Annotated in this window: 61 protein-coding genes (1 of these 61 only partly in view); 21 read left to right on the forward strand and 40 right to left on the reverse strand. The window is 33.9% G+C overall.

The genetic code is table 11. From position 1 onward, the window contains the following. Positions 1-142 precede the first annotated feature (142 nt). From NQZ71_RS23115 to NQZ71_RS23135, 5 genes are all read right to left on the reverse strand, one after another. The gene (locus NQZ71_RS23115; RefSeq protein WP_317012521.1) at positions 143-1045 is read right to left on the reverse strand and encodes an NAD(P)/FAD-dependent oxidoreductase; all 903 of its coding nucleotides are present in this window, start codon (positions 1043-1045) and stop codon (positions 143-145) included. A gap of 663 nt (positions 1046-1708) precedes the next feature. After that, the gene (locus tag NQZ71_RS23120; protein WP_275008797.1) at positions 1709-2173 is read right to left on the reverse strand and encodes a GNAT family N-acetyltransferase; all 465 of its coding nucleotides are present in this window, start codon (positions 2171-2173) and stop codon (positions 1709-1711) included. Positions 2174-3566: 1393 nt separating this feature from the next. Next, positions 3567-4214, reverse strand: a complete 648-nt coding sequence (locus NQZ71_RS23125) for a 2OG-Fe(II) oxygenase (RefSeq protein WP_317011811.1) — start codon at positions 4212-4214, stop codon at positions 3567-3569. Positions 4215-4716: 502 nt separating this feature from the next. Beyond that, on the reverse strand, positions 4717-4992 hold the full coding sequence (locus NQZ71_RS23130) for an HU family DNA-binding protein (protein WP_275008795.1): 276 nt from the start codon (positions 4990-4992) through the stop codon (positions 4717-4719). A 322-nt stretch (positions 4993-5314) separates the two neighbouring features. Further along, positions 5315-6151 carry a MerR family transcriptional regulator gene (locus NQZ71_RS23135; protein WP_317011812.1) on the reverse strand — a complete coding sequence of 279 codons (837 nt, stop codon included), beginning with the start codon at positions 6149-6151 and terminating at the stop codon, positions 5315-5317. Between the two features lie 403 nt (positions 6152-6554). On the opposite strand from NQZ71_RS23135, the gene NQZ71_RS23140 reads away from it, so the two are divergent. Together NQZ71_RS23140 and NQZ71_RS23145 are read left to right on the forward strand one after the other, a co-directional pair. After that, positions 6555-7115, forward strand: a complete 561-nt coding sequence (locus NQZ71_RS23140; RefSeq protein WP_317011813.1) for a GNAT family N-acetyltransferase — start codon at positions 6555-6557, stop codon at positions 7113-7115. Next, on the forward strand, positions 7115-8833 hold the full coding sequence (locus NQZ71_RS23145; protein ID WP_317011814.1) for an ABC transporter ATP-binding protein: 1719 nt from the start codon (positions 7115-7117) through the stop codon (positions 8831-8833). The genes NQZ71_RS23140 and NQZ71_RS23145 overlap by 1 nt, the downstream gene beginning before the upstream one ends. An 882-nt stretch (positions 8834-9715) precedes the next feature. Here the strand turns inward: NQZ71_RS23145 and NQZ71_RS23150 are convergent. Beyond that, positions 9716-10030, reverse strand: coding sequence for an ArsR/SmtB family transcription factor (locus NQZ71_RS23150; protein ID WP_317011815.1), 315 nt, complete (start codon positions 10028-10030; stop codon positions 9716-9718). A gap of 159 nt (positions 10031-10189) precedes the next feature. Between NQZ71_RS23150 and NQZ71_RS23155 the strand changes: the two genes are divergently transcribed. Continuing rightward, positions 10190-11563, forward strand: a complete 1374-nt coding sequence (locus tag NQZ71_RS23155) for an MFS transporter (RefSeq protein WP_317011816.1) — start codon at positions 10190-10192, stop codon at positions 11561-11563. 175 nt (positions 11564-11738) lie between these two features. Here NQZ71_RS23155 and NQZ71_RS23160 read toward each other — a convergent pair whose 3' ends face one another. The 9 genes from NQZ71_RS23160 to NQZ71_RS23200 form a co-directional block, all read right to left on the reverse strand. After that, entirely contained in the window at positions 11739-12305 is a 567-nt protein-coding gene (locus NQZ71_RS23160; protein ID WP_317011817.1) for a GNAT family N-acetyltransferase, read from the reverse strand. A 384-nt stretch (positions 12306-12689) separates the two neighbouring features. Further along, positions 12690-13109 carry a hypothetical protein gene (locus NQZ71_RS23165; protein ID WP_317011818.1) on the reverse strand — a complete coding sequence of 140 codons (420 nt, stop codon included), beginning with the start codon at positions 13107-13109 and terminating at the stop codon, positions 12690-12692. Positions 13110-13274: 165 nt separating this feature from the next. Then, positions 13275-13562 carry a hypothetical protein gene (locus tag NQZ71_RS23170; protein ID WP_317011819.1) on the reverse strand — a complete coding sequence of 96 codons (288 nt, stop codon included), beginning with the start codon at positions 13560-13562 and terminating at the stop codon, positions 13275-13277. Between the two features lie 171 nt (positions 13563-13733). Then, a complete protein-coding gene (locus tag NQZ71_RS23175) occupies positions 13734-15743 on the reverse strand; it encodes an ABC transporter permease (protein ID WP_317011820.1) in 2010 nt (669 codons plus the stop codon). After that, complete coding sequence (locus tag NQZ71_RS23180; RefSeq protein WP_260055997.1) at positions 15733-16500, reverse strand: ABC transporter ATP-binding protein; 768 nt, start codon at positions 16498-16500, stop codon at positions 15733-15735. The genes NQZ71_RS23175 and NQZ71_RS23180 overlap by 11 nt, the downstream gene beginning before the upstream one ends. A 48-nt stretch (positions 16501-16548) precedes the next feature. Then, a complete protein-coding gene (locus NQZ71_RS23185; protein ID WP_275008768.1) occupies positions 16549-16965 on the reverse strand; it encodes a hypothetical protein in 417 nt (138 codons plus the stop codon). 294 nt (positions 16966-17259) lie between these two features. Beyond that, positions 17260-18273 (reverse strand): sensor histidine kinase, encoded by a 1014-nt coding sequence (locus tag NQZ71_RS23190; protein WP_317011821.1) that lies wholly within the window; start codon positions 18271-18273, stop codon positions 17260-17262. Further along, a complete protein-coding gene (locus NQZ71_RS23195) occupies positions 18270-18938 on the reverse strand; it encodes a response regulator transcription factor (protein ID WP_317011822.1) in 669 nt (222 codons plus the stop codon). The genes NQZ71_RS23190 and NQZ71_RS23195 overlap by 4 nt, the downstream gene beginning before the upstream one ends. 302 nt (positions 18939-19240) lie before the next feature. Continuing rightward, complete coding sequence (locus NQZ71_RS23200; protein ID WP_260056001.1) at positions 19241-19579, reverse strand: winged helix-turn-helix transcriptional regulator; 339 nt, start codon at positions 19577-19579, stop codon at positions 19241-19243. Between the two features lie 105 nt (positions 19580-19684). On the opposite strand from NQZ71_RS23200, the gene NQZ71_RS23205 reads away from it, so the two are divergent. Beyond that, positions 19685-20068 carry a RidA family protein gene (locus NQZ71_RS23205; RefSeq protein WP_260056002.1) on the forward strand — a complete coding sequence of 128 codons (384 nt, stop codon included), beginning with the start codon at positions 19685-19687 and terminating at the stop codon, positions 20066-20068. Between the two features lie 344 nt (positions 20069-20412). Here the strand turns inward: NQZ71_RS23205 and NQZ71_RS23210 are convergent, their stop codons facing one another. Next, entirely contained in the window at positions 20413-21564 is a 1152-nt protein-coding gene (locus tag NQZ71_RS23210; RefSeq protein WP_275008762.1) for an FAD-dependent oxidoreductase, read from the reverse strand. Between the two features lie 224 nt (positions 21565-21788). Between NQZ71_RS23210 and NQZ71_RS23215 the strand changes: the two genes are divergently transcribed. Next, on the forward strand, positions 21789-22379 hold the full coding sequence (locus tag NQZ71_RS23215; RefSeq protein WP_317011823.1) for a TetR/AcrR family transcriptional regulator: 591 nt from the start codon (positions 21789-21791) through the stop codon (positions 22377-22379). 85 nt (positions 22380-22464) lie between these two features. Here the strand turns inward: NQZ71_RS23215 and NQZ71_RS23220 are convergent, their stop codons facing one another. The 3 genes from NQZ71_RS23220 to pssA (NQZ71_RS23230) form a co-directional block, all read right to left on the reverse strand. Beyond that, positions 22465-23682: an MFS transporter gene (locus NQZ71_RS23220; RefSeq protein ID WP_317011825.1), complete on the reverse strand. Its 1218-nt coding sequence runs from the start codon at positions 23680-23682 to the stop codon at positions 22465-22467. A 545-nt stretch (positions 23683-24227) separates the two neighbouring features. Next, the gene (locus NQZ71_RS23225; protein WP_260056006.1) at positions 24228-24704 is read right to left on the reverse strand and encodes a DedA family protein; all 477 of its coding nucleotides are present in this window, start codon (positions 24702-24704) and stop codon (positions 24228-24230) included. Next, positions 24691-25221, reverse strand: a complete 531-nt coding sequence (gene pssA / locus NQZ71_RS23230; protein WP_260056007.1) for a CDP-diacylglycerol--serine O-phosphatidyltransferase — start codon at positions 25219-25221, stop codon at positions 24691-24693. Before pssA (NQZ71_RS23230) ends, NQZ71_RS23225 begins: the two co-directional genes overlap by 14 nt. A 157-nt stretch (positions 25222-25378) precedes the next feature. Here pssA (NQZ71_RS23230) and NQZ71_RS23235 point away from each other — a divergent pair, with 157 nt between their 5' ends. Next, positions 25379-26200, forward strand: coding sequence for a MerR family transcriptional regulator (locus tag NQZ71_RS23235; RefSeq protein WP_317011826.1), 822 nt, complete (start codon positions 25379-25381; stop codon positions 26198-26200). Positions 26201-26745: 545 nt separating this feature from the next. Here the strand turns inward: NQZ71_RS23235 and NQZ71_RS23240 are convergent. Further along, a complete protein-coding gene (locus tag NQZ71_RS23240; RefSeq protein WP_317011827.1) occupies positions 26746-27261 on the reverse strand; it encodes a hypothetical protein in 516 nt (171 codons plus the stop codon). 460 nt (positions 27262-27721) lie between these two features. Here NQZ71_RS23240 and NQZ71_RS23245 point away from each other — a divergent pair, with 460 nt between their 5' ends. Together NQZ71_RS23245 and NQZ71_RS23250 are read left to right on the forward strand one after the other, a co-directional pair. Beyond that, the gene (locus NQZ71_RS23245; protein WP_275008531.1) at positions 27722-28240 is read left to right on the forward strand and encodes a hypothetical protein; all 519 of its coding nucleotides are present in this window, start codon (positions 27722-27724) and stop codon (positions 28238-28240) included. A 170-nt stretch (positions 28241-28410) separates the two neighbouring features. After that, on the forward strand, positions 28411-28809 hold the full coding sequence (locus NQZ71_RS23250; protein ID WP_317011828.1) for a hypothetical protein: 399 nt from the start codon (positions 28411-28413) through the stop codon (positions 28807-28809). Positions 28810-28921: 112 nt separating this feature from the next. On the opposite strand, the gene NQZ71_RS23255 is transcribed toward NQZ71_RS23250, so the two are convergent. Continuing rightward, the gene (locus NQZ71_RS23255) at positions 28922-29335 is read right to left on the reverse strand and encodes a hypothetical protein (RefSeq protein ID WP_317011829.1); all 414 of its coding nucleotides are present in this window, start codon (positions 29333-29335) and stop codon (positions 28922-28924) included. A gap of 252 nt (positions 29336-29587) precedes the next feature. Further along, on the reverse strand, positions 29588-29872 hold the full coding sequence (locus NQZ71_RS23260; RefSeq protein WP_317011830.1) for a hypothetical protein: 285 nt from the start codon (positions 29870-29872) through the stop codon (positions 29588-29590). 112 nt (positions 29873-29984) lie between these two features. On the opposite strand from NQZ71_RS23260, the gene NQZ71_RS23265 reads away from it, so the two are divergent. From NQZ71_RS23265 to NQZ71_RS23280, 4 genes are all read left to right on the forward strand, one after another. Next, on the forward strand, positions 29985-31235 hold the full coding sequence (locus NQZ71_RS23265; protein WP_275008535.1) for a Ger(x)C family spore germination protein: 1251 nt from the start codon (positions 29985-29987) through the stop codon (positions 31233-31235). A gap of 508 nt (positions 31236-31743) precedes the next feature. Next, a complete protein-coding gene (locus NQZ71_RS26280) occupies positions 31744-31947 on the forward strand; it encodes an NUDIX hydrolase (RefSeq protein ID WP_394374162.1) in 204 nt (67 codons plus the stop codon). 584 nt (positions 31948-32531) lie between these two features. Then, positions 32532-32747 (forward strand): (4Fe-4S)-binding protein, encoded by a 216-nt coding sequence (locus NQZ71_RS23275; protein WP_260055100.1) that lies wholly within the window; start codon positions 32532-32534, stop codon positions 32745-32747. A gap of 31 nt (positions 32748-32778) precedes the next feature. Then, positions 32779-33069, forward strand: a complete 291-nt coding sequence (locus NQZ71_RS23280; protein WP_275008536.1) for a GNAT family N-acetyltransferase — start codon at positions 32779-32781, stop codon at positions 33067-33069. Between the two features lie 333 nt (positions 33070-33402). Here the strand turns inward: NQZ71_RS23280 and NQZ71_RS23285 are convergent, their stop codons facing one another. After that, positions 33403-34227, reverse strand: coding sequence for an SMI1/KNR4 family protein (locus tag NQZ71_RS23285; RefSeq protein ID WP_275008537.1), 825 nt, complete (start codon positions 34225-34227; stop codon positions 33403-33405). A 115-nt stretch (positions 34228-34342) separates the two neighbouring features. Next, the gene (locus NQZ71_RS23290) at positions 34343-35140 is read right to left on the reverse strand and encodes an SMI1/KNR4 family protein (protein WP_275008538.1); all 798 of its coding nucleotides are present in this window, start codon (positions 35138-35140) and stop codon (positions 34343-34345) included. A 260-nt stretch (positions 35141-35400) separates the two neighbouring features. Between NQZ71_RS23290 and NQZ71_RS23295 the strand changes: the two genes are divergently transcribed. The 3 genes from NQZ71_RS23295 (at position 35401) to NQZ71_RS23305 (ending at position 36794) form a co-directional block, all read left to right on the forward strand. Continuing rightward, positions 35401-35589, forward strand: coding sequence for a hypothetical protein (locus NQZ71_RS23295; protein ID WP_317011831.1), 189 nt, complete (start codon positions 35401-35403; stop codon positions 35587-35589). Positions 35590-35761: 172 nt separating this feature from the next. Beyond that, entirely contained in the window at positions 35762-36304 is a 543-nt protein-coding gene (locus NQZ71_RS23300) for a PadR family transcriptional regulator (protein WP_275008540.1), read from the forward strand. A gap of 13 nt (positions 36305-36317) precedes the next feature. After that, positions 36318-36794, forward strand: coding sequence for a DUF4188 domain-containing protein (locus NQZ71_RS23305; RefSeq protein ID WP_260055096.1), 477 nt, complete (start codon positions 36318-36320; stop codon positions 36792-36794). 268 nt (positions 36795-37062) lie between these two features. Here the strand turns inward: NQZ71_RS23305 and NQZ71_RS23310 are convergent, their stop codons facing one another. Next, entirely contained in the window at positions 37063-37857 is a 795-nt protein-coding gene (locus NQZ71_RS23310) for an alpha/beta fold hydrolase (RefSeq protein ID WP_317011832.1), read from the reverse strand. Positions 37858-38195: 338 nt separating this feature from the next. Here NQZ71_RS23310 and NQZ71_RS23315 point away from each other — a divergent pair, with 338 nt between their 5' ends. After that, entirely contained in the window at positions 38196-39200 is a 1005-nt protein-coding gene (locus tag NQZ71_RS23315; protein ID WP_275008542.1) for an aldo/keto reductase, read from the forward strand. A 131-nt stretch (positions 39201-39331) separates the two neighbouring features. Here NQZ71_RS23315 and NQZ71_RS23320 read toward each other — a convergent pair whose 3' ends face one another. The 13 genes from NQZ71_RS23320 to NQZ71_RS23380 form a co-directional block, all read right to left on the reverse strand. Then, on the reverse strand, positions 39332-40177 hold the full coding sequence (locus tag NQZ71_RS23320) for an aldo/keto reductase (RefSeq protein WP_317011834.1): 846 nt from the start codon (positions 40175-40177) through the stop codon (positions 39332-39334). Between the two features lie 110 nt (positions 40178-40287). Then, positions 40288-41253: an aldo/keto reductase gene (locus NQZ71_RS23325; protein ID WP_317011835.1), complete on the reverse strand. Its 966-nt coding sequence runs from the start codon at positions 41251-41253 to the stop codon at positions 40288-40290. 673 nt (positions 41254-41926) lie between these two features. Then, positions 41927-43228 carry an LLM class flavin-dependent oxidoreductase gene (locus tag NQZ71_RS23330; RefSeq protein ID WP_317011836.1) on the reverse strand — a complete coding sequence of 434 codons (1302 nt, stop codon included), beginning with the start codon at positions 43226-43228 and terminating at the stop codon, positions 41927-41929. Between the two features lie 164 nt (positions 43229-43392). Further along, positions 43393-44523, reverse strand: a complete 1131-nt coding sequence (locus tag NQZ71_RS23335) for an amidohydrolase (protein WP_317012523.1) — start codon at positions 44521-44523, stop codon at positions 43393-43395. Positions 44524-44534: 11 nt separating this feature from the next. Further along, on the reverse strand, positions 44535-45275 hold the full coding sequence (locus NQZ71_RS23340) for an amino acid ABC transporter ATP-binding protein (protein ID WP_144457828.1): 741 nt from the start codon (positions 45273-45275) through the stop codon (positions 44535-44537). A gap of 12 nt (positions 45276-45287) precedes the next feature. Beyond that, complete coding sequence (locus NQZ71_RS23345; RefSeq protein ID WP_144457830.1) at positions 45288-45965, reverse strand: amino acid ABC transporter permease; 678 nt, start codon at positions 45963-45965, stop codon at positions 45288-45290. A 14-nt stretch (positions 45966-45979) separates the two neighbouring features. Beyond that, entirely contained in the window at positions 45980-46762 is a 783-nt protein-coding gene (locus NQZ71_RS23350) for a transporter substrate-binding domain-containing protein (RefSeq protein ID WP_317011837.1), read from the reverse strand. 9 nt (positions 46763-46771) lie between these two features. Next, positions 46772-47284, reverse strand: a complete 513-nt coding sequence (locus NQZ71_RS23355) for a GNAT family N-acetyltransferase (RefSeq protein WP_144457834.1) — start codon at positions 47282-47284, stop codon at positions 46772-46774. Beyond that, positions 47277-48641 (reverse strand): adenylosuccinate lyase, encoded by a 1365-nt coding sequence (purB, locus tag NQZ71_RS23360; protein WP_144457836.1) that lies wholly within the window; start codon positions 48639-48641, stop codon positions 47277-47279. Before purB ends, NQZ71_RS23355 begins: the two co-directional genes overlap by 8 nt. Before the next feature lie 424 nt (positions 48642-49065). Next, a complete protein-coding gene (locus tag NQZ71_RS23365) occupies positions 49066-49554 on the reverse strand; it encodes a DedA family protein (RefSeq protein WP_275008547.1) in 489 nt (162 codons plus the stop codon). After that, positions 49545-50078, reverse strand: coding sequence for a CDP-diacylglycerol--serine O-phosphatidyltransferase (gene pssA, locus NQZ71_RS23370; protein ID WP_144457840.1), 534 nt, complete (start codon positions 50076-50078; stop codon positions 49545-49547). Before pssA (NQZ71_RS23370) ends, NQZ71_RS23365 begins: the two co-directional genes overlap by 10 nt. A 714-nt stretch (positions 50079-50792) precedes the next feature. Beyond that, a complete protein-coding gene (locus NQZ71_RS23375; protein ID WP_317011839.1) occupies positions 50793-51590 on the reverse strand; it encodes an endonuclease/exonuclease/phosphatase family protein in 798 nt (265 codons plus the stop codon). Positions 51591-51767: 177 nt separating this feature from the next. Then, positions 51768-52241 (reverse strand): DUF4825 domain-containing protein, encoded by a 474-nt coding sequence (locus NQZ71_RS23380; RefSeq protein ID WP_317011840.1) that lies wholly within the window; start codon positions 52239-52241, stop codon positions 51768-51770. A gap of 281 nt (positions 52242-52522) precedes the next feature. Here NQZ71_RS23380 and NQZ71_RS23385 point away from each other — a divergent pair, with 281 nt between their 5' ends. Genes NQZ71_RS23385 through NQZ71_RS23395 form a run of 3 tightly spaced genes read left to right on the forward strand, consistent with a single transcriptional unit; the run spans position 52523 to position 53561 of the window. Continuing rightward, positions 52523-52897, forward strand: coding sequence for a DUF2089 domain-containing protein (locus tag NQZ71_RS23385; protein WP_317011841.1), 375 nt, complete (start codon positions 52523-52525; stop codon positions 52895-52897). Then, positions 52898-53287 (forward strand): SHOCT-like domain-containing protein, encoded by a 390-nt coding sequence (locus NQZ71_RS23390; protein WP_275008550.1) that lies wholly within the window; start codon positions 52898-52900, stop codon positions 53285-53287. Between the two features lies 1 nt (position 53288). Then, positions 53289-53561, forward strand: coding sequence for a hypothetical protein (locus NQZ71_RS23395; protein WP_275008551.1), 273 nt, complete (start codon positions 53289-53291; stop codon positions 53559-53561). A gap of 827 nt (positions 53562-54388) precedes the next feature. Here NQZ71_RS23395 and NQZ71_RS23400 read toward each other — a convergent pair. After that, positions 54389-54847, reverse strand: coding sequence for a CBO0543 family protein (locus NQZ71_RS23400; protein ID WP_317011843.1), 459 nt, complete (start codon positions 54845-54847; stop codon positions 54389-54391). A 339-nt stretch (positions 54848-55186) separates the two neighbouring features. Next, entirely contained in the window at positions 55187-55609 is a 423-nt protein-coding gene (locus NQZ71_RS23405) for a MerR family transcriptional regulator (RefSeq protein WP_275008553.1), read from the reverse strand. A gap of 223 nt (positions 55610-55832) precedes the next feature. On the opposite strand from NQZ71_RS23405, the gene NQZ71_RS23410 reads away from it, so the two are divergent. Continuing rightward, on the forward strand, positions 55833-57008 hold the full coding sequence (locus NQZ71_RS23410; RefSeq protein ID WP_317011844.1) for an MFS transporter: 1176 nt from the start codon (positions 55833-55835) through the stop codon (positions 57006-57008). 78 nt (positions 57009-57086) lie between these two features. Further along, a protein-coding gene (locus NQZ71_RS23415) for an MFS transporter (protein WP_317011845.1) crosses the window boundary here: on the forward strand, positions 57087-57671 show its start. It continues 591 nt past the right edge of the window; the window shows 585 of its 1176 coding nt (coding positions 1-585); the start codon lies at positions 57087-57089; its stop codon lies off the right edge, out of view.

Consider the following 57671-nt stretch of genomic DNA (forward strand, 5'->3'; position numbering starts at 1 on the left):
CATGAATATAGTGATATAACCAGTTTTATATTTAGGTTAATATTTAATGGTCAAACATACATTATTTATGTTAAAAATGTGGAAGGCAAATTTGTCTTAAAATAGCGCCTCCGTAAGTTTAAGTGAATTACTCAACAAATTTTTAATTAAATTCCTCTTGAGTCAAGTCTGAATTCACTCCTATGGCAGCTCTACTCCCCTGAGCCGCCGCAATAATTACCTGTGAAGGGGCAATTACGGATGTATCACCTGCCGCATAAATACCTTCAATATTCGTCCTGCCTAACTCATCTGTAATTAATCCGCCAAGTTGGTTTACTTCACAACCTAAAGATTTTCCAAAAAATGAAGCCTGAATCCATTCGGGTGTCACAAATCCGCCAGACATCTTTTCTATTTGATCATCCTCAAAAATTACAGCTTCCAAAAGCCCATTTTCACCAACAAGTGTCCTAATTTTTTGTTCAATTATTTTTATTCCTTTTCTTTGAAGTACTTCTTTTTGCTCTAGAGTTAAAACCTTATGCCCATTGGTACAAATAATTAAGTTTTTGCTCCAATTATAAACAATTTTAACCATATGAAATACAGATGGGTGCTCAGATAACACAATAAGCGGACGGTCTTTCAACTCCCATCCATCACAATAAGGACAACTAAAAAGGCTTTTTCCGTAATAATCCATAAGTTTTTCCACAGAAGGATGGATCTCCTTTAGACCCGTTGCTAAAATAACTTTCTTTGCTTGAATACATTCCCCTTCCTCCGTAACTAGATTAAATATTGTTCCCCTTTTTTTAATATCAAAAATTTTTTCATTTCTTATCACTACAGAAGGATATTTTCCTATGTCATAGTGAGCAATTTTTCTAAATTCGCTTGGTTTAATTCCATCTCTGGTTATAAACCCATGCGACTCGTTGGTAACAGCATTTCTCGGAGAATTATTATCGAATAACACCACTTTCCTTCTTGCCCTTCCTAATACAAGTGCAGCGTTTAAACCAGCTGGACCTCCTCCAACAATCACGCAATCTAACATTATATACACTCCCTTTAATTAAATATCTTTATTATCAGATTAATTACCAAACTTCTCAAATACTCACATTGAAGACCCTTTATATCTATAATAAGAGCGTCAAAAAGACATTATTTTTATTTAGATGTCAGGTCTAAACCAGCTAGAGTTAGTCTATGCTCTTCATTCAATGATAAATTTAGCTTTGTCAAACTCATCCAAACCTATTGGTATTCAGATACTAGCAGAGCAAATGGTGGATATTCATTGACAATAGGTTGAGAATCCATTTATTTAATTTTCCAATTGAAGGAAATTAGTCATTGCTTGAATGTGGATTAGACCATGGACCTCATTGTCTGATTTAAAAAGTTATGATGAAATCAGAAAAAATTAGTAGATTTGAAATAATTAAACGTTAACGACCTCCTTCACAATTAAAGACTACGAAACTCTATAATATCCATTATAATTTTATACTTACACTTGTCAAGATACACCTTTATTCAACTAACCTGCTCCATGTTAGTGCCAGAGCAAAAAATAACATATCCGTACTGGATTAATGCCCCCTTTAATTGAATAAGTGTCCCCCAATATCAAAGGCAAAGACATTTATATTCTCCTCTGATAAAAAAAGCCAAGGCTCAAAATTAATTTGAGTACTTGGACTTTTATGTTTCATTATCAAATTGTTTTAGCCATCGTTATATTCGTAATTTCATAACCCATTTTTTCATATAATCCACGTGCAATTTTGTTATGACCAAAAACGTGTAGAACCATTTTATTCATACCTAACTGTTTAGCAATTATTTCAACTTCTTTCATTGCTTTTTTACCATACCCCAGACCTTGATATTGTTCAAAAATCACAAAATCATATATAAAACCTTCATTAGAGTTTGTCGGTTCCTTTTGTGAAATCCAGATCATTCCCACTAAGATATTGTTGTGAAAGATAGAGAATAAATGATTATTCTCGGTCTTCTCATCTTTTGGAAGTAGTCGTTCAAATGCTTTTTTAGATAAGTCAATCGCTTCATTTTCACTCCAATTTCCAGATGCAATCTTGTCTTTTGCATAGTCTTTAATTGCATAACTGATATATTGTTTGAACTCCTCTTGGTTCATAGGCTGTAATGTAATCATTTTATTTTCCTCCTATTCTATTCTTAATTTTAACACTTCTTCAAAATTTCTCATATTTGTAATATCCAAATTAAAGTACTTCTTCATACAGATCGTTCCAACTGATCCAATTCAATTTAATCCTCAACACTTCTGAAGTCATAACACCATCAGTGTCTCAATTCTTCCCCTTCAATAAGTCGGGCCTCCTGTAGGAGGTGAACCTCTAATAGTCTCACAAGAAACTTAGTGAAAAAGATTCGCCTTGCATGATTGTTGATTCTTCATTAGTCTGGCAGGCTGATTAGACCTTTCATTGGTACTGTGCCACCACTTTCACTGACATAAAGACAAGATACACAATAACTAATATCAGTATTGCTTTCCTTGCCCATTCAGGAGTAAGCCCTCCACGTATACAAAATCTATGTTCAACTAAACGGCCATTATTGTTGCATAAACAGAATGCCTTACCTTTTTACAGCAAAGCTCCCTCACCTAACAAATACTTTATCTCTCAAATAGCCAATTTCATGCGAAAATAAGCGTTAACTCCTGAAATGAGCGTTAATCCTCCTTATATTGAAATTATGATATAATAAAAAAAAACGTCTAATCCCATATATACCAAGGGCTTAGACATTTTTATTGTTAAGAAATATAAGCGTTTATGTTAATTTAACGCAGACTTATAATTTTAAACCCATTCCTAACAAATCTTTCCTGGCCTTAATAGCAAATTTATTGTTTTGTTTTTGCGGGGATACAGTAGTAATAACTGTTGCCTTTTTCGCACTGCTTCATAATCAATAAGCTGGAAAAAATGTTGCTTTATTTCACTTGTGTAAAACCCATTTGACGTTAATAAAATCTTTAACAATCTTTCCCACCTCATTCCTTATTGAATTTTTTTTCTTTACGGGGGAACCAAAATTCTAATTTACTTAAATAATTCAACCACCTTTAAAGCTACTTCTTTAGGTCTTATATCAATAGATAACAGTTTTTCAATATCAAACCATAGGTACAAAAAGTGAAGCATTTGAGGAATTAGGGCTAGAAGTGAAGCTCAATTAAATGCATAGCAACATATGAATTTAATGGTTTACAGTATTTTTACCTTTGTGAAATTATTAATGGCATATTTGGTACAGGTGCAGGTGAAGAATTTAATGATAATAAAAATGATAGAGGATCATATCAACTTTTGCGGTAAAACAGTTCATTGATCAGAGTAAAATCATTTTTGAAAAATTAGTTATGGACAAATTTTTCAAACACTAAATTTAATTGACCAAGACAATTTAGCAGAAGTTCGTACTTCATCTGTCCATGGAAAACCTGATAGTAATGATCTCCTTCTTCCTACTATTCACTAATTCTTATTTTAATGTAAACTATAATTATAGTTGTTTTATCTGATTTTTTGTTTTCGCATCCATTGAGTAGCTACCCATTTTTCTCCTTTGATAACAGGAGCTCCACCGTGTAAAGTTAACTCATTTAAATCTTCATTATTATAAAAATACTCAAAATATACAGCGCTTCCTTTTTTAGGGGATATAGACAGATTTAATTTTGGGAAATAGGTTTCTCCACCTTCTTCCACATCATTCAAATAAATAACGAGTGTGCTAATTCTATTGTTTTTAGCAGCTTTACTAGCAGAATTGAAAAAATCAAAATGTGCTTTATATTCTTGACCAGGTGTATATTTAAGAATTTGGATACCTTCAGCATGTTCAATAGGAATACACATTATAGCGGAAATTCTTTTTTCTAATTTTTCAAGAATATCGTTTTCGTTTCCTTGGAAAAACATACTACTACTTGTTCTAATATCATTCACTTCTCCTTCTCCAGAAGAACTAATCTTAGAGCGTTTTAAATTATCTTTAGAAAATTCAATTAATTCATTGCATTCTTGATCGCTTAAAACATTGTCTAAAACAACTATTAGGGGTTCATCAAATTTAGTAACAATATTTATTTTTCTGTCATCTACAATAATGTGATCTCCACTTTGATAAAAAATAGATTCTTCATTGATACTTGTTTTCATTTGTTTCACTCCTTATTAAATTTTTATTGAATTAATGGCCTTAACAAGCCCTTATTTCAGTCAGGGATTGTTGCCGCAATATATTTATTTCATAAAATCTTACCCTAGCTAAACAACGTCTCGTTTATAAAGTACCATAAAAAACAAATTATTCCTATCTTATTCAAAAACCACCATCTTCACGAAATTAATCAAATAAAAAAGATATATATATATTAGTTTGCGGAAACAATTATTCTGTTCGTTAACCCCTAAATAAGCGTTAAACCTTCTTAGAAGGAAATTGAATTTAACAAAAATGCGTATAACCCATTATAAGGAATTAGACGCATTTTTAACCGAAATTATTTAAGCGTTAATAAGAATTTAACGCAGACTTTGCAGACTTATAAAATAATAACTTCCGGTAAAGTTCTCTCTCCTCTTCTAAAATTAATTTTTAAAGTAATTAAAAGGCTATAATAAAAGGTAGAGGACTGATCCCCTACCAATACTAAAGTTCTTATTCTTTCACAGCATCTTTTAAGTTTTTTCCAGCTTTGAAAGTAGGTGCTTTACTTGCTGCAATTTCTATTTCTTCACCAGTTTGCGGGTTACGGCCCTTTCTAGCCGCACGTTCACTAACAGAGAAAGCACCAAATCCTAAGATTTCTACTTTTTCACCAATTTTCAATGTTGTTGTGATTGTTTCCATTAAGGAGTCAACTACTCTAGTTGAGTCTTTTTTCGATAGTTCAGAGATTTCAGCTACTGCATTAATAAGTTCTGTTTTGTTCATATATGTACCTCCTAAAAATCAGTCCTTATAGGACTGATTTTTAGTATTCCACAAACTTTTTTAATTCGCAATTATTAAGCTAATTGACTTGGATCGAGCCTAATTCCAAGGTAGGTCACATACAAAGTTATATTTACCATTCTTGAAGTCCCCTTATGGAACAAAATCCCCCGATTGTTGAAGATTATATATCAACTAAGACTAGTTGAATTGCCCCCTAATGCTATCATTTTGCACCTAATTATCAGGCTTGTTGTTGAGAGAGATTTTGAATAATTAAAAAACGCCTATCTAGCAAGATAGAGGTAAAGTATGACAAGCTTTAAAGAGTTTGATAACTCGCCTCACGTGGTTTTACTTTCACACTAATTTTTGTAATAAAATTTTTTTCCTCTTTTGCAGCAATCGAGTGCAGTAAATATTCCTCATAAATATCACCATCTAACGCCAACTGCTCCTGTTCCAAATAAACGAGTAGCGTATTATAAGTCTCAGTCTGTGAGATTTCATCATATCCTTGATGATAAATGGTTGCATAATGTCCAGCTGGTCTCATTTTTGCTGACGGGTAATCTAGTCTACAAAATAGGTAGCTTATAACTCCAAACTCCTTATTTAGAAAATCTTCTTTTGAATACATAATACCGTATGCGGCTGTACTTTTAACTCCTAGCCTTTTTAAAAATGGCGTAGTTTGCTCGTAAAGTTCCTCAATTGATAACGACCAATCTATTTTCTCGTCTCTATATACAACAGGTTCGGCTGGTAATTGCTTTATCAAAACTTTACCAAATGAAACCTCCTCCATCTCTTTTGTCAGAGTAACTGTTCGGTCAAGGAAAAATTGAATGTCCTGCAATTTTTGGATTTCTCTTGCTACTTTTTCGTGCTGTTCCAATGCTAGTTGTCGCAAATCCTGGATGTTAGGCGCATCAAAATACGTTTTGAGTTCTTTAATCGGTACCTCAACTGCACGAAGAGATTGTATGGCTAAAAATTGATCGAACTGATCAAATGTGTAGTAGCGATAGCCGTTATCAAAGGTGCCTGCTGGCTTAAATAAATCGATTTTATCGTAATACAGTAGCGTATCCTTATTTACTTCAAGTAATTTGGAAAATTCGCCCGTGGAAAATGTCTTTTCGAATGTATTTTTCATTTCTTTTCACTTCTTCCTTTACTCTGGAGTTACTCCATATCGTACACTATTCCTTGTGAATTTAATACGCAATTATACATGAGACAAGCAATCGTTAATGTGTTAAACGTACAAAGGTTGATGTGGAAGAGTGCCATGGGATATTGATCAATTAATTGAACACTACGGGTATGCAGCGGTTTTTATTGTACTTGCCCCGGTTATTTAGCCTGCCCATCCCCGAAATGGAACTACTTGTCGGCTATTTTAAGAAAATTTGGCTGTTACATTCTAGTATTTCTTTCCTAGCTGTTTTTAGTGGGTAACTTCTAGGCATGTTTATTAGTTATGAGATAGGAAAAAGAATCGGTCGTCCACTACTAATTTGGTATTTTAATCAGTCTAAGAGAAAGGGTTTTTAAAAATGACAAAACAAAATGAACAAATTACGTTAGCACCTGTACCACAGGAAGAGTTAGCAATATTTAAAACAGAATGTCAAGAGGCGTTTATGAAAGGGTTACAAGATAGTTTTCCAGAGGCGGAAGATCCGACAGAAATGGGTCCAGTCCCGTCTGATGAAGATTATGAGCAACTTAATGCCAAAGAATCGGTTGTACGTCAACTTGTACTAAATGGCGAAAGAATCGGTGGCGTCGTATTGCAAATTAATAACGACACCCAACGAAACGAAGTGGACTTTCTGTATACAAAAGCAAATGTACACGGCAAAGGTCTTGGCACTAAAGCGTGGGAAGCGATAGAAGCAGCGTTCCCAGAGACTGAGGTTTGGGAGCTGCATACACCGTATTTTGAAAAGCGTAATATTCATTTTTACGTCAACAAATGTGGCTTTAAAATTGTTGAATTTAATCATAAAGGCAACCCAGGACCGAATGTTGAAGGCGAAGAGCCGGAATCGGATGAAGAGTATGAGTTTTTCCGTTTTGAAAAGGTCATGGCGAAAGTGAGCAGTGAATCATAATGCAAGGGAAAATCTCACAGCTTTGGATTTTGATGTATCGCAGTCAAATGGCGAAGGGTCAATTAGTCCTTTTATTTTTTATAAGTATCGTAGAGGTGGCAGCTGGACTTGCTGTGCCACTACTGACAATGAAGCTTATTAATCAAATATCAGATAGTGGCTTTGCCATCACGTCGCTTTTACCAGTCATTGGCGTGTTAGTTGTACAAGCTATTTTGAGTGCCGTGACGTTTTATATGATGCGTCGGGTAGGTGAAAATACTGTTGCGAATTTACGAACAGAAGTGTGGGATCATATGCTGCATTTACGCTTGCCGTATTATGATGCACATGAATCAGGTGAAACGATGAGCCGTATCACACAGGATACAAATGTCGTAAAAGAATTTGTGACGGAGCAGCTCGTGTCGTTTGTCTCAGGCTTGTTTGCTATCTTAGGTGCTGTTGTTGTTTTACTGTGGATTGACTGGAAAATGACGTTACTACTACTCATTGCCGTACCACTGACGATTTTTGTGACCTATCCACTAGGGGATAAAATGTACGAGCTTTCAAAAGCGAATCAAGATGAGTTAGCTGGCTTTGGTGGACGACTCGGGCGCATTTTATCGAATATTCGTCTCGTAAAAGCATCACAAACTGAGCAACAAGAGTTAGCTGGTGGGAAAGCGCAAATTCAGCAGCTTTACCAGTTTGGCATGAAAGAAGCGAAAATTGTCGCGGTCCTAACACCACTAATGACACTGATGATGATGGTCGTTTTAATTACTATTTTTGGCTACGGCGGTTCACAAGTCGCAACTGGCGCTATTACGTCAGGTGAACTCGTGGCAATCATGATTTATTTAGTGCAAATTATTATGCCATTTACACAAATGGCGACATTCTTTACTGATTTACAAAAAACACTTGGCGCAACAGAACGTATTATTGATGCCTTAGATGAGAAGAGTGAAGTCCAAGACGGTGAAGCAGTACCTGCTACGTCACAGCCAATTCATTTTCAAAATGTGTCGTTTAAGTACAACGAAAAGTACGTGTTAAACGGTATGATGTTTACGTTAAAGCCAAATGAAACAACGGCCTTTGTCAGCCGAAGTGGTGGCGGGAAAACGACGATGTTCTCCCTTATTGAACGATTTTATGACGTGACATCAGGTGCGATACTGTATGGTAACGAAAACATCGAGCAATTTAACTTAACAGAGTGGCGTGGGCTTTTTGGCTATGTAAGTCAAAATGCACCGTTATTAAATGGAACAATTCGTGACAACGTCATGTACGGGACCAATGGAGCAAGCGAACAAGAGGTACTTGCCGCATTAAAAGCAGCCTATGCCTATGATTTTGTCATGCAGCTGGACAAACACCTCGATACAGAGGTTGGTGAAGGTGGTATTAAGCTTTCAGGTGGTCAAAAACAGCGTATTGCGATTGCTCGTGCGATTTTACGAAATCCGAGAATATTATTACTTGATGAGGCGACATCGAACTTAGATAACGAATCAGAACGTGAAGTGCAGCTTGCCCTTCAAGCGTTAACGAAAAACCGGATGACGATCATCATCGCCCATCGATTATCCACGATTACAAGTGCAGACCAAATCCTTGTCTTTGAAGAAGGACGCCTGACAGGTCAAGGCACACATGCATCATTACAAAAAACACATCCGTATTATCAACAGCTTTGGCGTAATGGCCATTTGACTGAAGATTAGACTAAAGGATGCAAAAAAGTTTCTAGTAAGCTACTTTCGTGTTCTCTTTAAAAGTAAAGACATTAAAATAACTAATGAAATGGAAGTGGGACAGAACAAAATCCTACTTCCTAAATCTTAATAATTTTCAGCCTCTAAATAACAACAACACGAACTATATTTGATATAGTAGCTAAAATCCTCTTGTTTCAACCTCTTCTTTTATTTCTTAAATCACTATATTGTCCCAAAGCAAAGAAAGCGAATCATCTGTAGAAATAGATTCTATCTCATTTAAGTTGATTACAAAATTACTTCTTTTTGATAGCAACTGTTTAGGATTACTTTCTAATTCTTTTTCGAGTTCAAAAGTCTGTTTTTCTTTCTCTTCTCCTTCTTAAAAACTTTCTGCAAGATGATTAACAGTAAATCAAACGGGATGGATTGATCCTCAATTGCTTCCGTATTATCGTAGAATTGTCCTCCAACTTTAATAAATATCAATTTGTCATTTCGTATATACATTTGTAATACCTATCTGATTTTAAATGGGCAGTTTCTATTAAAAGTATTGAATTCATTATTATTATGACCTTAGATCAATAGTAAGTATGAAGGCTTTTTTATGAATAACATTCTTCTACAATATAAAATTAATATATCTACTTACGCAACTAACCTGCCCCTCTAGCACCATAAAGAAAAGACCGTCAATATGACAGCCTTGATCTTCAACTATTGCCCCCGTTTCTTTAAGTACATTACTTCACAAAGTTATCCTTTTTCCAGTTCATTTATTATAGGAATGCTACCACTCGAGTAAAATTAATACTCTTAATAAGAAAAATAACCACTTTTAAAACCCAGTTATTTTTCATTAAAGTCTCTAAAAAAGTTTGCCTATTAAACCTCCTCTTTGTCATAGACATTTAATATCGAATCTAACAAACCAGGAAAGCGTGAATTCAAGTCTTCTGTTCGAAGTGACAACAAACGTTTAGTACCTTCAAAACGAGTAAAAGTAATTCCAGCTTCACGCAATGTACGAATATGTTGAGACCTTGTTGAATTAGCAATCGGAACATCAAAATTCTTACAGGCTTGTTCACCACTGCTATGCATTTGCGCCACCATTTTCAGTCGAATTGGATCACTTAGCGCATGTAGCACTGCTGGTAACATGAAGTCTTTGCGATTAGGATGATGTAGTGATTTCATTATTTCCCCTCCAGATATATTCACATGGCAGTTATTATTAAGGACTTTTAGTCTAAATACAAATTGTATTTTACAATACCTCGTGCTATACTTCAATTGTTCGCTTGTTTACGAACAATAAAACATTATACATAATACGAAAAATAAAGGAGAGATGGTATGAGTTTAGTCAAAAACCAACCAGCGGTTAATTCAGAGCAGCCACTTTTAGCACGGGAAGGATTAACAATTATTGTGATTTGTATAGCTATTGTATTGGCACTTATGAATACTTCCATGTTTAATTTAGCTTTACCTGATGTGATATTAGATTTTGGAATATCCTCGTCCACAGCTTCATGGATTGTGTCCGGATATTCTATTATGTTTGCTATTTCTTCGATAACGTTTAGTCGGTTATCCGATTTTGTACCACTTAGAAGGCTCTTGATTATTGGAGTATTAGCTTTAGGAATCGCAAGTATAATTGGATTTTTTAGTAATAGCTTCCTTGCATTACTATTATGTAGGATTGTGCAAGCAGCAGGTGCAGGCAGTATTATTTCACTTTCTATGGTGCTTTATACACGCTATATCCCTATTGAACGACGTGGTGCAGCTATGGCAATTAACATGTCTGCTGTTTCACTTGGACTAGGTACGGGTCCTGTTGTTGGAGGACTAATTGTTGACAATTTGGGTTGGCATTGGCTATTTATCCTTACTTCATTTGTTCTGTTACTACTTCCATTAATGGCTTTTGTACTACCTAAAGAATTACCACGCAAAGGAACATTTGATTTTATTGGAGGCGTATTACTTGCTTTAGGTACTACCTTTTTGCTTTTATTCACAACGAACCAGTATTGGATTATTCTTATTGCTGGACTAATTGCGTTAGTTCTCTTTGTGATCCGTATTCGTAAAACGCAAGAGCCGTTTGTTCTTCCGTCTTTGTTTTTAAACCGGCCTTATTTGATTCTCGTTTTGCTAGGTATTACAGGTTATATATGTAATTTCGCTACTTTATTTTTGTTGCCGCAAATATTGACTCAAAATTTTAACTTTTCAGCAGGGCATGCAGGATTAATTATTTTTCCCGGTTCCTTACTCGCTATTATTTCTTCACGCAAGGTCGGCCGAGTAATTGACCGCTTTGGAAATGAATATTTTTTAAAGTACGGCCCTATTGTATTGCTTTTTTCTATTATCCTCTTCGCCATTTTAATTGGTCATTCTTGGATAGGGGCAATGATTACCTATATGATTCTTAGTTTGGCATTTACAGCACTTTCTAGCTGTTTATCTAATGAAATTTCTCGTGTACTTGATAGGAAGTTTATCGGTTCAGGGATGGGTTTATTTCAACTGCTTCAGTTTTTTAGTGGTGCATTCGGAGTTGCTATAGTAGCAATTGCTTTAGAAAAACAGCATCAATTATCCTTAGCAATAGCATATTCTAATATTTATTGGGGCTTATCTGTGCTTGCTATAGTGGGTGTTTTGAGTACATTTTTGTATAGTAAATATACAAAAATTACACAAGTAAGCTAAATTTCAACAAAAAATAACTACTCATTTTCGAGTAGTTATTTTTATGAAGTAAGTTTTTTTCTATAGAGACATTTTTAACAGTAACCCTATTTAGACTATCCTGCCCCGTTAGTACCAGAGCAATAAAAAAGCATTGATTCTTACAGAATTAACGCCTCCATAGTGCTTTGTGTGTTTATTTATTATTTTTCCATTCACTCTTATGAAGAGTGTAATGATAATATTTTTGATTTTCAATTTCAATATCCCCGACAAATTCAAACCCACTTTTTTTAATAACTCTATTCGAACTTAAATTTTGTATTAGAACAATGGTATTTAAAAGTTCGACATTTGTTTTCTCAAATAAAAAGTTAATCAATCCTTTTACTGCTTCTGTTGTATATCCTCTATTTCTATAATGCTTTGAAATAGCATAAGCAATCTCTCTATTAGGTGCAGGTAATTCTTCTTTAATTCCAGTATTACAAAAACCTATAAACTCACCAGTTTCCTTTAATATAATCCCTAATTTCAGATAGTTTTGTTCTTCAATATTAGGCACTGCTGATAAAAACTTTTTGTTTGAAGGTATTTCATAATTTGTTACCCAGTCTAAGCGTTGTTCTCTTGTTGATTTCCAATCAGGTAAATATTCATAAACTTCAGGTTGAGAAGTAATTTCATAAATTGCATCTGCATCTTCTATCCTAAATTCTCGAAGAAAAATTTCTCCGCAGTCTATTGTGAATAAATGGTTCAAGTTTTCATCCCCTAGTTTCCTTATTTCTATATTAATTCTTCACAATAATTGGAAATTCCTTTTTCAACTAAACTGCCATGTTTCTTCCATAAGCAATTCTTTTTTCATTTATTACAGGAATGCTGCCCCGTTTCTGACATAAAGCTAATTTTTATTTATAACAGGAATGCTGCCACGTTAGTACCATAGCCAAAAAGGCATTTTTCTGGAATAATTATCCGTTAGTTTAAGTACATTTCTTCACAAGTTTTTTATAGAGTTATTAAAGGAATTCTGCCCTTATAGTTAATTAAGGGAGTATATTACTCCCTTAATTAACTATAGATTCTTTACTTAGAGCATTATTATAATTATTAACAGTTAAGTTTGGTTTACTACTATTAGCTACCTATTAATTAGAGTGATAAATACAAGCACGACGACTAATAATACTATAACTACGAACAGCCATCCAATTTTCACCTTACCTAATAAGCGGTCAACTATAAAGAAGAAAATAGAAGAAACAAGACTTAGAACTAAAAATATGCAACCGAAAAAACAATGAAATAAGAAGGAGGTAATTTCACGTGTATACGTTCTTTTAGCAAGCTTCCTGCTAAGCCAGTCACTAAAAATGGACGTAATAACTCCGTAGGTGGTGACCATTATTAAATTTAAATAATACAGATTAAAGAATGCATCTCCTTCAATGCCGCCAAATGTTGAAAAGATAAGTGCAAATAACAAACTACTAAGGATAGCCGATAATATTTTTCTTTTTAAAATAATAGCAATATTCCCTCTCCTTTTTTGATTGCTCAAACAAAACTCTCCCTATGATTAGTATTTTTTATAAATATTCGTTAAATTATTTTCTATGACCTTCCTCCGCTAACCTTACCCTTTCCTACAAAGTAAGGGATAATTAGCGCAAATAGGCATCAATCCTTCTTGGATTAATGCCCCCTATATGGTTTAAGGAAGTATTTATCCTTCCAGCTTGTTTGTTGATGTCTTTAATGTTTGTGTAGCCTTATCGAGATAGATGTCTAAGTACGTACCATCAGAAAACTTTATAACTACAGCATTAGTAGTAATAGCTACATCTGCCACTGTCATACCTTTTAGTTTTTCAGAAATAACTTTAAATTTATTCGTTTCCATTTTTACAGAAGTCCTTTCTTTCAAATTATGATTAAACCTCTTAGGAATCAATTTGAATAAAATACCTCTTTCAACAACATTGCTTATATTCAAGTTCAGTTGCCAATTCAAGTGGCTTTTCCTTTTCCATAAATGAAATATCATAACGTCATTATTATTTTGAAACTATGTTCCCACATATCAAAGGTGCTGAGTTTATGTGTCAACCTATTGGTGCTGGTGGGTAGTGCTTTCTAAACAATCATCCCTGTTCGTTCAAAAATCACCTATTTTTAATTATAATTAATTGCTATTTTTAACCATATTCTTAACACCAACGTACGTTGCATAAAAATAGGCACCATATATGATCACAAGGAATAAAGAACTTACGATTACACTTTGGTAGTGGAATGAAAAGTTTTCCCTAAGTGCGCATATGCCAACTATTGAGTGAATGACAGCCAGTCCCAGTGGTACTAAAAAGTAAATTAAACTTTGTCTCAAAATTGCTTTGTTAATTAATTTGTCTGTAACACCGATTTTCTTTAGAGACTTATATCTTTCCAAGCTATCACTTGCATCAGATAACTGTTGCAATGCCATAACCGCTGCGCCGGTTATTATAAATATAAGACCTAAAAATAGCCCAAGAAAAACAATCATTGCTGCCATACCATTTTCTCTATCTGATATTTGGTCCTTTGTTTTTCCAATAACTAAAGATGGGGAGATGTCTTTATATTTGTCCGCCAAAAAGTCAGTAAATATTTTAGCAAATTTCTCTTCCGACTCTTTCGAATAGCGTTCTTCATATATCACGTTAAAACTTGAAAACTCTAATTGCAGGCCACCACTGAAGTTATCAGGAATTATCAGATAAAAGAATTTACTGCCTTCTGTGCTCTTTATATTCTCCTCTATAGGAGATTCATTCTTGATGGTAAATACTTTATCATCTATATTGATGATATCTTCATTTTTCATATATTCAGGCAGAGCATTATTTAACTGACCGTAGTTAGATACAACTAAGACCTCATTCTCCTTTAAATCAATTGCCTTTTTTCCATTAAGTTTGATGATTGAATTATAATCCGATATTTTAATCGCAGATATAGCACCATCCAAATAATTTTGTTTTAAATCAATTTGCTCCTGCTTGCTTAAATATTTTGATAACAAGTCCTCTATTGTAATATTAAGTTTGTATTCACTATAAAAGGTATGTTTTTCATAAGTTTCAAATGTAAAGTTTATGTCTTTTAAATATTCTTCTATATCATTCACCTTTGGGTCTTTGTTTTCATTATCAGCAATGAGAAACGCTGAAGCATCAAAAGCTCTACTTCCCGCTGAATTTCTATCAATCGTTCCTTTTAAATCAAATGCTGTAAATAGTAGTGTAATCGTTAAAGAAAGCATAAGGCATATTAGAGTAGTCGATAGAAAGTTCGTATTAATCTTGTTGTTTATCTGTCTTAATATAAAAATATTTATATCTTTTAGATATATCCTTTTGATTTTTTGAACAATATGGATAAAGAAGCTGGAAAGACTGAAAAAGAATAAAAGAGTTCCGATAACCCCCATCAAGACAGTAATCACCAATTCAGCATTTTCAGCAGCTAAGCCCGTTTTTAGTGCTCTAGCGTATGCAATTGCTAATATTGCGATTGATAGAATAAATATAAGCGCAGATAGAAAAGAATTCTTTAGCTTTACTACTTCATTTTTCTTTGTAGCATTTAGAATGTCAATCAACTTGTATTTCGAAATAGTAAACTGGTTGAAGATCATTACTAAAAGATAAATTACTCCAAAGTATACAACCGATTTAACTATTGCACTAATTGAAATAATAAACTTATATTTGTTCAAATCAACCGACAAGATGTTGGCCACAAGAACAGACAGACCTTGTGATACGAGTATGCCGAGCACAATACCGACCAAAAGAGATAGCACACCTATTAAAAGAGTTTCAAAAATCAGGATTTTTGAAACTTTACCTTTTGCCATTCCTAATGTCATATATATGCCTAATTCCTTTTTTCGCTTTTTAATTAAGATTTTATTTGCATAAATGATTAGCCCGCCGAGAACAAAAGATACAAATACGGATGTTCCAGCCATAAGTTTATTTAGCGTTAACATAAAGTCAGCATCTTTATTCATTTCTAGTATGGAATTCTGGGATTCAATCGAATTAAAACTGTAAAATATACATACACCAAGAGTCAACGTAAGGAAATAGATTGAATAATCCCTAAAGCTTCTTTTTACATTATTGATTGCTATTTTAGAGAACATTTCCGACATCGCCTCCAAGTAATGTAACAACTTCCATTATTTTATTGAAGAATTCCCTTCTCGTATCATTTCCTCTTATTAGCTCATTAAAAATCCTTCCATCTTTTATAAACAAGATTCTATTGGCATAGCTTGCTGTAAAGGAGTCATGGGTTACCATAAGTATCGTCGAATGAAAATCCTTATTTAGCTTTTCAAATGAATCCAAAAGTAATCTTGATGATTTCGAATCTAAAGCACCTGTAGGCTCATCGGCTAAAATAAGAGATGGTTCAGTAACTATGGCTCTTGCACTTGCTACTCTTTGCTTTTGTCCCCCTGACATTTGAAAAGGATACTTATTAAGTATCTCAGTAATATCAAGTTTTTCCGCTACATCCTTAATTAGGATATCTATCTCTTTTAGTCCCCTATTTTGTATCGTTAAGGCTAAAGCTATATTTTCGTAAGCAGTTAGTGTGTCAAGAAGGTTGAAATCTTGGAATATAAAACCCAATTCATCCCGTCTAAATTCTTCCAAAGCTTTTGCCTTAAGTACCGTAATATCTTTGTTATTTATAATAATCTTTCCCGTTGTTACATTATCGATTGTGGAAATACAATTTAAGAGCGTAGTCTTGCCGCTGCCTGAAGGACCCATTATTCCTAGAAACTCTCCCTCATTTACCTTGAAGCTTATATTGTCAATTGCTTTTGTAATATTGTCTTTATTGCCATAATACTTTTCAATCTTTTCAACACTTAATACATTTTGCATTTTTTTCCTCCCTGAGTTTATATTTTATTAATTCCTTCTTATAAATCTCTATTTTTCGACCTCAAATTCGGCTTTTGTTTCGATAATGTCTGAATCTTTTACATAAGTAGTGACACTGTAATGACCTTCTTCAAGACCCTCTGGAACTTTTAGCTTGGCTGAGAAATATTTCGCTTTGTTAACAATAACTTCTTCCTCGACTAAAATCCTGTTCTCTTTTGAAATTTCTCCTTTATACCATATAACTTGCGCTTCTTTAATCCAGAATCGGTTTCTCTTTGCAGAAAAATAAATCGTATCCTCTGGTGCAAACGTAGTCGTTACCTCTAAAGGTTTCCCCTTGTCATCGACAGTTTCTGACAAAACTCCATCTACAATTTTGGGTTCAGTAATATATTCATACCCAAAGAAAACTCCCATACCTAAAAGAAATACTGCTAATATTGTAATTAATGCTTTTTTCAATTCTATTTCCTCCTGAAATTATTACTTACATGCATCTTATCAGTAGAAAATAGGAAGACATATTTGTTTATATTTTATTAAAGTTACATTTTTGCAATGTAATAGTGAAACTTCTATATGTGGGGGCTCATCCCACTGATTGTTAGTGAAAGCAACGCCCATTTAGACAGTTGGTTCTCACAACTATGCTAGCCTAGGGTAAGAGTCTTACTGCCCTTTATGCGGGATAACTAAAAAACGGGTTTATAACTACTGTAATGTACAATAGCTATAAACCCGTTATCATAGGCTGAATTAATGTATTAAGTTAACACTTCCTAAAGGAAAAATTAACTTAACCCTTGTTCCTTCGCCCATTTTTGAAGTTATGATAAGCCCTAGACCAAGCTGCTCCGCAAGCTTTTTGCACAAGTAAAGTCCCAAGCCAGTAGATTTTCCGAATTCTCGTCCGTTCTCCCCAGTAAATCCTTTTTCAAAAACTCTACTTATATCCTTATCTATAATACCGATGCCGTTATCCTCTATGGTAAGTACGATATTGTTTTCATTTCTATCAGTACTGATTGTTACCCGTCCATCATGTTCCCTGTTGTATTTAGTAGCATTTCCAATCACTTGGTTTACAATAAATTCTAGCCATTTCGCGTCACTATACACCGTGCCTTCTACAGCTTCAATATCGATAATAATACCTTTGCTGATAAAGTCTCTCGAATTTCTTTTGATTACTCTTTTGACAAGGTCAGCTAAAGAGACCTCTTTAATAAGATAATCCTTGCTGACATTATTACTTCTTGAATAATATAGAACCTGTTCTATATATTCTTCAATTTTTTTTACTTCCTCCTTAATATTTCGAGTAATGTCGTTTTGATTGTTTTCGATTATTAATCGAGTTGATGCAATCGGAGTCTTTATCTCATGTACCCACGTTTCTATATATTCCCTATACTCATTTTCCCTATCTCTATAATTATTTACATGCTCATGCATGTCTTTATTTGCCCGTCGCAATACATCATATAAAAGCTTTCCTTCTATATTTTCTGGTTTTTTCATAATTTCAGTTAACAAATACTTTTTATCCAAATGATCCATAATATGGTTTAACTCGTTATATAAAAGTTTCTGTTTAACATATTCTATCATTATATAAACAAGGATAGGGAAGAACCAAATGCAGAAAGTCAGGAGAATTACTTTGCTGTTAATATTGATTAGCAGTAAAATGCCACTTATGATGATGTATAATGTAAAATTTATCAGCAGGAATACAGTTCTGTCTTTTAAATACTCTTTTATACTCATGGAAGTATATATCCTAAACCACGTCTTGTTTCTATATTTTTCTGCATACCTAACCCTTCAAGTTTTTTTCTTAATCTGGCAACATTGACAGATAAGTTATTATCATCTACAAACACATCTGCGTTCCACATAAAATCCATTAAATCATCTCTAGACACTATTTTTCCTTTATATTTATATAAGCAAGTAATTATTTTAATTTCATTTTTAGTCAGCTCTGCCACTTTTCCTTTATATGTTACAGAACCATTGGATAAATTAAGCTTTAAATCATTATAAATAAGCGTATCTCGAATGTTTGACCCTTGAACTCTTCTTAATATTGTTTCAATTCTTGCCAAAAGAATTTGCGTATTATATGGTTTCGTAACAAAATCATCAGCACCTAAATTCATACTCATAAGTTCGTCCATCTCAGTATCCCTGCTCGTAACTACTATTATAGGCACATCGGAAATTTTTCTTATTTCTCTGCAGATATAGTATCCGTCATATATAGGCAAGTTAATATCTAGAAGTATTAGATTAGGTTCTTCCTTTAGAGTATCATTAATAATATTTTCAAAATTTATTGGCGCAACAGCTTCATAACCATATCTGATTAAAAAGTTTTTAAGCTCCTCTCTTATCTTCTCCGTGTCCTCTATAATAACTATTTTTGACATAGGTTCACTTCCTTTGTAGTATTTGTGCGTACCTAATTGCTATTTCATAAGAAATTAATTATTCAAGGAGATTCAATAGCTATCATTGGTATATGCTCAGTCAAGAATATTCTTCAACAGTAGGATTCATTAAACTTATACCATGATTAGTAATTTATAACAAACATATATATTTTTTTTATTGGAAATTTGGCCATAAAAAAGGCACCTCCAATTGTTAGAGCTTCGTCTAACAATTGGGGTGCACTTCACAATTATGTAACTCTTCTCAAATGATTTCCCATTATCTATACAACAAGAAGTTAATTATTGCGGTTTTTTTCTCCCCATTCACATAACTGTTCTAAAACAGGTAATAGCGTTTCTCCTTTATGTGTAAGACTGTATTCCACTTTAGGAGGGATTTGAGGATATTCTTCTCGTCTAACCATCCCATCTGCTTCCAAATCTTTAAGTTGTGAACTCAATGTTTTATAGGTGATCGTTCCTAATCTTCTTTTCATCTCATTAAAGCGAACGGGTTGATTTTCCGAGAGGAGATACAGAATTAGCATTTTCCATTTTCCTCCGACAACTGACAATGTATATCCAAAAGGTGTCTCTCGGATATTACCCTTTTCATTAAAATCAGCCATACTCATATTGACACTATCCTTTCTGGTAGTAGCTATCTAAATAGTGCGTACTATTTATTTCTTTGTATTCATTTTATACTTACCTTACATTGAAATAAAGGAGAGAAAAAAATGACTAATGTTAAAACCTACAATCACGACCTATGGGATCACGGCATTACCCAAGGATACAGCGTCAACGGTACTATCTACATTTCAGGTCAATTTTCGCACGATAAGGATGGTATGTTTGTTGGCAAGGAGAATATTGAAGCTCAGACTCGACAAACATTTGAGAACCTCGACCGAGTGTTGGAGGAATTTGGTGTCACTAAGTTCAACCTCGCTTATGTGGAAGTCTTTCTAACAAAACCAAAAGAGCATTCCGAGTCAGTCATCAGTCTGTTCAAGGAATACCTAGAACAACACAGACCAGCCGGCAGCCTCATCGGAGTAACTTACCTAGCGTTCCCAGAGCAATTAATTGAAGTTAAGGCGGTGGCACACACTGATTAAGCAAACTATATTTTAATAACAAAGTGATTATGTCAAGCCTACTTAGGTCATATTTAACAAATAAATCTGAAATGAATTTAAATTAAATAGGCTATGTTAAAGGTAAAGGTTGATTTAAAATACAAAAGTAAACTGAGCTGGAGAATGTATCTCCAAGCTCAGTTTACTTTTACTTTAAGTACATTACTTCACAAAGTTATACTTTATTTCAGTTTTCGTTTTTTACAGGAATGCTTCCAAATTAGTGCCCGAGAGTAAAAAAGTTTACTGCAAATTCAAAATAAAAAAACACACACTTATTTAGTGGTAAGTGTGTGTTTTTTACTTAATAATAATATGCCAAGTTAAACCTTTTCCCAACTAACATTAAGTCCTTCTCCAAAAAACGCATAGTCATCAAAATTCTCCATTTGAAGGTTATCTAGTATAGAAGCACTTTTAAACACTTTCTCTGCTCTAGCCTTGCGATCGTACTCATAGAAATAAAAGGCATCTTCGTGATCAACATGATCTCTAAGCATTTTGGATAAATACAATGCATCTTCTAATCCTAAAGTCGTACCCATCCCAGCATTAGGATCTGCAGTATGAAGAGCGTCACCTATTAACGCAACTCTTCCGTTTGAGTATTGAGTCATTAAATCAATTCTAAACAACTGCTTAGGTATAAAATCGTCAGTATTTTCAATCAAATGTTTAATCGGAGCATCCCAATCTTTAAATTGATTTGCTAAATCTACTTTAAAATCTTCAATTGATTTTTCTTCGAAATCCTTTTTAGGAATTTTTCTTTCTTCATTAACAATAATAGACCATGAAATTTCCTTATCTGTCGGATGGTGTTTTGAAACAAAGAAATTAAAGTTGTCGTGGAAATACATTAATGACTGTTCAGAAGTAAAAAATTCCTCATGTTCCCCGAGTTTATTAGTATCCACCATACCATATACAGCCCATTTCCCACTGTACTTTAATGGATAATTTGGGAAAGGGAATAATATGGACCTTGTTCTAGAACGTACTCCATCAGCTCCAATTAGGACTTTCCCTTTCGTTTCTGTTCCATCCTCGAAGTAAACATTAATATAATCTGTTTCTTCTTTAAACGATTTTAATCTTTTTCCAAAGTTGATCTCTATTCCTTCTTGAAGTACTTTTTGATATAGAATGTCTATTAAATGAAAACGTGCAATATTAATTAAAGGTGGCATTTCCTCTTCCTCAATATCAACTTCAATTTCTTCGAATAAAGAATTCCCCTCTTTATCCATTACTTTAAAGTCAATTAGTTTATGACTGTTTTTCTCAATTGCTTCACCTAACCCTAATTCCTCTAATACTTGTAAGCCGCTTGGGTGGATAACAAAGTGCCCCCCTACTTTTCCAAATGCAGGTGCTTGTTCATAAATTACACTCTCAATATTTGCCTTTTTTAAGAATAGTGACATGGATAACCCAGCAATGCCTCCACCAACAATTATTACTTTTTCTCCCATGTAAATCACTTCCTTTTGAATTATTCGGACAAACGTCCGATAGAGATTAAAAAAATATAACGATCTCTATATTTAACAATATCACTATTCGGATGAATGGTCAATTAATTACCTTTGAAACATTATTAAAACGAACAAAACAAGAAAAATATTTAAATTAAAATTCGAATACTTGTGGTTTTCGATTGATTTATAATAAACTTAGGATAGATTAAGGAGGAACTATGAGTAGACCAATTGGAAGAAATAGCGAAGATACAAAAAAGTTTATTAAAGAAATAGCAACCAAAATTTTTGAGTACAAAGGTTATACAACAACATCTATGGATGATATAAAAAAGGAAACTAATTTAAGTAAAGGAACCATTTACTATCACTTTAAGAATAAAGAAGATTTATATCTTTACTGTCTAACACAAGCGTCTACTGATTTTGTGAAAAAATGGGACATAATGTCACAAAGTAAGTCAACAGCTGAGCAAAAATTATACTCATGGGCTAAATTAAATAGTATGTTACATCAGCCATTAACGAATACTATCCCTGATTATTTAGTTGCAGTAAAAAAAGATGATTCAACTAACGTTATTAGCTTATTTAAACCTGAATTTGACATCATTAAAACGATTCTAGAGTATGGTAAAGAAACTGGAGAGTTTAAATCAAATTTAGATACTGATAGCGCCTGTGTTATTCTTTTCAGTTTGATTTCCTCTCTAAGTAATTCTTATATCTATGGATTTAAAACACCAGAGGAACAAAAGAATCTTTATTTGAATGCAATAGATATTATTATTCAAGGTTTAAAGGTATGATAATACCTTTAAACCTTGATTGCCTTTACGGCTAAATTAATTAACCTTTGATGTAAGTACGATATTACTTTACCTTGGTTTTAATTTATTTTATTTTCTCAAATGTTTTGTTTCTGGCTCTTGGCTTATATTTATCAACAACCAATAATGAAAAGTAACAAAGGATTAATATAGCACCTGCAATAATATACGGAAGTCCTATACTAACATCATATAAAATTCCTGCTGCTGCAGAACCTAGGATAGTACCTATACTATTATAGGAAGAGTTCAATCCAGCAACATATCCTTGGTCTGTTCCTGCTTGCTTAGATAAATATGAACTTGCCGCAGGTCTTAACAAGTCACAAGCAGCAAACACGATTATGGTAACAAATATAAGTGACCAATAACTGTTTGCTATGATAATACACATAATAGATAGGCCCGCAACTAATAAACTCAAATATATAACTTTTAACTCCCCTATTTTTTTCACGAGTAAGTCTAATATTCCAAGCTGAATTATTACTCCAACAACAGCACCAATAGTCATAATTACTGCTATGTCTTTTGGATTGAAATTATATTTTGCATCCAGATACAAGCCAAAGACTGTCTCGAAATTAGAGAGAGCAAATCCCAGCACTAATAATACAATTAAAGCATTAAAATATGGAGCTTTAACAGAGCTAATGATCATTCTTAATATACCTTGATTAGATGTTGAAATACCATTTTTTACATCCCCATTGTTCACCCTGTTAACTTCCGGTAATACTAACCACGTTATAAGTGCAGCTATACCTGCACCAATTGCAGCAGCATAAAAAGGCACTCGAGTACCATATTCTGCAAGAAATCCACCAATACCTGGACCAATTAAGAAACCTGTAGACATTGCTGCAGAAATATAACCAATGCCTTTCGCACGCTCTTGCTCAGTAGTTATATCTGCAATAAAGGCCATAACTGCAGGTGCAACGAAAGCGATACCTAATCCTCCTAGGAATCTGGAGATAAATAACCATATTGCAGATGATCCTAATGCAAATATCGCCTCAGAAACTGCAAGTACTACCATTCCAAAAACAATGGCCTTCTTTCGTCCATATTGATCTGAAAATCGTCCTGCAAATGGTGAGAAGAATAACTGTGTTACTGCAAAAGCAGCAGTTAAAAATCCAGCGATTGTTCCGCTAAGCCCTAGCATTTTAATATACTCTGGCATAACAGGTACAACTAAACCGAATGCTGCCATCGCTAAAAACATATTTAACATAAGCAATATCATGGCACCTTTAGATTTAAAAAGCATTGTCATATATAAACCTCCAAAAGTAATTTTTATTTATCATTGATACTTTTACTTTTTATAATAAATATAATCATAAAGTATGGAGTTACTCCATAGTAAAGCGAAAAATAGATAAAGTTTAAAAAGAAAATCAAAATAGTAAAAGTATCTCACTTGCTTAATTTGATTATTTAATCAACCCTTTATTATGCTCACAACATTAATTAGTTTAAAATTTTAACTAAAAAAGGCACGACCTTTAAGATCGTACCTGTTAATAAGTGTTTAATATTATATAATGTTTATTTATTTTGAAAAGGCTAATTTTACTTTTCATTTCAAAGTTATTTCAGCATCATTTATAGCAGAAGTTACTGACTGCTTCAATTGATGCTGACATCTCTTCTGCAGAAAGATTAAATTGCCTCCACTGCAGGTATTATTCACTCAAACGAGTGGATTGTTATATCTAATTGTTCTCATTTTGTTAGTTAAAGGTTAACCTTGTAAAAAGAGTGTTAAAACTTTCTTTTTCTACGAATTCCAAGATTATACCTTTACTCACCAACGATCTAACCTAGAAATCTTCCAATCGTAATAAAAATAAAACACCATAAAAAAGCTCCTATCCCAGCAAATAAAATATATGATCTTAACCTCATGTGTGAGACACCGCAAAAATAGCATGTTATATGACGAATACCAGGTACAAAATATCCAAAAATAATTGAATAGGAACCATATTTACTCATCCAATTCTCAACCCTTACAATTCTTTTTTCTTTCAACCCAATCCATTTTCCAAATTTATCAATAATTGGCCTCCCAGCCTTCTTCCCAATAAAATAGCTTATTATCATTCCTAATAAGGAACCTGTGAAACAAATTATAATAGACAACGTATAGCTAAGAGTACCTATATGTGTGAAATATCCGATTAATACCATTACGAATTCGTCCGGTATTGGTAAACCTATTATTCCTAGCATAAGCATAAAAAAGACAGCTATATAGCCATAATGCATAATTAGATCATTAACTAATTCCATTTTCGCTCTCCCAATTTCCATTATTTTTAAAGTGAGGAAATTTAATACGGCTCACCATAAGATAACCTAATAAACAAGTACAAAAAGCTACTATAACTGGATGTTGAAGAAAAGATATACCCATTAAACAAAATGCAGCAAGTGGGACTGGCATACCAATAAATGTTGATAAATTACTTTGTTTCGCATTAAATCGTGCAAGACGAATTAAGCCACATACGCTAAAACCTAGAACAATTAACAGACCTATTATTGATAGCTGATATAATGATATATAATAAACAAGCATAGAAGGGGCTATACAAAAAGTAACTATATCTGAAAGGGAATCTAACTCCTTTCCAAATTCTGATATAGAATTATACTTTCTAGCAGCAGCGCCGTCTAATAAATCAAATATCATACCGAAAAAAATAAATAACATAGCTGCGAAGATATCTGAAAAAAACAGAGAAAAGATTGACAGGACACCACATATAAAGTTACTTATTGTAAGAATACTTGATAATAAATACATGGTTCAACAAACTCCTTTTTATTGCCTAAAGATAATTCTAGCTATATAAAGCCAATGATATTATCTATATAAGCTTTTATAATTTAGGTACAGATTCTATAATAAATGTTATTATAAAGCATGGAGTAACTCCATAGTGAAGAGGGGAATCGATAAATTGAACAATAAATTTCATAAAACATTTTCGACAGGAGAATTTGCTGACTTATTTGATATAAATAAAGACACATTATTGTACTATGATAAAATTAATTTGTTTAAACCAGCAGGTATACACTCAAATGGTTATCGATATTACACTTTAGAACAATTAGATAGTTTTATTGCTATACACTCACTTCGTTCAGTCAATCTTCCTATAAAAGATTTAAAAAAATATTTTGCTTCACCTTCTATTGACTCCTTGAATGAGCTTGCTTCTATCCAAATAGAAAAAATAAAAAATGAAATCAGTAACCTAAAAGAAATACAAACCTTACTCAGTAATATAACTGAGGTAACGAACGAGCTGAGTAATGTCACTATAGGAGAGTTAATAATAAAAGAGATGCCAGTAGAATATGTTTTATATAGTTCAGCAAAAGATGTTGATTGGGATGCTCCTGTGGAAGAATTGTCAAATATGTATGAGGAATTCATAAAAGAAATTGGCATAAAAGGATTAGCTTCTTTTGGGTCTGTTTTAAAAACAAATAAGCTTCTAAATGAAGAATATCAAAAAGTAGAATGTTTATTCTGTAGAATGGAAGGGCCAAATGCAGTTAAAAAACCTGCTGGTATGTATGCTATTATTTATCATCAAGGAAAATATGATAGTCTTAAGGGAACTTATTTCAATTTAATAAAAGAGCTTAAAAAACAAGACTTTATTACAGATGGAGATGTTTATGAGGAATATTTACTCCATTCATTAGTTGCTACGAATGAAGATGATTATATTACCAAAATAAGCGTAAAAGTTAAAAAAACACAAAATTAAATCTAAATTATTTCTATATCTCTTTCCACGTTAAACCCTCACTTAATAGGTAAGGGTTTCTTTTTTATAAACATTATTTAGCTATTCTCAGTTTATTACATAGGTCTACAAAAATCCTTATTTCACTATCCTCCCTCAATAAACAAACACTTATCTCTTAAATACGCAGTTTTTCTCCATATTGCTATCTAACCTATTTAACTTCATAGATTTGATTAGAGAGAAAAGAATACAATCTAGCTGTTTACGAAAAAAATGAGAGCAAGAAACTAGCCAACCTTCAGTCCATTTCAAAAAGTTGGATAAATAGGTATGTACGCACCAATGGATGTCCACATATCTTACGGGGGTCTACCCTCCCAAGTCTCACAGAGTCTACGCTCCTACATTCCTTCGTTCAACCTTTCCATAAGGTGGATGTCGGTCATGCTGCCACGTTTCTGCTATAAGCTAGTTTTCATTTATTACAGAAATGCTGCAACGTTAGTACAAGGGAGATAAAGAATCATTAATCCTTACTGGATCAATCACCCGTTAGTGGAAGTTCAAACTTTTTCAATTCCATTTCCAGTAACAATAAAATGAGGACTGTTTTCTTTTCGATTAAAGAATCTCCAGTGTTCATTTTGTTCATCGTCTTCTGAACTATCTGGAAATACTTCTAACTTGTAATTCCCAGATAAAGTGACATTTAATCCACCAACTTCATCAGAATCAATTTGTAATACTTTAATTTGGCCATAGTCTTTTATAAAAGTATTAATACGTTCATCAAATCTATTGTTACCTTTTATATCCCAATCGAAATCCTCATTTTTTTCATCCCATTGTGAATTTGGAGAATAGAAATCCCTTGAAGCTACAATAATTTTGTTTCCTAATGTAATTCTCCATGAACATTGGATATGTAAAGCGTATTCTGCCGTTTCCTCGATTCTGCCTCTTCGGTTTATTTTAACTAAATCCCCAATACCAAGCCAAAAGAGGTTAGATGTCCGTCCTGCATACTGTAACTTTAGCCCCACTAATCTTACTAACTGAGATTTAATTTTTTCTTTCATACTCAACCTCTTTAACATTTAAATTTAAAATATGTATTCTTAATTTATCATATTTTGTTCTTCAACTATCCTGCCACGTTTGTTCCGTATAGCTTGCTGCTATAATTTTTTACTGGAGGATGGATGCCTTGATATCTCCAAAGAATTAAAAAACAACATTTTTGTAGGCTTCTTTTGAGATTTCACAGACTAAAGGTAAATGTTCAGAAGAAAAATTTCATCTTAATTAGATCTCCCTTTTCAACTGTCACTCCAACATTCACAAAAATTTTTGCATAGTTATTTAAATACAAAAATCTTCACTCCTCCTTTAGTTAAAGAGCAAACTTCTTTATATTAATCCAACTAAATAATTCAACCATTTATGTACCAATACTTTCTTCTTTGTAACTTTTTGTAAATCATGGCCGTCTAACACAACAAAGCATCAGAAACCACCAAGGAGGGTTAATAGCCCCATATGAAAAGGAACAAACTCATCTTCATTATCTTCATTATCTCAATCATTCTCACCATAGCTCTAACAGGTTGTACAAAATCTGGAGTGGTAACCACGAACGGAAATAAACAGGTAACCAAACAGATGGATGACATCATATCCGACTACATTATAAAGAAAAATGCAACTTCTTATCCAGATACAGAGAAACAATTCGAGGTACATAGAGTGTATGGTACCAGTGAGTCAAAAGGAATTATAGATGTATACATGTGGTCTTACTACGCTGGTTTCAACAGGTCAACTGGAACAGAAACACAGGCAGGACATTCATTGGCAGCTCTGATCCGCTTAGATAAGAGAGGAGATACCTATTCTGTAGTCGGCTATCAAGAACCAGAGGACGGCACCGGATATCAATCCTCTTTAGAAGAAATGTTCCCAAAAAAATATGTAAAAAAAGCAATACAGGATGTGGGTGAAATTAACGACTTGCAAGAAGCAATGGAAAAGAAAGTATCCATATGGTTAGAGGGTTGAACTATTTTATACCGAAGGACTAATCCCCCCTCTTTACTTACATATAGACTTAATACTTTCAGAATCTCTATCCTATCTGTTCATACGACCATAGAGGTTTAGCAAAACTCTTTATCACCATTACAGAAATCAATTAATACATTCCTAAATACATCTAAGGAGACGTTAAAATGAAAAAAAATTCATTCTGTTGTGTTTTTTTATCTTTCTTCCTTTTATCAGGCTGCTCCAGCTCAATGGATTACATCCTCTTAGAAGAAGATGCAATAAAAGAGTTGCCTGATGTGTTCAACTACGTGGATGAGTTACAATCAACAAACACTAAATATAAGGGCTACAAAATCTTCAATGCATCTGGTAAGGAAAAGATTGTTGTTATATCTTCAGGCAAAGACGATGTAACACTGAGAGTGAACGATGCAAGCAAATCAAGCTTAGACACATCTTTAACAGTAGTGAAAGTCGATGAGAAATCAGGACAAAAAAACTCATACATCGCTGTTAAAATCAGTGAAATAGTTGGTGCCTTTTCTGTTCTAGAGCTGGACCAATATGAAGAGGCTTCATAAGATAAGAAAAGCGACTTATAAACCACTCCTATTAACAGTTCATCTAAGATAAACAAAACAAACAGGAATATGGTTCCTTAATAACGAATTAAATATATCTAACAAGAAATATTCATTTTACAAATCTAACTAGCGTTTGTTCAGGTATTTCAATTTGATCAATATCAAAATTATTGATATGGAGCGTTATTTCCCCTTTTCGCTCTCTAGCTTCTTCTCCTACCCAGCAACTATAAAGTTCAAAAAAATCGTCATTACTTATATAAGTATCCATAATTTCAAATAATTTCATTAGATTCTTCTGCGATTTTGCACGTCTTTTTGGATTCATATATAGGCTAATCTCAATTCCCAAATTACCTGATATTTCATAGATATAAGGAGTATTAAACTGATGATTTTTTACATTTAGCAGATTAAGCTCATCTGCGAAGTAACCGTAAATATAAAAAAATTCATCTGAACCCTCATCGACATCATTAATCGGTAATTCTATATTACACCCTATATAAGTAGCCAAACTCATTTACAATCCTCCTTGTAGACTTTTATTTATGTATAAGAACTTCTACTATTTCTTCTAGATTATTAACATGAATAACCTAAGTGCAACTAGTTTGTGAATAAGTATACTTAAATTATCCTGCCCTGTTTCTTCCATAAGCTATTTTTTCATTTATTACAGAATGATACCCTACAGTTGTAGAAGAAATAAAAGCAATAATCTTCTTCGATTATGTCCCCATTTATATATTCCAATCTCCTTTAAAGGTTGCTTCTATTCTTTAACTTTTATCAATTTTTTGAAGTTCTTTCGTTCCTCTTTATCTCTAAGCAACTTTCTAACCTTTTTCCTGGATGAAAAATAATCTTTAAGTTCTTTATCTTCTTCCAAAAGCCTAGAGATAGCTGGATTGTTTTTTAATAATTTTTGAAACCAATATTTCTCTTTTACTAAACTTACATTGGATAAAAACTTTCTTTCGCTTGGAAGGAAGATATATCTAATATAAGTACTTATATATTTGAATATTACCAATAAAGCCTCATCGTTTGTTTTCAATTCTATTGACACCTCTTATAACCCTGCAAATTTTTATTATGAACAATTACAAGCTTACCACATCTAAATTTTGTTTTTTTAGTCTCACTACTGAATTGGAAACTGGAATAACATGTATGGATTATTGAGAAAACTAATAGCATTAAATAATGTTATTGGAGTTTATATGCGAATAATAAAAATTATTATCATAATACATATAGTAATCCTATTGGCGGGTTGTTGGGATCGTAGAGAATTGTCTGGAGAATCTGTTATAACAGGGATGGCAGTAGATAAAGGCGAACGTTCAAAATTCAGACTTACTGTTGAAACCACAGAAGCAAGAGAAGTGACGGCTAAAACGGCCTCTGGTAATGCTCCCTCTTATGTTTATTCAATAGAAGGAGATACCATTGCTGAACTTTCCACTAAGCTAAATACAGGTATTGCTACACACCCTATTTATTCACACATGTATATATTAGCAATTAGTGAAGAAATAGCGGAGGAAGGTCTTATAGGATTTCTAGACTTTGTAGATCGTAATAGAGAAATGCGAGATGACTTTAATATCGTAGTGGTGAAAAAAGGAAGTAGCGCAGGAGATATCTTACAGGTTATTAACATGTATAAAAAAAGCGCTTCTTTAAAATTGGCCAGACAATTAGACACTATGGAGAAAGATTATGGTGGAGCGCCAGATTTAAAATTAAATGATTTTGTTCGAGTATACAATGCAACGGGACAATCCCCCGTTCTTCCTGCAGTTCGGCTAAATGGAGATGCAAAAAAAGGTGGAAATGTAGAAAACTTAAAAAATGAAACTCCTGAGGCCAAGGTTGATTTAGAGTCTCTTGCTGTTATCAAACATGGAAAATTGGCTGGATATGGTTCCCTTGAAGAGGTGAGATACTTACTCTTTGTAGAAAATAAAATAAAAACTACTACATTGACTGCACAATGTGAAGATGATAAAAAGTTTGCATATGAAGTAACCCACTCTAAAACAGTTGTTACAGCAAAGGAAAAAAACAATGTCCCAAACTTTCATATTAAAATTAAGACAGAAGGTTATTTAGATGGGATAGAATGTTTGGAGAACTTCCACGATATTTCTACTTTTGGAAGGTTAGAAAAAAGGATAAATTCAACGATGGAAAAAAATATTAAAGAGTTTATACAAAAAGCAAGTACGGAATATAATGCAGACATTTTTGGCTTAGGAGAAATGCTTCGAGATCAAGATTATAAGCACTTTAAGAAATATGAAATGGATAACAATTGGGATGAAGGATTCGCCAAGTCAAAGATAGATATATCCTTTGACGCTGAAATAAAAAGAGGCGGATTGAGAACCAACCGATTTAATAATAGTCGTTAATAATAAAAAGAGCAGGTATATGGCCAATATGTAATTATTCTTAAACCGACGGCCCCGAATGTCACATAAGAACCGGCTTTCCCTCTAAGGAAAGCCTACAACTAATTTAATTTATGTTCATCTAAATACAAAAAATTCTATTTAGATAACTAGTTATTTCTTAAAACAGTTTGTTTCCTTTTAACTTCTTTCAACGTAAAGAGTACAAATTTTATTCCTCCTTTCTTTTACAACTCTGGATTTTAAATTAAGCAATGCACCGCAACCCAAAATTTCACCATGAAGCAAACAAGCATAACATTGATAAACCAAAATACTTTTATGTAAAAGGGTCAACCTTAAAAGGTTGACAAAAATCGTATTATGGAGAAAAAACAAAAGATCTTAATTACTGTAGAACACTATATATTATTCCTATTTACTCCATAAAGCGAGGGCATTTTCCCTAATGGAAAAAGATGTACTGTTGTACTATCGGTACATCTTTTTTCAGGTGTATATACACAGAATGGTGAGCGAAAGAACGGATGGTGAGTGGTCATGGCCAGGTGGTTGGGGGGACATAGGGTTAACTCCAAGTGAAGTTGCGATCAAAGTAGTAAAAGAAGAATCAGGGTTTGATGTAAGAGCGATCAAGTTGATAAGTGTTTTAGACAAAAAATGCCATCCACATCCTCCCTCTCTCTATCATGTTTATAAAATATCAATGTGAAATAATTGGTGGCCAGGCAAAGGAAGGAATCGAATGCAGTTGCGTTCTTTACCGAAAACAAATAACCTCCATTTTCAACTGCTCGAATTACTGAATCGCAAATTAAAATGGTTTTTAATCATTTACGAAATCCTCAAGAACCTGTTTATTTTGATTGAGATGCCAAGATGAATTCGCCCCTTTTTAATCAAAGGGGCGAATTGAAATAAGTACAGTCAAATTATCCAAGCGGCTTTTTTATTTTTAGTTAAACTTGTTCAACTAATGCTCCCCCGATTGTGATCCTCTACATTTATATGGGCTTGTTGCACCTTTACTGTTTATATTTCTGTGGAAGAAAATCCAATGATAAAAATTTTGCTACATCTATATATTTTATTTTTAAATAACAAGTCTCGAATTGGAGATTCCTCCTAACATATAGTACTATTAAATTAATATTGTTTTTCAAAAATTTGTAATGTTGCTACTAAGTAGCTCGTTTGTTGGTAGAAACTTATCATACAGATTTGTGAAATATCGATTAAGAATGTATTAAGAATATTTTAAAATTATGGCCATGGAACTATTAGAAGGAGGATATTATGAGCGAAAAAATTAAAACTTATGATTCTGAAGATATCATAATATATTGGAAACCCAATTCTTGCAAACATGCAGCAGAATGTGTAAAGGGATTGCCAAGTGTATTCAATACTCAGAAAAGACCTTGGGTATCACCACAGAATGCTACAGATGAAAAAATCATGGAAGTGATTGATCTTTGCCCAAGTAGAGCACTTACTTACGAGCAAAAATAAAACAAAACTAGAAAGTTAGGAGAATGAGGAAATGGCTGAGATTAAAATGAACAAGAATGAATTCTATATTGAGGAATCTAATGAAGTTATTGCAAGAATTCAATTTATACCAAGTGGAAAAGATGTAGATGGAAGAAATTTAATTATTGTAAACCATACAGTTGTATACGAGGGCCATAATGGTCGTGGATTAGGCAAAGAATTAGTAAATAAGCTAGCTGAATATGCAAGAGCTGAAAACTTATATATTATTCCTGTATGTCCTTACGCAAAAAGTGTTCTTGAAAGTAAAGAAGAGTATCAAGATGTACTAGCAAATTGATGCCATTTAATTATAAGGTTCAGTCGACAAATCACTAAATCAGGGCATACTGCTAATCGGTATAAAGATCCTACTAGCAATATTACTAGGAGAAGCTGCTATACTAGCCTGCCCTAGCCCTAGCTAGCAAACCAGATATCTTTATCATCTGGTTTGCTGGTTGGCAAAGCATGGACCTTGAGGCTCCTTAGTTGCGATGTTTACCACTAAATTCGGGAGTCTATTATATCTTACTCGGTTATAAGGCATACTAATATGACCAGGACTAGAAGAACATTTCTCACTGAATTTAAAGCTCTATTGTTACTCTTCCCAATATTCATAATGAGTCCTTTATTTTGCTTGGTTTTCAATTATATCATCATAAAAATACTTAATATCTGGATGGTTTTCATTTTTGAATATATCCAATACCAAACTAATTACTTTATTTTCTTTGATATTACCAATACTAATGGAACGCCATAAACATTCAGCAGCAGCTAAGCGTATATCCTCATTAGAATGCTGGATAAATTTTATAAGTTTTTCTATATATACATCATTCTCTTGTATAAAACCTGCATTTGCACCAAAGTACATATGAATACCTTCTACTATGTCATCATTATCCATGCTTTCCATTAGTTCAATGGATCTTTTTTTAGAATTCTGTAGGTGTTTTCTTAGTTCTTCCATTTCTTCTATGTCTTCCTTATTCTTTACATCTTCTTCATATAAACTATTCACCATTGTTGAAAAATCTTCATAGATTTTAGTTATCTTATCTTCTGTTGTATCAATGTACACGATTGTTGGGTTCTCTTTGTTAGTTCTATAATCAAGGGCTATAAAGAAATGACCATCCCCACTGATTATAATAAGATTTTTTTCTTTAACTCCCCACTCTTTGAGTAAGTAATTTGATTCCATGATACCTTTGTCTTTCTTAATTCCTATTAAATAATCAAAAAGTATATGGTCGTCTGCCCAATCATTTTTAAAATTTACCGGTAAACAAGTTTTTTCTAAACAACCGCCATTTTGTTCTGTTAGTAAATCAATGTAAGCCTGAGGTAATTTGATATGGAAAGCTTTTTCAGCTAGTTCTATATCTTTTTTATTAATGTTTTGTAATTTATATGGGTCGTCTTTTAATTTATAATTCCAAAATTCCAATAGAATCCCTACCAATACTTTTTAAATTTCATTACAATTCGCAGCTAACTTTTATCTATTACAGGTATGCTACCAAGATTGTTACATAAGAAAAGAGCCAACTGTGCCCTTAACCTCAAACAGAATTTATAATTTCTTCTATTTCTTCAAGAAAATTTTGAATGGTCGGATCTTTATCATCTTTAAGTTCAACAATTACTTTCTGAATTAAAGATTTATCTATTGGGTATTGCGCAGTTACTACTCTCCATACCGCTTCTGCTGCATAATCTTTTAAATCTTCATTTCCACTTTTTATAAAATTCAATACATAATCAAAATATTCCTCATGGATACTTTCATCATATATAAACGAATTAAATATATCAAAACCCTCTATAATATCATCCTCTTCGCTACAATTAATTAACTTTCTAGCGTCTTCAATTGTTGGAAGTGGAGTTGTTCTCAAACCTTCCTCTTCATCATGCTCATGTACGTATAAGTGGTTGATGAATTCTTGAAAAGTATCATATATTTGGGTGATTCTTTCTGAATCTGTTTCAATATATATAACCTTTGGTTCTGCGCCATGATTGTAATCTAGGGCAAACCAACTATGACCATCCCCACTGATTAGAATAATATTTCTTTTGCTAATCCCCCACTCCTGTTTGAAATATTCTGTTTCCATTATCCCTTTATCTTTTTTTATTCCACGAAGATTATCTATTTCTAAATAGTCATCTCCATCCCATCTATCTAAAGCTATTGGGAGTGCATTACATATAAGTGTTCCACCGTTTTGTATTTTTAATAATTTAATATAGTCATCAGGTAATTTAACGCCAAAATAAGCTTCTGCCATTTGTATATCTTCTTCTAATAAATCCTCCAATCTATATTGACTTGATTCAACGTCCCAAATCTCCATTATATTCAACCCTTTCAATAACTAAACTAAAGACCTTCCCCTTCTCCAACCTACCAATAATAGAAGAGCAACCACCTTTAATATATAATAACAGTTACTTCCTATTTATTGGAAACAATTCCTTTATAAAGCAATACTCACCTTTAGCTTAAGTATAATTCGCAAGGGAATTACACTTCATTTAAAAAATACCTTATAATTAAATTAAGAAACTGTTGAAGCATGACTCTTATTAATCATTATAGAAAGGAATGAAGACGATGACGAAATTATATTATAGTGGTATTAAATATGGGGAAAGTGATGTTGAAGTAAAATTACTGGTGGATATACAAAATGACTGGTTTGAGATAACGCATACCAAGGAAGTGTCTCAAGTAATGAATAAAACAACAGGTGAATATATCACAGTAAATCGAAACTCCTTGAAATTTGAGGTTGCTTCATAATACGAAATAATAGGGAAATTACATTTAAAGTTATAGCCGTAACGATATCTAAAATCGCTACGGCTATTTTTTGTAAATTTTTATTTATTCAGAAAATTAACTTGTGTTTTATGTTGGAATTTATTATCATGTATCTAAATGATATATATCTTTTAGATAGGTGTGAAAATTAGTGAAAAGTTATAACGCTACTACATATGCAATATTAGGAATATTAACTACTGAATGTAAATCTGGTTATGCTATTAAACAGCTGATTGACCAGAGCTTAAATCATTTTTGGAAAATTAGTTATGGACAAATTTATCCATCTCTAAAATTAATTGCCCAAGATGGATTAGCAGAGGTTCGTACTTCATCTGGTCATGGAAAACCTGATAGTAATGAATATTATTTGACTTCGAAGGGATTAGAGGTATTAAAGAATTGGTTAGAGAAGCCAATTGAACAAATACCAACTGAGCGAAATGAAGTTTTGCTTAAATTATTTTTTGGACGCTATCAAGATCGAGGAAAAAAGGTATTGCTTCTAGAGAATTATAAGCAAGAACTTGAAGAACGTTATCAAACTTATATATCTATTGAACAGGCTATTATTAATCACAAAGATAATGATGAAGATGCATTATATTGGCTGTGTACATTGGATTATGGAAAAAGAACTACCAAGGCAGCGATAGACTGGTGCGATTTTACTCTTAATAAATTTTTATAGGGGGAAATTAGTGATGACCAACCACATTTATACAGGGCGTTATACGATTGATAATAAAGAGGATATTGTCGTTTTTATCATTGGAATGAGAATTAACAAGCGACTCGCAATGCATAAGTGGTTACCAGTATTTACAGCCATGCCAGGAATGATTAAGGAGCTTTATACAAACAAAGAGGAGCTAGGATTTTTATCGATGGAAAGTTATTTCGGAATGAAAACAACTGCCATGATCCAATATTGGCGTTCAGTCGAAGATTTGCTTGCATATGCTCATAATGAAAAGCATTTGACTGCTTGGAAGTCTTTCAATCAAAAAGTAGGTAACAATGATGCAGTAGGAATTTATCATGAAACGTATCAAATAAGGAAGGGAAATTATGAAGCTATTTATGCAAATATGCCTCACTATGGTTTAGGAAAAGTATTGAATCATATTCCCATTACGGCAGATCGAAATTCCGCTCATAAACGACTTAATAAACAATAAATTTTTTTTAAAAGCACCTTATCTTAAATCAAATAAGGTGCTCTTGGTAAATTCTAGTCTATCTCAGAGTTTCTATTGAAGTAAAAATGAATTCTATTATTTTTCCACTGGTTAAAGTGGTCCATAAAAATAAGAAGCTGTTTTTTTTAAAATGTATTCATTCACCCATTTCACCCAAATACAATATATTCCGATTAGCAAATAACCATACTAATCTAAGATTTCCACTCTAATGGGGGTTCTGTTCTTTTAATTAGTACTGATTCTCTTATATACTGCGGATAAAACGCAAGATTTCTTGGTTGCTGGCTTTAGATTGCTCCAGGTTAACAGCATGGCCAGCTTTCTCTACAATGTAATACTTTCCGTTGCTGCACAATTTTGCAGCGGCTTCAGCATGACTGGCAGGCCACATAGGACTATGTGCACCAGCAAGGAATAGTATCGGTATCGTCAACTTTTCCAAGGTTTGGCGCCAGTCTGAATGTATATGATCAAGGAATAACGGTTTTGTTGATACAAAATCAAATTTAGACAGCTTTCGGTTTATCATTAGCATACGAAAAAGGACATTGAACGGAACTCTTTTATAAAATGGTGAAGGGTGCTTTTGATTCAGATAATTTTCAAAGTCAATCTTTTCTGAGTTATACATACCGTGCTTCCAATTATCATCATTAAGTATTTTAGGGGTTTGATCAACATCAATTACACTGCTGACATTTTCTTCCCCATACTGTTTTAGATACGAAAAAACAGCGGATGCTCCCATCGACTGTCCCACTAATATTGGCTTTACAAGCCCAAGGTGCTGGATGAGCTGATACAGGTCTTGTCCATGTCGCTGCATGCTTTGCCCAAAGGCAGGATTCTCAGAATTTCCATGGCTGCGTCTGTCAAACACAATCGCTTGAAATCCCGCTTTAACACAGGCTTGAACCTGAGAAAACCAAAGCTCACCTGGCGCACCATATCCTGCCAAAAATACGATAGGAATGCCTGTCCCTTGCACAGAATATGCTAATTTAACTTGATCATCTGTTGTGAAATAATGAAAATCCATAGTCGCTCCCCTTAAAAAATATGGCTGTAAAGTTAACAATAAATTGGTGGTCATTTTATTCCCCATAAAAAAAGCTTCATTGTTCCTCTTAACCTATAATTCCCTGTTAAATGAATGATTAATCCACAATAGTCATGTATTAATATCTATAAACTATTTTGCGTCAGCTGGATAACAGATAAATTATATCCGACAATATATAGTCATTAAGATGTTGGACATTTTTTAGTATTTTGTTCATTACTATACATATTGCTACTTTTTGACAATTGAAAGATTCACATATAAATTTATACTAGTAATGAAAACGAAAAAAATTTGGAAAGTGAGGAATTGCAATGGAATATACTAAGCTTGGTAACACTGGATTAGATGTATCTAGACTTTGTCTTGGTTGTATGGGTTTTGGAGTAAAGGAACGTTGGATGCATCCTTGGGTAATTGATGAAGAGAGCAGTCGTACAGTTATTAAAAAAGCTCTTGAGTTAGGTATCAATTTTTTTGATACTGCTAATGTTTACTCAGATGGTACGAGTGAAGAATTTCTTGGACGTGCCCTTAAAGACTTTTCAAATCGGGATGAAGTTGTCATTGCAACAAAGGTTTACTTTCCGTTAGGCAAGGATTTAAACAGCAATGGTCCCAATAGCAAGGGATTATCGCGAAAGCATATTATGAGTGAAATTGATAAAAGTCTTAAACGCCTTGGAACGGATTATGTTGATTTGTACCAAATACATCGTTGGGATTACAACACACCAATTGAAGAAACAATGGAAGCACTTCATGATGTAGTAAAGGCTGGGAAGGTAAGATACATAGGCGCTTCAGCCATGTATGCATGGCAGTTTTTGAAGGCAAACCATACAGCTGAGAAAAATGGATGGACAAAATTTGTTTCCATGCAAAATCATCTTAACCTAATATATAGGGAAGAGGAACGAGAAATGCTGCCATTATGTAAGGAAGAAAAAATTGGTGTGATTCCTTACAGTCCGTTAGCTTCAGGCAGATTAACCCGTGATTGGTCAGAGGATACTCTCCGTTCTGAAACAGATGCAACGCAAAAATCTAAATACGGTTCAACAGAACAGAATGACCGTTTAGTTGTAGAACGAGTTGCAGAGCTAGCAGAAAAACATGCTGTGGCAAGATCCCAAATTGCACTCTCCTGGCTGCTGCAAAAAGAGCCAGTAACAGCTCCTATAATTGGTGCTACGAAAGTGTCTCATCTGGAGGATTCTGCTGGTGCTTTAGCTGTGAAGTTAACCACAGAGGAAGTCTCCTACTTGGAAGAGCCTTATGTTCCACATAAGGTGGTTGGAGCATTAACGACAAAGTAATAAAACGTTGCTGATTAAAGCCTGGTATCAGGTTTGGTACTGAATTTAATGATAATAACCGAATATGAAAAAGCCGATTTTCTAAAGGAAAATCGGCTTTTGCTATAATAACTATTCGTCAATTCAGTAGGTTATCTCACTAGTCCTGTCAAAAACTCAACTGTTTCCGGATCAGAATGAGAGAAAAACAGACTCTTTTCTTGGTCTAGCTTTTCAATCTTATTCATGTCCTCATTTATTAATGCAAAATCAAAGACTTCAAAGTTTTGAATCATTCTGTCTTTCGATACCGTTTTTGGGATAACGACAACATTACGTTGGATAAGGTAGCGCAAAGCCACTTGCGCAACAGACTTACCATATTGCTCTCCAATCGCTTTAAGTGTTTCATTGTTAAAGAAGTCATTTTTACCTTCAGCAAAAGGTCCCCAAGATTCAATTTGTGTCCCATACTTTTCCATAATTTGTTGTGCTTGTTTTTGTTGGTTAAATACATGTGTTTCAACTTGATTCACCATTGGCTTTATTTCACTAAACTGAGCGATATCAATGAAACGGTCAGGATAAAAATTACTTACGCCAATTGCTTTGATTTTACCTGCTTTATAATACTCTTCCATCGCACGATATGTACCGTAGTAGTCATTGAATGGTTGATGTATTAACATTAAATCGATATATTCTGTTTGCAGTAAACGCAAAGATTCTTCAATGGACGCTTTAGCTTTCTCATAGCCTGCATTTGAAATCCATACTTTTGTCGTAATGAAGAATTCTTCACGGGGTATACCACTTTTACGAACTGCATTTCCAACTGCTGCTTCATTCCTATAGGCTTGGGCAGTATCGATTGATCTATAGCCAACCTCAATTGCTTCACCTACGACACGCTCACATTCTGCCAAGTCACTAATTTGATAAACTCCAAATCCTAAAATAGGCATTTTTATTCCATTAGCTAAAGTTACTGTTTCCATTTTGGTATTCCTCCTATATGTTTACTATCTTGCACCTCATATATTACTATCTTCGTGTTACTCTAAGTCAACTTTAAAGTTCCTAAAACTAGCTTAAGTAAGTTAAGTGATTAAAAATGTGTTTCATCGACATCAATTTTTGCTAGTGCATTGTTTAGGCTAGCTAACTCTTCTTTAGTTAAATTGATGTCTGCTCCACCTAGGTTTTCTTCTAATCTGGTTAATTTAGTTGTGCCTGGTATAGGAATAATAAATGGTATTTGGGCAAGCTCCCATGCTAATACAACTTGTGCGGATGTAGCATTTTTACTTTCTGCTACTCTAGCAATTAAAGCTAATAACTGCTGATTATGATCAATCACTGCAGGTTTAAATCTTCCCATTAAACTTCTAAAGTCACCTTCTTCATATGTTGTATCCTTTGTATATTTCCCGCTTAAAAATCCATTTCCTAATGGACTGTATGCAACAAATGCAACATCTAGCTCTTCACATATATCAAATAATTCTTTTTCCGGTTCACGCCACATCATGGAGTATTGATTTTCAATCGCAGCAATCGGACAAACAGCATGTGCACGCTTCATATAGTCAATTGGTGCATTTGATAAGCCCCATGCTTTAACTTTCCCTTCAGCTATTAAGTCCTTCATCGTTTCTGCGACTGCTTCTGGTTCTATATTTGGATCAATACGATGTTGATAATATAAGTCAATAGAATCTACTTTTAATCGTTTCAATGAGCCTTCTAATTGTTCTCTAATAGATTGCGGTGAACTATTTAAAATATTTTGAGGGCGATCATGTATGATTTCTTGACCCGTAATCCCAAATTTAGTTGCGATTACAACCTGATTTCGGACTGGAGCAAGTGCTTCACCTAATAATTCTTCATTAGCCTCGCCATAAACAACTGCAGTATCAAAGAAATTACACCCAAGTTCAACAGCTTTACGAATTAATTTAATCATTTCTTCTCGATTTGCTGGTTTTCCATAAGCATGGTCCATCCCCATACATCCTAAGCCAATTGCCGATACCTCTAACCCGCTTTTGCCTAATTTTCGTTTCTGCATAATTTTCCCTCCTTCAAAATTGTTCCGTTCTCTTACTACCTTTAGAATACCCGATATTTCATACAATTCCTTTACCAATAACTATCAAAAGATTGCCTAATCCTCTTATAATTATCCTGTCTACTTCATTTAAGTCCAATCACTCGTGGTAATCTGAACATATTAATAGAAAAAAAACACGTCTAATCCCATATTTCCCTTTGGTTCAAACGTGTTTATTCTATTTTCCATACTATATAATTTGTTAATCAAGAGCAAAGAGGCTGGGACAAAACAAAAGAATAACCTTTCTAAACACGAATAATAAAATTACATCTAAATTTGAAAAATGAAACACGTGACTAAATAGAATATGGGTTTAAAATTAGTTTGTTTCATTGCGCGCTCGTCCTCGCCTGTGGGGTCTAAAGCGTCCTCTATTTCCCTTAGTAATCGAGTGACCTCCGCTCCATTCCACTAAGTTTTCTAATCAATGTTTTAAAACTAAAAAACACAAAAACCCGAACCATTAAATCATTGGTTGATAAAATAGTTCGGGTTTTATGCAGATTCACTTACTTATGTCCCAGCCTCTTTACCTATATTTACCATAACTACTTACACAAATTATAGTAATTTCAAAGCTAGTATTTAATTAGTTATCGTTTATTTTGTGAGTAGAATGATTCGGCTGTTATAAGCCTAAGTTTCCACGCAGTGTATCACTTTCATACTCCGTACGGTAAATCCCTCTTGCTTGCAGCTCAGGAATGACATAGGTAACAAAGTCTGTTAGAGAATCTGGCAGCAGTGCAGGCATGATATTAAAGCCATCTGCCGCACCTTCTCTGACCCATTCCTCCATCTTGTCAGCTATTTGAGTCGGAGTTCCGATTGCTATATGATGTCCACGTGAACCTGCAACCCATTGATACGTCTGACGCAACGTCCAGTTTTCTTCCTTCGCTTTCTTTAAAATCATTTCATGTTTGCTTTGAATAGCATTCACAGTATCTGGAAGTTTAATATCTGTAAACGGTGTGTCCAATGAAATCCCTGCAAAGTCTATGTCGCCAAAGTATCTGCCCAAAATGGCAAGCCCAGCTTTAGGTATGATTAACTCCTGCAATGCCTCATATTTTTCTTGTGCTTCTGCTTCTGTCGCACCGACAATAGGCATAAATCCAGGCATGATACTTAAACTGCTTTTCTTGCGATTATATTGTTCCATTTGACCTTTTAGTTCCTTGTAAAAGGTAATTGCATCGTCTTTGTTTGCTTGGGCAGTAAAGACAATTTCTGCATATTTAGCGGCAAAGCGCTGCCCGTCACCTGATGACCCTGCTTGGACAATGACTGGTTGCCCTTGTGGTGATCTTGACACATTCAGCGGTCCTCTTACAGAGAAGAATTCACCTTGATGGTTAATTTGATGGAACTTGCTTTTATCAATAAACTGCCCAGATTCTTTATCAATCACTAATGTGTCTTCTTCCCAAGAATCCCATAGCTTTTTTGCTACTTCCATAAATTCTGTTGCTCTTCGATAGCGGGCACTATGTTCTAAATGCTCCGTTTTATTAAAGTTTTCTGCCGTAGAAGCAAGCGAGGTTGTGACAACATTCCACCCTGCTCGACCTGCACTAATATGATCCAATGAAGCAAACTTCCTGGCAACATGGAATGGTTCTTCATATGTAGTGGATGCAGTTGCTACTAACCCGATATGGCTTGTCGCAGACGCAATATACGATAGCAGCGTCATTGGCTCAAATCTAGTTAGAATATTAGGATGTGAATTTTCATCAACCGACAGGCTATCTGCCAAAAATAATAAGTCAAATAAACCCTTTTCCGCCGTTTGTGCTATTTCTTTAAAATATGTCAGATTCATAGAGGCATTCTCTATAGCATGTGGATGTCTCCATGAAGCAACGTGATGGCCCGTTCCAGCTAGGAACAAGCCTAATTTCACCTTTTTTGGTTGATCGTTCATATTGAATTTCCTCCTTTGCTTTTTAACCCTCATTAACAAAATAAAAAATAAAATCTTCCTTCTGTTAACAGAAGAAAGATTAATCAGCAATAATACATTAAAAATAATCATGCTTCGCAAGCGTAAAATGATCTTTTACGCTTGCAAACCAGTTATGACATATATTATTTACTCAATACATTAACTGCTAGTTGAGCAAAATATTCAGATGCAACTTTAATTGCTTCCTCATTCAAATCATATTCAGGATGATGCCACTCTTTCGGTCCATTAACCCCCATCCATACAAAAAAGCCAGGGATGTACGTTTGATAAAAGGCAAAATCTTCTCCACCTGCACTTGGCACGCCATCGACAACATTATAGCCAGCATCTGCCGCAGTTTTGCGCACGATTTCCTCCAAGTTAGCATCATTATTTACAACAGGTAAATAATCATCCCAGATAAATTCAACGGAGCCACCATTTCCTTGCGCAATGGATTCAGCTAAGTTCTTCATTAAACCAGGAATTGCTGCTCTTGCGTCAGGCTGGAACGTTCGAACCGTACCTTCAAGCTCAACAGCGTCAGGTATGACATTCCATGTGTTTCCACCATGGATGCTTGTAATACTTATTACAGCATTATCAAACAAGTTTAATCTTCTAGCAATGATTGTCTGTACAGATGTTACATATTGACTAGCAATCACAATCGGATCAATTGCATTATGTGGTATGCCCGCATGTCCGCCAACACCATTGAATTTAATTTTAAATTTATCGACACTTGCCATTAATCCACCAGATTTCACACCAATCGTACCAACTGGCAAATCAGGCTTATTATGCATGCCAAAAATGGATGAAACACCTTCTAATGCACCTTTTTCAACTGCTATCTTCGCTCCTTGAGCAATTTCCTCTGCAGCTTGGAAAATAAATCTTACACTTCCGTGTAATTTATCCTTCTGATCATTTAAAAGAATTGCCGCACCTAATATGGAAACAGTATGGAAATCATGACCGCATGCATGCATTTTCCCGTCTGTTTTCGATTTAAACGGTACCTGTGTTTCTTCTTTTATTGGTAATGCATCAATATCTGAACGGATTGCAATAGTAGGTCCTGCAAACGCACCCTTGATTTCTGCAACTACACCTGTTTCTAAATCAAGTGGTAGAATCGTTATATTGTGTGCTTCTAACCACTTATTAATATGAGCAGTTGTATTGAATTCCTCAAAAGCAAGCTCTGGATTTTCATGTAAATATCTTCTTTTACCAATTAAATCCTCTAATAGTTCATTAGACATTTTCATGATTGTTATTCATCTCTTTCCAGTGTTTTTAAAAATTGTTTCGTTCTTGGATTTTGTGGATGATGGAATAATTCCTTTGGATCGTTTTCCTCAACAATATTTCCATCTGCCATGAAGATGACACGATTTGCTACTTCCTCAGCAAATTTCATTTCATGTGTAACGATAATCATCGTCGTATTTTGCTTTGCAATATCCTTGATAACCTGAAGTACTTCAGAAACCCATTCCGGGTCAAGTGCAGATGTCGGTTCATCAAATAGAATTGCATTTGGGTTTACAGCAAGCGCACGAGCAATCCCGACACGCTGCTGCTGTCCACCAGATAAAGTAGACGGATATTGATGAAATTTATCCTCAAGCCCAACCTTAACTAACAGCTCTTTTCCAATCTTTTCTGCTTCCTGCTTACTCATTTTCTTTGCAACAATTAAAGCTTCTGTTACATTTTGCAAAGCTGTTTTATTTTTAAACAGATTATAGTTTTGGAAAACCATTGCTGTTTCTTGGCGTAAATTATGGACTTCTTTTCTTCCCATTTTAGCTACGTCTACATTTGTTTCGCCAATATGGATAGTGCCTTCTTCAGGTACTTCTAATAAATTTAGGCAGCGTAGTAATGTTGATTTTCCTGATCCTGATGGTCCTATAATTGCCAAGACATCGCCACGGTCGACGTGTAAATCAACACCATTTAAAACGGTATTTTTACCAAAACTCTTTTTCAAGTTTTTTACAGATATCATGGTAATACTCCTTTAACTGATGTACGGTTTTTCCATTCGCTTTTCAACCACTTGTTGGATTAACGTAACTAAAATAATCATAACCCAATAAAGCAATGCCAACGCTAAGTACGTTTCAAAGAATTTCAAGGAGCTAGCCGCTAAGATTTTTCCTTGTGCAAATAATTCTACGATACCTAGTGTAAAAGCTAGGGAAGTCTCTTTAATTAGACCAATAAAAACGTTGCTGCTTGCTGGAATCGCATTACGAGTTGCTTGTGGTAATACGACCCTGCGCAAAGCTTGTGCTTTTGTCATCCCAACAGATAAACAAGCCTCTACTTGCCCTTTATCGACAGAGTTCAGTGCTGCTCGGAAAATTTCCGCTAAAAACGCCGATTGCTTTAAGCTGAGTCCCAAAATAGCTGCCGTAACTGCAGTCATTCCAGTTAAACCTGGAAAAATTTGCGGTAATCCATAATAGATTAAAAACAACTGTACTAATGTAGGGATTGCCCGGAAGAACGAAATGTAAATCGTTGCAAGCTGCTTTAAAACAGGTATATTCGACCTAGTGATTAATGCTAAAACTAAACCGCCGATAACGGAAAAGAACATTGATATAACAGCAAGAAATAAGGTGAATGGTATTAATTTCAATAGTGCCGGAAAAATTTCTATAAAGTAACCAAAATCGAGTTCAAGATTCATTTTGTTCCTCCAAATTATTCCTTAACTGTGATGTCTTCACCGGCAAAATATTTCTTAGATAGATCTGCTAACGTTCCATCCTCACGTAGCTTCTTGATTTCTGTATTAAATGCTTCCGCTAATTTCTCACCATCTTCAGTTTTTGCAAATGGGAATGAAACATCTTCATACACGAATGGGTCACCAACAAATTTCAATGGCAGATCGCCTTTTTCAATCTCAGCAATTAAAGATGATTTTGAGTTAACATAGCCATCGACACGGTTGTTGATTGCGTCATTCATTGCACCATCACGTGTTTCATATGTTTTAGCGATAATTTCAGGATCGAAGTTTTCTAGATTCTTAACATTGTTTGATCCTAATACGCCAGAAACTGTTTTGCCTTTTAAATCATCTAAACTATCGAAATCATTGTCTTTATTAGTAACAATTGTAGCCCCTGCATATGCATATGGCTCAGAGAAATTGTATTTTGCTTTTCTTTCATCTGTTACAGCAACAAAGTTTGCTACAGTATCAATTTTTCCTGTTTCTAATTGACCCATTAAACCAGCAAAATCAGTTTTAACCCACTCTACATCGTAGCCTAAGTTAGAAGCGATCTTTTCAAACACTTCTACGTCAAATCCAACTAATTTTCCATCTTCTTCATAACCGTTCGGATAACTTTGTGCAGTTGATCCTGCACGAAGAACTTTCTTTTTGCTATCTCCTGATTCTTCATTTCCACTTCCGCAAGCTGCTAATAAAAGCATAACTGCCATCGTAATAAGTACGAGTAATTTCTTTTTCATGATGTCTTCCTACCTTTTCTTATAAGTTTTTGCTAATAATAGCTTTTCTAAATAGATGGTTACATGCCCTTTACCTAAATCAGACTCGCCAACCTTCTCATAACCACGCTTTACATACATATCTGCAAGCCAAGGATGCTCCTTTGCTGTTCCCAATGATACAGAAGGACAATGAAGCGAATCTTTCAAGTAATCATTTTCAATGAAATCTAATAGTTTGGAAGCATAACCCTTTCGCTTGTATTCAGGAGCTACAGCAACCCACCAAATATGCGGTACTTCGTAAGGGCCATGATGGCTGCTCCATGGCATCCGAATGGAAGCAGTTGCTACCATTTCATCGCCATCCTTCATATAAAAACAAATGTTTTCATTGATATTTTTTTCTACTAGCTGCTCATCCGCAGTTGCCGCTGCAAAATTAATGCCAAGCTCACGTATTGTTGCATATCCGCGTAGGGATAAATCTAGTAACGCCTGAATGTCTTTATTAGTAGCTTGATGGAAGGTTATATTACTCATCTAATAATCCACCACCTTTAATGGATTGAATGACCTCATCAACCTTTTGACTTGCAAGACCTGTATACTGACTAGGATCTAGTAATTCATTAATCTGTTCGTTAGACAGCACAGAGCCTACTTTTTCATTTGTTGCCAGCAGCTCTTTAAATGGAACTTTCTGTTCAACTGACGCCATCGCAAGTTCATAAACAAGATGATGTGCTGTTTGTTTCCCTACTTTCTCAGATAAGGCAAACATAACTCGTTCAGATAGGATAAGACCACCTTGCATTTCCAAGTTTCTCATCATATTTTCAGGTTTTACTACTAGTCCTTCTAACACATTGATCGTGCTTTTCAATTGCGAAGAAAGATATAAGCATATTTCTGGCAAAGCAATCCACTCACTTCTCCAGCTCATTGCATCACGCTCATGCTCCATCACTAATGATTCATGAAGCAGTGCCACACTGTGCAGAATAGGTTTTGTTAAGCTTGCAATTCCTTCAAAAATAGCCGGGTTGCGTTTATGGGGCATCGTTGTTGAGCCAACATTCCCTGTTTTAAATGGCTCCTCCACTTCATCTATCTCTGTACGCATCAAATTATAGAATTCATTCCCTAACTTCCCGAGTGAACCACTTATTAAACCAAGCACAGAACCATATTCAGAAACCCGATCACGAGATGAATGCCAACAAATATCTGGAGTATCCAATTCAAGAAGCTCTAACGCTCTTGCTTCTACTTTAGGACCACTATTGCCTAATGCTGCATATGTGCCAACGCCACCTGCTAGCACTCCAGTAAAAACTCTTGTTTCAACAGCAAGTAATCTTTCTAAATGACGGTGAAACTCACTTAATACGACTGCCATCTTAAAGCCAAACGTTGTCGGTAAGCCTTGCATTCCATGTGTTCTTCCAGGCATTGGCGTATCTTTATAAGTAGAGGCTAGTCCGATTAAAAGCTCCGCAACCTTCTTAACATCCCGCTTAAGTATTTTATTTGCTTCTTTCAATTGAAGAATCATACCTGTATCTGTTACATCCTGTGTAGTTACTCCAAAATGAACAAATTCTCCATACTCTCCAGAAAGTGATTGTAAATGATTAACGGTTGCCATTAATGAATGCTTTAATTTCGCTGCCTCTGCTGCAATTTTGTCAATTTCAAAGTTTTCTATTTTGGCAGCAGCTTTAATCACATTCCCAGCTTTTTCAGGAATTACTCCGAGTTCACTTTCTGCCAATGCTAATGCAGCTTCCACATCAAGAATTTTCTGTAATCTATTCTCATCATTCCAGACAGCGCGCATTTCCTCTGTACTAAAATTATTTTGTAACATTCGTAAGTCTAAAACATGTGAACCCATTATGTTAACACTCCTAAGTTGATATCCTGAATATATAAACTAGCGAAACTTTTCTAATAATTAATTTATACAATTCCTACTTTTATAGTGTGAATTATAACATAGAGATTTCAACTTGCAACAATTATTTTAAAATTGAAAATGCACACACAACTTAGAATGGTTAAAATATATTGGTAAATGAACATTGTGGAATATATAAAAAAAACTGAGTTTGATTGAATATCAAACTCAGCATGTAAAGGTAACTTTTTCAGGATTTTACATATATTCAAATTAAAGCTAGTTGATCCGTCATCTGCATTTGTTCATCTCACCTTCAACCAAGCGATTGCCAATCCGTCGTTCTTGGTTACCTGAAGGAATTTACTCATGCATTCAAAAATAATTACTTTATGGAAGCAATCTATTTTGGTAAGCTTCTTTAAACCCACATTATATTTAATAATTTTCCAATTGTAATGAAGATAAAGCACCACACTAATGCACCTATTCCTCCATAAAACATATATGTTTTTAATCTCATATGCGCGATACCGCAAAAATAAAAGGTTAAATGGCGAACACCAGGGATAAAATAAGCGATTAAAAGGGAGAAAGGTCCAAATCTCCTTATCCATGCCTCTACTTTTAATATTCTACTTTCTTTTATTCTAAGCCATTTTCCAAGTTTATTTATTAGCGGTCTTCCAGCTTTTTTTCCAATGATATAGCTAATTACCATGCCAAGAAAAGCTCCAAGCGTGGCGATAAAAATGGTTAGTCCATAATTGAGCGTTCCTATATGAGTAAAGTAGCCTAATAATGTCATGAGTGCCTCATCTGGAATTGGCAATCCAAAAATCCCTAATGTCAGCAAAATAAAGATGGCAAAGTAACCATATTGACTAATTAGCTGGTTAGCTATTTCCATCCGTTTATTTCCACTTTTTCACTGTCTTGCTTCTTAAAATTAGGAATTTCCAGTTTACTGACCATTAACAATGAAAGGATACACATCCCTACAGCCACTATAAACGGGCTATGTACAGAAATAAGCACTAACAAACAAAGGGCCGCACAAGGTGCTGGTAAGCCAATAAATACGGACAAGTTGCTTTGTTCAACATTAAAACGGGCTAATCTAAGCAATCCGCATATGCTGAAAATAAGTGTACATATCAATCCAGCATGAGCTAGTTCGTGTAAAACAACACTATATGCTAATATTGACGGTGCAATACAAAAAGTTACTAAATCAGAAAATGAATCAAGCTCCTTGCCAATCTCTGATACGGTGTTAAATCTTCTGGCTACCCTGCCATCAAAAAGATCAAAAATCATTCCTAAGCAAATAAATATCATCGCAGCAAATGTATTATTTGAAACACAGGAATAGATAGATAATACACCACAAATAAAGTTACATATGGTAATTATATTAGCTAAATAACTCAAAATATAACCGACCTCCAATATAGTGATTAACTTAATCATTCTCTAAAGTATATTCTCTCCAATATACTATCTTTTCAATGGTTAATTTGTATTAACTACTTTTTATGTAGTAAATGAAAATGAAAAAAGTTTTTCGAGTCAAATCTTCCAACCCTCTTAAAGTAAAAGCTATCTTATTATTCTTTAATATTATAAAAATCAGATGTGTATTCTATGTGTTTTCCTTAAGAAATAGATTTTAATTTAATTATTTTATAATAAAATCCATTCTAATTTCTTCTTATTGTCCTACATGTATGAGCGTCTGGCAAAGTGTGAATACCAAATCTCTATCAAAACGGTTTAAGTTTTACTAATGTAATGAAATAAATAATTTGGTTGACGTTTCGTCAACGTATCATTTTAAAATGTCATGTAATTCTCCATCAAATTACTTAAAAAACCCTTATAAATTTCCATTATATAGTGTACTAAAAAATGACAATTCGACTATATGCTATTTTCAGGGAATCCAATAATATGATGAAGACATGTATTTACCAACAAAAAAAGGGTTCCTACTAGTAGGAAACCCTCATTCGTTTAAGAATAGTACTATAACAATAAATTCACAGCAATACAGCTACTTCATCCTCTGCGCAATTTAGTGAGCATTATTTAAAATCCATAAATCCCCGTATAAATCCTTAAATACGGCAACTATCCCATATGATTTCAAAGAATATCAATCTTCACTTCAACTCCAAAGTGATCGGAAACAACCGGTTTATTTATACTATTAAAGATGACTTTAGAATACTCTACTTGGACTGGTTTATTCGTCAGAATTAAGTCTATTCTTTTTCGCAGAATATTCCCCTCCCAACCCGCAATTTCTCCTTTAACAGTTACGCCATCATCTTTCATTTCGGCAAGATAGTATGTGTCGATCAGTCCATTGCTTATTAAATATTCATATCCCTCATTGCTAATGAAGGCGTCATTATTAAAGTCACCCATAAAAAAAGAAGTTTTATCCATATTAATATTTTCAAGAAGCTTTTCTGCCTGAGCCTTAAATGGTTCTTCCTTATCATGCCACCATCCCATATGACAGGAGTAACAAGTAATTTGTTGAGCACCATATTGAATGGTTGCTCCAACTATTTTTCTTGTCTTCCAATTATTGAAGTCTCTTATTGTTGAGACATAGAAGGAATGCTTTTCTACTACTGGATGTTTTGTTATAATAGCTAAACCCTCCTCAAAGCTTTCATACAAATGACAAAAATCCCACAATAGAGAATAACCATCTTCTCCCCGATTTTTTAGTTCCTCTAGTATTGCTATTGCAAAGTTATTGCTTTTAATTTTAACGTTTTCATTTTTTGTTCTCTCTTTAAATACTTGGTTCACTTCCTGCAAAGCAATAACATCATATGCATTTTCCTTTATAGCTTCTACTATATTTACTATCTTTTCCTTTTGATTCTGTTCTTGCCAAGAGTGACAGTTAAGTGTTAAAAGTTTCATATATATACTCCTTTTATGAATGATAACCTTCTATATAAAGTTCTTGCTCATCAATAAGCTCCTATTTGTTTTTCAAAACCTGCCCTACTTTTTTCAGTTTCGAATACTGAATAAATTCCTATTCCATTCTTGGTTTCCCCGTTTTCCCATTGAATTTCCACACACTAAGTTTAACCGTTAATGTAAAAACTCACTAACTTTATTTTCATTACTTAAGTTCTGTTGGACAAGTTTTCTCAGCTCTTTTGCAGTTTCGATATTACTGAAATCATTTCCGTACCAATTTTGTAAGTCTTCCTTCGTAACTGTATATTCTTTGCGTTCTGACTTAACTGTTATCCAATCAACATTTTTAACTAGTGTAAATAAGAAGGTTGTATTGTATATTACTAATTCTTTATATTCATTCTCAGATTTTTCCCAGCCATAATTTAAGATTATGCCGTACGGCTCTTCTTTTGTTTTAAGCTCTATGCCCGACAATTGTTGTGCACCTGGTAACTTATATACAATATTTCCGACCGCACTGTTGTCACCTACATTTGAATCCTTATATTGAAAAATATCTTTATTTGTTTCCTTTGTATTACACCCACTTAAAAGAAGCAATATTGTCACTGACGCAAACAAGTACATTTTGAGTTTTTGCATTATTAATCCTCCCTTTATGCATGATTAAATAACATTTCCCCATCACATGCATTGAACCTATTATAAATCCACATTGCCAACATTTAGTTCTTATTATTACCTACGTTCGAAAGTTAATAATGGCTTCAAATCATTCATTTTGCATTCCACATCAAAATATTTAATTATAAAATTAAATATTTTAAATAAAATTAAATTAACCTTTATAATTTTTAATTTTAATATTCATTTTTTAAATAATTTGATGTATTATTAAATTATAAATAACGAAGGAGGGAATTATGGCATATCCTCTTATTTCAGAGTGTCCTGTTTGCAGTAAACAATTAAAAATCACAAAGCTGCAGTGTACTCGTTGTCATACAACTATTGAAAATGAATTTGAGCTTTCTAATTTCGCAAGCCTTAACAGTGAACAGCTTAGTTTTATTGAAACATTTCTAAAGTGTCGCGGAAACATTAAAGAAGTAGAAAAAGATCTTGGAATATCCTATCCTACAGTACGCGGGAAGTTAGATGATATTATTTCTTCACTAGGATATTCGACTGCTAAGAAGGTTGAAAAAATTGATCGAAAAAAGATAATACTAATGCTTGAACAAGGTGAAATAACAGCCGAGGAAGCTATCGGGATATTAAATGGGGAGGAAGCATAAATGAGTGATGAAATTTCAAGAGTATTAACGATGCTTGAAGACGGAAAGTTAGACAAAGAAAAGGCTGCTGAATTGATTGATGTTCTGCATGGTAAAGGTAATCAGGTTAATTTAAGTAAACCAAACTCTAATTCCTATCTAAACAAAATGCTTAAAATCCGTGTTATCTCTGAAGAAGGTGACAATGTAAATGTTAATCTTCCAATAAAACTTATAAAAGCAGTTTTAAATGTTGGAACAAGTATCGCGGAAAGAATCCCTCAATCTGAAAAATATGTAAAGGATATCGATATCGAATTGTTAATTGATGCAATTGACAATGAATTGGACGGACAAATTGTCGACGTTAGCACAGCAAATGGTGACAAAGTGCTGGTGACAATTGAATAACATGATAAAGGTCAAAATTAAAGTAAACTCTAGACGGTTTACTATCCCAGTCCCATATGCCTTTTTACATCTATTCATTAGAATCATTACTTCAAAAAGAATTCTTATGCTGGCAAATCGTATCATTGAACAAAAAGCAAAAAAGAAGTTTCAAATTCCGTATATAAAAAAGGCAGATATAGAGCCATTGCTAAAGGAACTTGCCATGCAAAAAGGTCTGCTTCTGGTTGAAACAAGCTTAAAAGACGGAACAGAGGTATCTGTTAGATTGTAAAGCACAATTCCAACGTTTGTGGAATTGTGCTTTTTTTGTTATTTCTATCTACATTTCTCCTTGTTTTTCAAGAGGAAAGCTTTTTACCCAACCTTAGTCATTATTTACAATGTGCATAGTTAAAAATAAAATAACTACGACTATAAATTAAAGCTCCAAATATAAGCATATTTCACTATAAGTGCTGTCCCAAAGGTTATTTGTTATAATGGCTGTAAATATAAAAAAGGCGGTTTTTATTTGAATTCAACTACTAAAAGTTCAGGCATACGTCCAGAAATACCCCAAACTATGGTGCAACTCGGCCTCTTTAAAAAGGAGATAATTGCATACTCAAGTTTGCATATAGCAATTAAAGCTATCCAGGCTATTTAATGGTTGCTAGCATGTATTTCTCTTATAGTATAATGATCAATATCAAGTTACATTATTGTACAAAGTATAATAATGTATGTTATGTTTAAATGACTTTAAAATAATATTATTTGCAGTCATACGAATACGTCCTTTTTTTGTATCTACAAGTATTATTTTTCTGAATAATATTTATTTAGGATGATGCCATATTGAATTTGGTCAGAAAGTAATATATCAGGGTAAAATTCATCGTATCTTCTTTAACTATGAAAATGGACTGTTAGAAATACAAAACACTGCTACTAACGCGATAATACTTGCCAAGTATGAAGAAATCATTCATAGGATAAAGTAAAAAACGCCATGCTTTGATGGTGTTTTTTTGAACATATCCCCTATCCCCTATCCGCCCTGAAACCGGCCAATTGAAATCTCCGTCACACTAGTTTTGCTACTTACTGCACTTAACTCTAAATCTTACTTTCTTTAATATATTTCATAATGGTTTTATGAAATAACATTAACACTATATATAAAACAGGATAAGTAAAAACAGAGTAAATATGCTTCCATCCGCTTAAATAAAAGGTTCCACTCAAAATAAACAGCTTTTCATAGAGCATCGCTAATGCGCTCCAAAGTAATATATATATTGTCTGTTTATATAGTTGTTTTCTATATGGATAATAATTCAAAAAAATCACATTGATTGCAGGATAAATACCTAAAATATATATAAATGCAGCCCAATCTGGACCTTTAGAGAAGTATCCATATAAGTCATATTTTAAATCTAAAATAACATCCGTATTAACTTGCAAGTAGGAAGCAAACAAACTGGTAGCTAGAATTTCAATCTTACTAATCCTCTTTGGAATAAAATAGGATATTACACTTAGCATTATGACTGTAAAAATTAGAAAAAGCATATAAATACCGTCCGATCTGTGACCTTATATACTTTTATATTTTTTCCAAAGTTTTTTATAAAATACATTAGCAAGCAATGGAGATAATGTTTGTAATTCTAATGTTTGGTACTATTTTTCGTTACCTAAATAATTATGTAAAAGGGTCAACCTGTAAACGGTTGACAAAAAATCGTATTATCGAAATAAAAGGATTACCTCAATTACAGAAGTATTATGTATATATTATTCCTTTGATTAACTAGTGTTTGGGCATTTGGATAAAATAAAAAAACCTACATATAAAGACGAAACACCCAAAGAAACCTTATTTTCGAGCAAATATTTTAATTTATCATACTATCGAAGTCCTACCTGATATTTATTTCCCTTCCATTTCCCAGGGTTCATATCATCAGGAATATCAAGGTTCATGATTCCTTCATAATGTTTTGCCTTCGCCTCCATTTGTTTCGCTATAGTAGTTGCTTCCTCTAGCCTAGCTAGTGCAATGGCTTGTTGTTCCATAATAATTTTATAACGTTCCGGAATGGTAGAGTCACCTTGTAAGCACAATTCAATATAATTTTTAATTGATGCGACAGACATACCCGCTTGTTTCAAAAATTTTGCTCCTTTAAGCCAATTAATGGATTCCTCATCAAAAAGACGATTATTATTCTTATCACGCTTCAAGCTTGGAACTAGACCCTTATCCGTGTAGTAGCGAACAGTATGTTCTGTTAAATCAAGCAAATTAGCAACCTCTTTCACAGTTAACATAATAAAACACCTCTTTAATAATTTAGATTTCCGATGTAAAAACCCTTGACTTCGTGTCACACGAAGGCGTTAGGCTAATATTAGTTGAAGTTACTTCAGATGTAAACAGCGAACCTTAGACTGACATAGAAAGAAAGATAAGGAAAACCTGCCTGTGAGACAGCTGAAGCTGGTTTTAAGCAGTTAGACAGATATAGAAAATAATAATGAAAGACGGTGTTTTATGCCTGCACGAAACAATTTGTATATCTTTATTTTAGCTCTTGGAGTTTTTGGCATCTTAACTACTGAAATGGGTGTCGTTGGCATATTGCCTTTAATTGCAGATTATTATCAGATCAGTATAGCAAAAGCCTCACTTCTAGTTAGTATGTTTGCCCTGGCAGTGGCAATATCAGGGCCTATAATGCCACTATTATTTTCTGGTATCAATCGTAAAAAAGTAATGATACTAGTACTCAGTCTTTTCCTTTTGGGAAACATCGTTTCGATATTCGCTTCAAACTTTACTATTCTTTTACTAGCACGGGTCATTCCTGCCTTTTTTCATCCTGTCTATTGTTCAATAGCTTTAACAGCAGCTGCCGCTTCCGTTCGTAAAGAGGATGCACCAAAGGCAGTTTCTAAAGTAATGATGGGAGTAAATGCAGGCATGATACTCGGTGTTCCAATTACTAACTTGATTGCTAATGGAACTTCCTTAGAGATGGCGATGTTATTCTTTGCTATCCTTAACGCCCTTACCTTACTCGCGACATTATTATTTGTCCCTTCCCTTCCAGTTAAAGAAAGTCTTTCTTACGGGACTCAATTAAATTTGTTAAAAAAGCCAATTGTTTGGACAGCAATCGCAACTGTCATATTTATAAGCAGTGCAACATCAGGTGTTAATAGTTTTATTGCAGAATATCTCGAAAGCGTCACTAATATATCAGGTACCTTTTTAAGTATCATGCTATTTATTTTTGGCTTAGCAAGCCTATTAGGTAATATTATCGGCGGTAATCTGTTAAGCAGAAATCCAATAAAAACGACAACATTATTTCCTTTTGTATTAGGAATAGCCTTCCTATTGTCATTTGTTACAGGAGGTACTCCCAGTACCATGATTATGACTATTTTTTTATGGGGTGTTTTATTTTCTGTAGGTAGTATGATTAATCAATATTCCATGACCCTTGCTGCCCCTGAAGCTCCTGATTTCGCTAATGGTTTGTTCTTATCTGGAGGTAATCTTGGGATAACGATCGGTACTGGAATTGGAGGACTTTTCATATCTGGGTTAGGAACACAATATATTGTTATTGGTGGTATCCTATTCTTAATCTTAAGCCTTTGTTCTATCTTACTTACTAATTACATGATAAGACCCGGCAAACAATTAACCGGAATTAATTAGTACAAATAGGTTCAGCACTATTAATAGGGAAATGTTTTTAATCCCTATCAAGGAATTAAACCTAAGGAGAGATGCTTTATGGAACGCCTCTGGACGAAGTCATATATTTTCATGATAACTGGCATGTTTTTTCTATTTACTGCCTTCTATATGCTTTATCCCACTCTCCCTTTGTTCATTAAGGAAAATGGGGGCACAGAGTCGCAGGTAGGTCTGGCAATGGGGGCGTTTATGCTTACGTCTGTTATATTCCGTCCTTTTGTCGGCGGACTGCTGGATCGTTTTGGCAGGAGGCCATTTATTATTTGGGGACTGCTGCTTTTTGCTGCAACAATGTTTATGTACAATTGGGTTAGCGGACTTGCTGTCTTAATGGTAATTAGAATTTTACACGGATTTACTTGGGCAGTTTCCACAACCTCCATCAGCACGGCAGTTACTGATTTAATTCCAACTACACGCCGAGGAGAAGGCATGGGCTGGTCAGGAATGGCGATGACTGTTGCTATGGCAATCGGTCCCATGCTTGGTCTGGCAGTCGCTAATAATTCCTCGTACGAATCACTATTTGGATTCGCTGTTCTACTCTCTGTTGCTGCACTAGCTTTAACTTTTGGCGCAAAAATAAAGGCCACACCTCAAGCAAATACAAGGAAAATAGAA

It is taken from the genome of Niallia taxi, from assembly GCF_032818155.1.
Lineage (GTDB): Bacteria > Bacillota > Bacilli > Bacillales > Cytobacillaceae > Niallia > Niallia taxi_A.

Coding starts and splice junctions, on each gene's coding strand:
- NQZ71_RS23155 (WP_317011816.1), top strand. CDS start 10,190: ATGAGTTTAGTCAAAAACCAACCAGCGGTTAATTCAGAGCAGCCACTT.
- NQZ71_RS23130 (WP_275008795.1), bottom strand. CDS start 4,992: ATGAACAAAACAGAACTTATTAATGCAGTAGCTGAAATCTCTGAACTA.
- NQZ71_RS23125 (WP_317011811.1), bottom strand. CDS start 4,214: ATGAAAACAAGTATCAATGAAGAATCTATTTTTTATCAAAGTGGAGAT.
- NQZ71_RS23395 (WP_275008551.1), top strand. CDS start 53,289: ATGATAAAGGTCAAAATTAAAGTAAACTCTAGACGGTTTACTATCCCA.
- NQZ71_RS23240 (WP_317011827.1), bottom strand. CDS start 27,261: ATGAAAGAAAAAATTAAATCTCAGTTAGTAAGATTAGTGGGGCTAAAG.
- NQZ71_RS23365 (WP_275008547.1), bottom strand. CDS start 49,554: ATGGAAATAGCTAACCAGCTAATTAGTCAATATGGTTACTTTGCCATC.
- NQZ71_RS23180 (WP_260055997.1), bottom strand. CDS start 16,500: ATGCAAAATGTATTAAGTGTTGAAAAGATTGAAAAGTATTATGGCAAT.
- NQZ71_RS23245 (WP_275008531.1), top strand. CDS start 27,722: ATGAAAAGGAACAAACTCATCTTCATTATCTTCATTATCTCAATCATT.
- NQZ71_RS23335 (WP_317012523.1), bottom strand. CDS start 44,523: ATGTCTAATGAACTATTAGAGGATTTAATTGGTAAAAGAAGATATTTA.
- NQZ71_RS23290 (WP_275008538.1), bottom strand. CDS start 35,140: ATGGAGATTTGGGACGTTGAATCAAGTCAATATAGATTGGAGGATTTA.
- pssA (WP_260056007.1), bottom strand. CDS start 25,221: ATGTATTTATTATCAAGTATTCTTACAATAAGTAACTTTATATGTGGT.
- NQZ71_RS23225 (WP_260056006.1), bottom strand. CDS start 24,704: ATGGAATTAGTTAATGATCTAATTATGCATTATGGCTATATAGCTGTC.
- NQZ71_RS23120 (WP_275008797.1), bottom strand. CDS start 2,173: ATGATTACATTACAGCCTATGAACCAAGAGGAGTTCAAACAATATATC.
- NQZ71_RS23330 (WP_317011836.1), bottom strand. CDS start 43,228: ATGAACGATCAACCAAAAAAGGTGAAATTAGGCTTGTTCCTAGCTGGA.
- NQZ71_RS26280 (WP_394374162.1), top strand. CDS start 31,744: ATGGTGAGCGAAAGAACGGATGGTGAGTGGTCATGGCCAGGTGGTTGG.
- NQZ71_RS23390 (WP_275008550.1), top strand. CDS start 52,898: ATGAGTGATGAAATTTCAAGAGTATTAACGATGCTTGAAGACGGAAAG.
- NQZ71_RS23145 (WP_317011814.1), top strand. CDS start 7,115: ATGCAAGGGAAAATCTCACAGCTTTGGATTTTGATGTATCGCAGTCAA.
- NQZ71_RS23250 (WP_317011828.1), top strand. CDS start 28,411: ATGAAAAAAAATTCATTCTGTTGTGTTTTTTTATCTTTCTTCCTTTTA.
- NQZ71_RS23220 (WP_317011825.1), bottom strand. CDS start 23,682: ATGACAATGCTTTTTAAATCTAAAGGTGCCATGATATTGCTTATGTTA.
- NQZ71_RS23275 (WP_260055100.1), top strand. CDS start 32,532: ATGAGCGAAAAAATTAAAACTTATGATTCTGAAGATATCATAATATAT.
- NQZ71_RS23380 (WP_317011840.1), bottom strand. CDS start 52,241: ATGCAAAAACTCAAAATGTACTTGTTTGCGTCAGTGACAATATTGCTT.
- NQZ71_RS23215 (WP_317011823.1), top strand. CDS start 21,789: ATGAGTAGACCAATTGGAAGAAATAGCGAAGATACAAAAAAGTTTATT.
- NQZ71_RS23150 (WP_317011815.1), bottom strand. CDS start 10,030: ATGAAATCACTACATCATCCTAATCGCAAAGACTTCATGTTACCAGCA.
- NQZ71_RS23315 (WP_275008542.1), top strand. CDS start 38,196: ATGGAATATACTAAGCTTGGTAACACTGGATTAGATGTATCTAGACTT.
- NQZ71_RS23375 (WP_317011839.1), bottom strand. CDS start 51,590: ATGAAACTTTTAACACTTAACTGTCACTCTTGGCAAGAACAGAATCAA.
- NQZ71_RS23280 (WP_275008536.1), top strand. CDS start 32,779: ATGGCTGAGATTAAAATGAACAAGAATGAATTCTATATTGAGGAATCT.
- NQZ71_RS23305 (WP_260055096.1), top strand. CDS start 36,318: ATGACCAACCACATTTATACAGGGCGTTATACGATTGATAATAAAGAG.
- NQZ71_RS23405 (WP_275008553.1), bottom strand. CDS start 55,609: ATGTTAACTGTGAAAGAGGTTGCTAATTTGCTTGATTTAACAGAACAT.
- NQZ71_RS23345 (WP_144457830.1), bottom strand. CDS start 45,965: ATGAATCTTGAACTCGATTTTGGTTACTTTATAGAAATTTTTCCGGCA.
- NQZ71_RS23175 (WP_317011820.1), bottom strand. CDS start 15,743: ATGTTCTCTAAAATAGCAATCAATAATGTAAAAAGAAGCTTTAGGGAT.
- purB (WP_144457836.1), bottom strand. CDS start 48,641: ATGGGTTCACATGTTTTAGACTTACGAATGTTACAAAATAATTTTAGT.
- NQZ71_RS23140 (WP_317011813.1), top strand. CDS start 6,555: ATGACAAAACAAAATGAACAAATTACGTTAGCACCTGTACCACAGGAA.
- NQZ71_RS23310 (WP_317011832.1), bottom strand. CDS start 37,857: ATGGATTTTCATTATTTCACAACAGATGATCAAGTTAAATTAGCATAT.
- NQZ71_RS23205 (WP_260056002.1), top strand. CDS start 19,685: ATGACTAATGTTAAAACCTACAATCACGACCTATGGGATCACGGCATT.
- NQZ71_RS23320 (WP_317011834.1), bottom strand. CDS start 40,177: ATGGAAACAGTAACTTTAGCTAATGGAATAAAAATGCCTATTTTAGGA.
- NQZ71_RS23295 (WP_317011831.1), top strand. CDS start 35,401: ATGACGAAATTATATTATAGTGGTATTAAATATGGGGAAAGTGATGTT.
- NQZ71_RS23340 (WP_144457828.1), bottom strand. CDS start 45,275: ATGATATCTGTAAAAAACTTGAAAAAGAGTTTTGGTAAAAATACCGTT.
- NQZ71_RS23410 (WP_317011844.1), top strand. CDS start 55,833: ATGCCTGCACGAAACAATTTGTATATCTTTATTTTAGCTCTTGGAGTT.
- NQZ71_RS23195 (WP_317011822.1), bottom strand. CDS start 18,938: ATGTCAAAAATAGTTATTATAGAGGACACGGAGAAGATAAGAGAGGAG.
- NQZ71_RS23190 (WP_317011821.1), bottom strand. CDS start 18,273: ATGAGTATAAAAGAGTATTTAAAAGACAGAACTGTATTCCTGCTGATA.
- NQZ71_RS23135 (WP_317011812.1), bottom strand. CDS start 6,151: ATGAAAAATACATTCGAAAAGACATTTTCCACGGGCGAATTTTCCAAA.
- NQZ71_RS23355 (WP_144457834.1), bottom strand. CDS start 47,284: ATGAGTAATATAACCTTCCATCAAGCTACTAATAAAGACATTCAGGCG.
- NQZ71_RS23350 (WP_317011837.1), bottom strand. CDS start 46,762: ATGAAAAAGAAATTACTCGTACTTATTACGATGGCAGTTATGCTTTTA.
- NQZ71_RS23325 (WP_317011835.1), bottom strand. CDS start 41,253: ATGCAGAAACGAAAATTAGGCAAAAGCGGGTTAGAGGTATCGGCAATT.
- NQZ71_RS23400 (WP_317011843.1), bottom strand. CDS start 54,847: ATGCTTTTTCTAATTTTTACAGTCATAATGCTAAGTGTAATATCCTAT.
- NQZ71_RS23200 (WP_260056001.1), bottom strand. CDS start 19,579: ATGAGTATGGCTGATTTTAATGAAAAGGGTAATATCCGAGAGACACCT.
- NQZ71_RS23210 (WP_275008762.1), bottom strand. CDS start 21,564: ATGGGAGAAAAAGTAATAATTGTTGGTGGAGGCATTGCTGGGTTATCC.
- NQZ71_RS23385 (WP_317011841.1), top strand. CDS start 52,523: ATGGCATATCCTCTTATTTCAGAGTGTCCTGTTTGCAGTAAACAATTA.
- NQZ71_RS23255 (WP_317011829.1), bottom strand. CDS start 29,335: ATGAGTTTGGCTACTTATATAGGGTGTAATATAGAATTACCGATTAAT.
- NQZ71_RS23265 (WP_275008535.1), top strand. CDS start 29,985: ATGTATGGATTATTGAGAAAACTAATAGCATTAAATAATGTTATTGGA.